This is a genomic window from Clavibacter davisi (genome assembly GCF_052751415.1).
Genome location: NZ_CP199882.1, coordinates 833,465 through 889,992, shown reverse-complemented (window position 1 = coordinate 889,992; position 56,528 = coordinate 833,465). Strand labels below are relative to the sequence as shown.

Sequence of the window (56,528 nt, the reverse complement as noted above, 5' to 3'; positions counted from 1 at the left end):
GCACGCTGAGCATCGACGACGAGGCAGCGGCCCGGCTCGCGACCGAGCACCTGCTGAGCCTCGGGCATGCGCGGGTCGTGCACCTCGGCGGCGACCTGCACGCGCAGATGGCGTTCTTCGTGCACGTCAAGCGGCTGGCGGGGTACCGGGCGGCGATGGACGCGGATCCGCGCGGCCTGGAGGCCCGCTTCGCGACCGCCGACTTCACCATCGAGGGCGGCTACGTCTCCGCCATGCGGCTGCTCGCCGACCCGCGCACCCGGCCGACCGCGGTGTTCGCGGCCTCGGACGAGATCGCCATCGGCACGATCCTCGCAGCGCGGCAGCTGGGGATCGCCGTGCCGGCCGGGCTCTCGGTCGTGGGCATCGACGGGCACGCGCTCGCCCCGCTGTTCGGGCTCACGACCGTCGAGCAGCACCCGCGGCAGCAGGGGCGGACCGCGGTGGGCATGGTCCTCGAGGGCCTCGCGCCGGCCGGGGCGCCCGAGCGGACCTGCACGATGCCGGTCGACTTCGCCGCGCGCGGCAGCACGACGGCGCCCCCGAGCCCGGCGGCGTCGTAGGCCGGCGGGGTCGGGGGCGCGGACGATCCGCGGAGCGGCGTCAGGCGTCGCCGACCGTGACGGCCTGGGCCTCCTCGAGCGCGTCGACCGGCTGCGCGTCGACGCGGCGGAGCCAGCGGTGGCCGGCCACGACGATCACGAGGGCGACGAGCACGGATCCCGCCGCCGCGTAGTACGGCGCCGCGTCGGAGAAGAGGCGGGCGAGCTCGGTGGCGGCGGGCGGCGCGATGGCACCGCCGAGGAATCGGACCGACGAGTACGCGGACGAGGCGACGCTCCGCGGGTGGTCGGTCGCCTCCATCACGCACTCCGTGAGGACGGTGTTGAGGATCCCCAGCAGGAGCCCGCCGACGACGATGCAGACCACGAGGCCCGCCGCCGAGCGCACGACGAGGCCGGCCGCCGCGAGGTCCACGGCGAGGAGCGGCAGCACGAGCCGGAGGACGGAGGTGCGGGCCATCCGGCGCGTGAGCAGCGGCGCGACGAGCACCGACGTGACGGCGAGGCCCACGCCCCAGCCGAAGAACGTGAGGCCGAGGCCGATGGCGTCGAAGCCGAGCGGGAACGGCGAGTAGGCCAGCAGCACGAAGAAGCCGATGTTGTAGAAGAGCGCGGCGGCGGCGAGCACCGCGAGCGCGGGCGTGCCGAGCGCGCGGAGCGGGGCCGACAAGCGCATGGGCGACCGGGGCGCGGTGTCCTTCCCGAGGAGGGCGGCGATCGCGAGGAAGCCGACGGCCATCAGGGTCGCGGTGCCGAAGAACGGGCCGCGCCAGCTCCAGCTGCCGAGGAGCCCGCCGAGCAGCGGGCCGACCGCGATGCCGAGGCCGAGCGCCGCCTCGTAGAGCACGATGGCCGACGCCGTGCCGCCGGACGCGGATCCGACGATGGTCGCGAGCGCCGTGGAGATGAAGAGCGCGTTGCCGAGGCCCCAGCCGGCGCGGAAGCCGATGACCGACTCCACGTCCTGCGAGAGGCCGGCGGCGGCGGCGAAGACGACGATGATCGCCAGGCCGATGAGCAGGGTGCGCTTGGCGCCGATGCGGCTGGAGATCCAGCTGGTGATGAGCATCGCGAGCCCGGTCACGAGCAGGTAGCTCGTGAAGAGCAGCTCGGTCTCGGTCGCGGTGGCGTCGAGGCTCTCGGCGATGGCGGGGAGGATCGGGTCGACGAGGCCGATGCCCATGAACGCGATGACGCACGCGAACGCGACGGCGAAGACGGAACGGGGCTGGCGGAAGATGTCGCGGAACGACGCGTGCTGCTGGGTGGACACGGGTGCGGTGTCGCCTCCTGGATTCGATGCGGATGGATGGGTGACGGCGCGCGGGCGCGCCGCCGATGCCCGGCCTGCGGTGCGGGCGGGCGGTCAGCCGTCGGCCGGCGCGCGGTCCACGCGAGCCAGCACGAGCTCGACGGCCCGCGCGATCACGGCCACGTCGTCGGCCGGGAGGTCGGCGAAGCGGGGCACGAGGGCCGTGGCGAGGCGGTCGCGCCAGTCGTCCAGCGCGGCCTCCCCCGCCGGTGTGATCTCGAGGAGCGTCGCGCGGGCGTCGGAGGGGTCCGTCACCTGCGCGATCCACCCCTTGTCGACGAGCGACCGCACGATCCTGGTCGTGGTCGGCTGCGCCACCCGGCTGCGCTCGGCGAGCACGCCGAGGCGCATCCCGCCCGGCCAGCTGACGAGCACGGAGAGCGTGCGCCAGACGGCGGGCGAGCTCGTCCCGCCGACCTCGTGCGCCGCGAGTCGCGTGAGCCGGTGGCCGGCCGTGACGAGGTCGCCGAGGAGGGCGCGCAGGTCGGGCTCGTTCGTGGGCATGCGTCAACTATATAGCTGCGCTATGCGAATGTCGACCCGGGCGCGACGGACGGGGGTGGACCGCTCGCGAGACCGACGGATCGTGCAGGATGGGGCGCCATCACCCCGTCGAGACGCACGCGGAAGGCTGCCATGGGACTGTTCGGACTGTTGACCGGATCACGAGAGGACCGGCCGGGCCGGTCGAGGAGGAGCCAGCGCCCCTCGCCCTGGCCCACGTCCCCCACCCGCAGCGGCACGGCACCGGACGGCGCGGGCGTGCCCCTCCCCGGGGAGGCTGACGGACCGGCCGCCGCCGCGCCCGGGAGCAACGAGGCGGCCATCGCGCAGAACGCGCGCATCGCGGCGCAGATCTACCGCGACGACTACGAGGTGCCGCTCGACTTCTCCCGTGCCTCGCTCGCGCGCGTGGACGAGATCCTCGGCCGCTTCCACGACTCCCGCACGAAGCTCCCGACGCCGTTCGGCCGCCTCACCGGGTACTACGTCTCCGAGGTCGCGCGCAAGGAGTTCGGCGGCGGGTACTTCGTCATCGACGAGGAGCCCGGCTCCATCCTGGTCATCGGCCCGCCGGAGCACGGCGTGATCTACCACGCCTACGACAAGGTCTTCGGACGCGTGCAGAACGGCCCCGAGGACGACCTCACGTTCTTCCACGACGGCATCCCGGACACGCTGCGCCGCCCCGGAGGCGGGCACCTGGTCTGACACCGCCCGCCGCTCACGGACGCCGGCCGTCACGTGGCCCGGGAACGACGCAGGGCGCCGACCCCCTGAGGGGATCGGCGCCCTGAGCGCTCAAGCGGTGGTACGAGCTACTTGACGGAGACCGTCGCGCCCGCGGCCTCGAGCTGGGCCTTCGCCTTGTCGGCGGCCTCCTTGTTGGCACCCTCCAGGACGGGCTTGGGGGCTCCGTCGACGAGGGCCTTCGCCTCACCGAGGCCGAGGCTGGTGAGGGCGCGCACCTCCTTGATGACCTGGATCTTCTTGTCGCCGGCGGCCTCGAGGATGACGTCGAAGGACGTCTTCTCCTCGACCTCCTCCGCGGGGGCAGCGGCGCCGGGGGCGGCGGCAGCGGCGACGGGCGCCGCGGCGGTGACCTCGAAGACCTCCTCGAACTTCTTGACGAAGTCGCTGAGCTCGATGAGCGTGAGCTCCTTGAAGGCCTCGATGAGCTCGTCGTTAGAGAGCTTTGCCATGGTGATTCTCCTTGGGTTGGTGTGGTGTCTGGTGGATCAGTGCATCGCGCCCCGGGGATGGGACCCGAGGGGTGCTACTGAGCCGATTCCTGCTTCTCGCGCAGCGCCTCGACGGTGCGTACGGCCTGCGAGAGCGGTGCGTTGAACAGGTACGCCGCGCCGAAGAGCGAGGCCTTGAAGGCGCCGGCGAGCTTGCCCAGCAGCACCTCCCGCGACTCGAGGTCGGCGAGCTTGTTCACCTCGTCCGCCGTCAGGGGGTTGCCGTCGAAGTAACCGCCCTTCACGACGAGAAGAGGGTTGGCCTTGGTGAAGGTGCGCAGCGCCTTCGCGACGGCGACGGTGTCGCCGTGCACGAACGCGATCGCGGACGGGCCGACGAGCTCGTCGTCGAACGACGAGATCCCCGCCTGGTTCGCCGCGATCTTGGTCAGCGTGTTCTTCACCACGGCGTAGGTCGCGTCTGCACTGATGCTCTTCCGCAGCTGCTTGAGCTGGGCAACGGTGAGACCGCGGTACTCGGTGAGCAGTACGGCGTTCGAGCTGCGGAACTTCTCCGCGAGCTCGGCGACCGAGGCTTCCTTGTTCGCCATGGCACTCCTTATCACGTGGTTCCCCGACACCGCGGAAGCGGGGCGGGGTGCTGGCAGCCCCCGGCTGCACACATGAAAAAGGCTCCGGCACAGGAGGCCGGAGCGGGAGTGACGCGCAGCCCCGAGGGACATGCGCTGCATCGTGCTTCGATCACCTGCGCGGGCCTTCACCTGAGTGAACCTTCGTTCAGCGCATCCCCTCGCGGAGGCACGCCGACGACCAGCGGTCTGTGGCTCCGCTCAGAGTAGGTGACGGAGGACCGCCCGCGCAAGTCGGCGGGCGCGGGCGGTCCTGGATGCGGCTAGTAGCCGACCACCGCGTGCGGCACGTAGTGCTCCTCGAGGAGGGCCACCTCGTCGTCCGTCAGCTCGAGATCGAGCGAGGCCACGGCGTCCTCGATGTGCGACACCCGGGTGCCGCCCACGATGGGCGCGGTCACCACGGGGTTCCGGGACACCCACGCGAGCGCGACCTGCGCGCGCGGCACCCCGCGCGCCTCGGCGACCTCCGCCACGGCGGCGGCGACCCGGCGGTCCGAGTCCTCCTGCGCGGCGTAGAGCGTCTTCCCGAACTCGTCGGTCGCGCTCCGGTCGGTCGTCGCGTCCCAGTCGCGGGTGAGGCGGCCGCGGGCGAGCGGGCTCCACGGCAGGGATCCGACGCCCTCGTCGGCGCAGAGGGGCAGCATCTCGCGCTCCTCCTCGCGGTTCACGAGGTTGTAGTGGTCCTGCATCGTGACGAACCGCGCCCAGCCGTGCTGCCGCTGCAGGTGCAACGCCTTCGAGAAGCGCCAGGCGTCCATCGACGAGGCGCCGAGGTAGCGCACCTTGCCGGCGCGCACGAGGTCGTCGAGCGCCTCGAGCGTCTCCTCGAGCGGCGTGGCGGGGTCGAAGCGGTGGATCTGGTACAGGTCCACGTAGTCGGTGCCGAGCCGGCGGAGGCTCTCGTCGATCTGCCACATGATGTGCTTCCGCGACAGCCCGCGGGAGTTCGGCCCCTCCCCCATGGCGCCGTGCACCTTGGTGGCGATGACCACCTCCTCGCGCCGCGTGAGCTCCGTGAGGGCGCGGCCCGTGATCTCCTCGCTCGACCCGTCGGAGTACACGTTCGCGGTGTCGAAGAAGGTGATCCCGAGCTCGACGGCGCGGCGGATGAGCGGCCGCGAGTCCTCCTCCGAGAGCGTCCACGCGTGGCCGCCGCGCGTCGGCTCGCCGTAGCTCATGCAGCCCAGCGCGATGGCCGAGACCTCGGTGCCGGTGCTCCCGAGCTTTACGTACCTCACGACGGGTGCCCCGCGACCGGGTCGTCGCCCGTGGTGGCCGGCGCGTGATCGCGCCAGGTGTGCTCGGGCTCGTAGCCGAGGATCCGGCGGGCCTTGTCGATGGAGAGCAGCGTCTCGTGCTCACCCAGCTCCTTGCGCACCTCGACGCCCGGGAAGACCTCGGCGGCGAGCTCCGCGGAGGAGCGGCTCATCACGGTGTCGGCGTTCGCGATGACGAAGCGGTCGAAGCCGGTGCCGTCGTGGTCGAGCGCTCGGCGCACCGCCTGCGCGCCGTCGCGGCCGTCGATGTAGCCCCACAGGTTCCACTTGCGGGCGAGCGCGTCGTCGTCGTAGCCCGGGAACGCGTCGTAGTCGTCGACGTCCATGACGTTCGAGAAGCGGAGCGCGGTGACCTGCAGCTCCGGATCCCAGCGGCACAGCTCGATGGCCATCTGCTCCTCGAGGTGCTTCACGAGCGAGTAGGTGCTGTTCGGCTGCGCCGGGTACTCCTCGTCGACGGGGATGTAGGGCGGCGGCACGTCGAACGGCAGGCCGAGCACGGTCTCGCTGGACGCGTAGACGATCTTCCGGATGCCCGCCCGGCGCGCGGCCTGGAAGACGTTGAAGCTCGTGAGCATGTTGTTGTGGAACGTGGCCACGTCGCTCAGGATCGCGGGGGCCGGGATCGCGGCGAGGTGCACGATCGCGTCGAACCCGTCGTGCAGGTCCTGGACGCCGAAGAGCGCGTCCACCACCTGCCCGTAGTCGGTGGTGTCGACGCGGACGTAGCCGGACCCGCGCTCCCCCACCTGGTCGATGTTGGTGACTTCGTGTCCGTGGGCGCGCAGGTCGGCCACGACGTGGCGGCCGAGCTTCCCCGAGCCTCCGGTGACGGCAATTCTCATCGGCGAGCATCTCCTTCGTGGGGCGGTTCCGCCCCCGTCCATCCTGGACCCGGGCGCGCGGTGGCGACAGCGGCTCCGGTGACCCGCGGACACGGCGACGGCCCGCCGTCCCCTCGCGGGGACGACGGGCCGTCGTGGTCGTGCGGTGCTAGTCGCTCGTGATGGCGAGGTCCGGGGTGCCGGGTCCGGTGCCGATGCCGGCCGCGACCGGGAGCCCCTCGCGCTGCGTGGTGAGGAACGTGAACACGCCGTCCACGTAGTCCACGTGCACGTGGTCGCCCGCGTTGAGCTCGCCCTGCAGGATGCGCTCCGACAGGCGGTCCTCGATCTCGTGCTGCACGGCGCGGCGCAGGGGCCGGGCGCCGAGCGACGGGTCGAAGCCGACCTCGATGAGGCGCTCCTTCGCGGCGGCCTCGAGCGTGATCGTGAGGTCGCGGTCCATCATGCGGTCCGACAGGCGCTTCACGAACAGGTCGACGATCTGGAGCAGCTCGGGCTTCGACAGCTGCGGGAACACGATGGTGTCGTCCACGCGGTTGAGGAACTCGGGCTTGAAGTTCTTCTTCAGCTCCTCGCTGACCTTGCCCTTCATGCGCTCGTAGGAGTTCGCGGCGTTGTTCTCGACCTGGAACCCGACCGGGGCGCCCGTGATGTCCTTGGTGCCGAGGTTGGTGGTCATGATGATGACCGTGTTCTTGAAGTCGACCACGCGCCCCTGGCCATCCGTCAGGCGTCCCTCCTCCAGGATCTGGAGCAGCGAGTTGAAGATGTCCGGGTGGGCCTTCTCGATCTCGTCGAAGAGCACCACGGAGAACGGCTTGCGGCGCACCTTCTCGGTGAGCTGGCCGCCCTCCTCGAAGCCGACGAATCCGGGAGGGGCGCCGAAGAGGCGGCTCACGGTGTGCTTCTCGCCGTACTCGCTCATGTCGAGCGAGATGAGGGCGTCCTCGTCGTCGAACAGGAACTCGGCCAGGGCCTTCGCGAGCTCCGTCTTGCCGACGCCCGTGGGGCCGGCGAAGATGAACGATCCCGACGGACGACGCGGGTCCTTGAGGCCGGCGCGGGTGCGGCGGATGGTCTTGGAGAGGGCCGAGATGGCCTCCTCCTGGCCGATGACCCGCTGGTGCAGGGCCTTCTCCATGAAGACGAGCCGCGAGGACTCCTCCTCCGTGAGCTTGAACACCGGGATGCCGGTGGCCTGCGCCAGCACCTCGGCGATCAGGCCCTCGTCGACCTCGGCCGTGGTGCGGACGTCGCCCGAGCGCCACTGCTTCTCGAGGCGGAGGCGCTCGCCGAGGAGGTTCTTCTCCTCGTCGCGCAGGCTCGCGGCCTTCTCGAAGTCCTGGTCCTCGATGGCGGTCTCCTTGGCCACGCGGACCACGGAGATCTTCTCGTCGAACTCGCGGAGCTCCGGCGGGGCCGAGAGGATCGAGAGGCGCAGGCGCGCGCCGGCCTCGTCGATCAGGTCGATGGCCTTGTCCGGCAGGAAGCGGTCGGCGATGTAGCGGTCGGCGAGGTTCGCCGCCGAGACGATGGCGCCGTCGGTGATGGACACCTTGTGGAACGCCTCGTACTTGTCGCGCAGGCCCTTGAGGATGTTGATCGTGTGCGGCAGCGAGGGCTCCTGCACCTGGATCGGCTGGAAGCGGCGCTCGAGGGCCGCGTCCTTCTCGAAGTGCTTGCGGTACTCGTCGAGCGTGGTGGCGCCGATGGTCTGCAGCTCGCCGCGCGCGAGGAGCGGCTTGAGGATGCTGGCCGCGTCGATCGCGCCCTCGGCGGCACCCGCGCCGACGAGGGTGTGGATCTCGTCGATGAAGGTGATGATGTCGCCGCGCGTGCGGATCTCCTTGGTGACCTTCTTGAGGCGCTCCTCGAAGTCGCCGCGGTAGCGGGACCCGGCGATGAGCGAGCCGAGGTCGAGCGTGTAGAGCTGCTTGTCCTTCAGCGTCTCCGGGACATCGCCCTTGACGATGGCCTGCGCCAGGCCCTCGACGACGGCGGTCTTGCCGACACCGGGCTCGCCGATGAGGACGGGGTTGTTCTTGGAGCGGCGCGACAGGATCTGCATCACGCGCTCGATCTCCTTCTCGCGCCCGATGACGGGGTCGAGCTTGCCGTCGCGCGCTGCCTGGGTGAGGTTGCGGCCGAACTGGTCGAGGACCGTGGAGCCCGCCTGCTGGCTCTGCTGGGCCTCGCCGCCGACGGCGACCGCCTCCTTGCCCTGGTATCCGGACAGGAGCTGGATGACCTGCTGGCGCACGCGGTTGAGGTCGGCGCCGAGCTTGACGAGGACCTGGGCGGCGACGCCCTCGCCCTCGCGGATGAGCCCGAGCAGGATGTGCTCGGTGCCGATGTAGTTGTGGCCGAGCTGGAGGGCCTCGCGGAGCGACAGCTCCAGGACCTTCTTGGCGCGCGGCGTGAACGGGATGTGACCCGTGGGCTGCTGCTGGCCCTGGCCGATGATGTCCTGGACCTGTTCGCGGACGGCATCGAGGGAGATGCCGAGCGACTCCAGGGCCTTGGCGGCCACGCCTTCGCCCTCGTGGATGAGGCCGAGCAGGATGTGCTCGGTCCCGATGTAGTTGTGGTTGAGCATCTTGGCCTCTTCTTGGGCCAGGACGACGACGCGACGAGCGCGGTCGGTGAATCTCTCGAACATCTGTATCTCCCTGGGCACCGGGGCAGGGGGCCGGCGCCGATATGTAGAGAGTAACGACGGGTTCGACGGGTGCATGCCCCTGTTCGCCGTGGGCGTGACGCGATGCGCGAGGCGGCGGATCGGGTGCGGGCAGCGAGGCCCGGAGCGGGATCCGCTAGCGGTCGGCCTCGGGCGCGGGAACGCCCATGCGGGCGCGCTCCTTCGCCTCGATGGCGGCGTAGGCCTTGCGCTCCTGCTTGTCCGCCTGGATGACGGCCCGCATGATGAACCAGAAGATCAGGCCCACGCCGAGCGTGGGGAGGATCGACCAGATCGCGCTCGCCCAGAAATCATCCATGCGAGAAGGATACGCCGCGCTCTAGGTGAGGATGCCGTAGACGCCCTGGCCGATCATGACGACGGCGATGCCGCCGACGATGATCCAGAGCGCATAGCGCGCGGTGGTGGGCTTCTTCGGGTTCGAGCCGTCGGGTCCTAAGGGCATGGTCGCCTACTTCACTAGGGGGAACAGGATGGTCTCGCGGATGCCGAGGCCGGTGATGGCCATGAGGAGCCGGTCGACCCCCATGCCCATGCCGCCCGACGGCGGCATGCCGTGCTCGAGCGCGCGGAGGAACTCCTCGTCGAGCGGCATGGCCTCGTCGTCGCCGCGCGCCGACTGGCGGGCCTGGTCGACGAAGCGCTCGCGCTGCACGACGGGATCCACGAGCTCGGAGTAGCCGGTGGCCAGCTCGAAGCCGCGGATGTAGAGGTCCCACTTCTCCACGACGCCCTCGATGGAGCGGTGCGCGCGCGTGAGCGGCGACGTCTCCACGGGGAAGTCGAGCACGAAGGTGGGGCGCTCGAGGCCGCCCTTCACGAAGTGCTCCCAGAGCTCCTCGACGAGCTTGCCGTGCGTGCTGAGCGGCACGACGACGCCCTCGCGGTCGGCGATGGCCTGCAGCTCGTCGACGGTGGTGGCGGGCGTGACCTCGACGCCGGCGGCCTCGCTCAGGGAGCCGTACATGGAGATGCGGTCCCACTCGCCGCCGAGGTCGTACTCGGTGCCGTCGGCCCACGTGACGACGTGGCTGCCGGCGACGGCCATGGCCGCGTCCTGCACGAGGGTCTGCGTGAGCTCGGCGATGGAGGTGTAGTCGCCGTACGCCTCATACGCCTCGAGCATCGCGAACTCGGGGCTGTGCGTGGAGTCGGCGCCCTCGTTGCGGAAGTTGCGGTTGATCTCGAACACGCGGTCGATGCCGCCGACGACCGCGCGCTTGAGGTACAGCTCGGGCGCGATGCGGAGGTACATCTCGGTGTCGAAAGCGTTGGAGTGCGTGACGAACGGGCGGGCGGAGGCGCCGCCGTGCATCACCTGCAGCATGGGCGTCTCGACCTCGACGTAGCCGCGCTGGCGGAACGTCTCGCGCATGGATGCGTTGACCTTCGCGCGGTCGAGGACGTTCTTGCGCGCCTGGTCGCGCACGATGAGGTCGAGGTAGCGGCTGCGCACGCGGGTCTCGTCGGAGAGCTCGGAGTGGAGGTTGGGCAGGGGCAGCAGGGCCTTGGCGGCGATGCGCCACTCCGTCGCCATGATCGACAGCTCGCCCTTGCGGCTCGCGATGACGCGGCCGCCCACGAAGACGTGGTCGCCCAGGTCGACGAGCTCCTTCCACGCGGCGAGCGCGTCCTCGCCGACCTCGGCCAGCGAGATCATGGCCTGGATGCGCGTGCCGTCGCCCGCCTGGAGCGTGGCGAAGCAGAGCTTGCCGGTGTTGCGGAAGTGGACGACGCGGCCGGCGATGCCGACCACGTGGTCGGTCTCGACGCCGGGCTCGAGGTGGCCGAACTCCGCGCGGACCGCCGGGATGGTGGTGGTGACGGGGACCTGCACGGGGTACGCGCCGCCGCCGGGGCCGCCCTCGGCCTCGAGGCGCGCGCGCTTCGCGAGGCGCACGGCCTTCTGCTCGGCGATGTCCTCGGCGATGTCCTCGGCGGACTCCTCCACGGCGGCGGGCGTGGCGGTGGTCGCGGGTGTTCCGGGGCTGTCGGTCATGTGCGGGCGGATCCTCGCGGGTCGAAGGGGCGTGCGGCCGAACGGCCTCCCGTCGATTCTCGCAGGTGCGGACGCGGGCCGGGCACGGTCGCGCCGACGGACGGGAGGCGGTCGCGCCGGGAGGCCGGCGTCGCCGCTCAGGCGATGACGACGGTCTCGTTGTCGATGAGGCGCGTGGTGCCGACGCGGGCGGCGATGACGGCGAGCGCGGCACCGGAGAAGCCGTCGTCGACCGTCTCGAAGGTCGTCGGATCCACCACCTGGAAGTAGTCGAGCGTGACGGCGGGCTCCCCCATGACCACGGACTGGGCGGCGGCGATGACGGCGTCGATGCCGCGGGACCCCGCGCTCTGCGCCGCCTCGAGGGCGGCGGGGATGACGCGGGCGGCGCGGCGCTCGCGCTCGTCGAGGTAGCGGTTGCGGCTGGAGAGGGCGAGGCCGTCGGGCTCGCGCACGGTCTCCAGCTCCTCGATGCGCACCGGCATGTCGAGGTCGCGCACCATGCGCCGCACGAGGTGGAGCTGCTGCGCGTCCTTGCGGCCGAAGGTGGCGACGTCCGGCGCGACGATGTGCAGGAGCTTCGCGACGACGGTGAGCATGCCGTCGAAGTGGCCCGGCCGGGAGCGGCCCTCGAGCGAGAGCGCGACGGATCCGCCCGAGACGCGGATGCGCCCGGGGCCGTCCGGGTACATCTCGGCGGCCGACGGGGCGAACACCAGGTCGACGCCGGTGGCGGCGAGCGCCTCGACGTCGGCGTCGAGGGTGCGCGGGTAGGCGTCGAGGTCCTCCCCCGCGCCGAACTGCAGGGGGTTGACGAAGACGGAGACGACCACGAGGGATCCGGCCGCGCGCGCGTGGCGGGCGTGCGCCAGGTGGCCCTCGTGCAGCGCCCCCATGGTGGGGACGAGCACGACGACGGCCTCCTCGCCGGCGGCGGCGCGCTCGGCGCGGTGCGCGCGGACCAGGGCGCGCAGCTCGGCGATGCCGGTGACGACGGTGGGCGCGGGGATCGTCATGCCGTGGTGCTCCTCGGGTGCTCGGGACGCGGACACGACAGGTTAGTCCGCGCCGAGGCCCTCGTCCGTCGGCGGAGGCACGTCGCCCGTGGTGAGGCGCGCGCCGCCGGATGGGGAGGAGCGGCGGAGGGCGTCGTCGACGGCCGAGCGGATCAGCGGGCCGAGCACGCGCCCGGGCTCCTCGACGCCGATGCCCGCGAGGAGGCCCGTCGCCTGGTCGACGATGGCGGTCGAGAACGTGGTGGCCGTGGCGATGGCCTCGGCGTAGGCCGCGCGGTCCCGCTCCTCCACGACGACCGGCTCGCCGCCCATCTCCACCACGAGCACCTGCGCGATGGGGAGCACGGGCGCGGGCGCGGTGACGGCGAACCAGCTGTCGAGCATCCGGCTGAGGTCCATGCTCGTGCCGGTGAACGACATGGCCGGGTGGATGGCGAGCGGGATGATTCCGGCGGCGAAGGCCGGGGCGAGCACCTGGATCCCGTGCCCGGCGGAGGTGTGCATGACGAGCTGGCCCGCCTGCCACGCGCCCGTCGCGGCGAGGCCGGAGACGAGGCCCGGGAGCTCGGCGTCGGGGACGGCGAGGATCACGAGCTCGCTGCGCTCGACGATCTCGGGGATCTCCAGCACGGGCACGTCCGGGAGCATCGCCTCGGCGCGTTCGCGGCTCGCCTCGGAGACCGCGGAGATGCCCGTGATCGCGTGGCCGGCGCCCGCGAGCGCGAGGCCGAGCACGGGGCCGACGCGGCCGGCGCCGATGATGCCGACGCCGAGGCGGCCGGAGCGCTGGGAGGGGGCGGTCATGCGGGGTCCTCGGGGGTGGATCGGTGGCGCGGGGTGACGGGGGCGTCCTCCGGGGCGGGCGGCTCCGGGGCCGGCGGCTCCGAGGCGGGCGGCCCCGCGGCGGGCGGCCCCGCGGCGGGCGTCCCCGCGGCGGGCGTCCCCGCGGCGGCCACCGCGGACCCGGGTGCCGGCCAGCTCGCGGCCTCGGCGCCCCAGCGGTCGGACGTGTCCGCACCCGCCGAGGCGACGGCCGCCGCGACGAGCCGGGTCGACAGCTCCATCCCCGTGACGCGGTCGATGGCGCCGAGGCGCGTGTCCACGGGACCCGCGACGGTCGCCGCGCGCACCGAGACCAGGTCGAGCCGGCGGTCGATCGGCCCCTGGGTGAGGTCGACGCCCTGCGTGCGGGCGTGCGGCACCACGATCAGGCGGCGCCAGATCACGCCGCGGCGCACGAGGAACGCCGAGTCGTCCACGGCGAAGCCCGTGCGGCGCCAGGAGAACGGCTTGAGGATCCAGGCCCGGCGCGGCGAGGTCGTGAACCCGTCGTCCGTGCCACCGCGCCCGGTCATGCCCGTGCCGATCAGCGCGAGCGCGTCCTCCCCCACGAGGTGCGGGAGCACGAGGCCGAGCACGCGGTCGACGTCGCGGCGGTCGCCGACCGGGAGGATCGACGTGTTCTGCTGTCCGGCGGCGCCCGGCGCGGAGGAGTGCGAGGCGCGCGTGATGCGGATCTCCCACCAGCCGGCCGCGCGCCAGAGCAGCGGCTGCACGACCTCGACCGCGTGGATGCGGCCGGGCGGGATCGTGTCGTTGCTCGTGGACAGCAGGCCGAAGCCGACGCGCACGCCGTCGGGCGTGCCGGCGACGCTGTAGCGGAGCGAGCGGGTGATGCGGCGGACGAAGAAGCCCGCGGATCCGATCAGGGTCGGCAGCAGCGGCACGAGCAGGTACCAGGCCTCGAAGCGGACGATCAGCGGGATGCCGACGACCACGAAGAGCACGAGCACGACCGTGGGGCCGGAGAGCAGGACCGCGCCGATCAGCCGCGGGATCGGGATGCGCACGACCGACTGCGGCGGCGCGACGTCGGGATCCAGCTCGGGCGCGAGGAGGTCGTCGACGCGCGAGCCGACGAACCCGCGGGCGGGAGCGGCGGCGCGGGCGGGCGATCCGGCCGCCTCGGCGCGCGCACCCGACGCGAGCCGCAGGACGCGCAGCCGGAACGCGTCGGCGTCGCGCGAGCGGAGGTACTGCAGCGGCAGGTTGGCGTCGTTGCCCGCGACCTGGATCTCCAGCTTGGCCGCGCCGATGAGCCGCGGCAGGAGCGGCCGCACGATGTTGACGCCCTGGATCCGGTCGAGCCGCGCCCGCCGGTTCGTGCGCGACAGGATGCCGCTGCGGACCTCGACGGTCTCCTCCGTCACGCGGAACGTGTGCAGGCGCCACGACAGGTACGAGATGCCGACCGCGAGCAGGGTGAAGGCGAGGAGGCCGAGGATCACCCAGATCAGGGCGCCCGACTCGACGAGCCACGGGAGGAGGTCGCCCTCGCCGCCGCCGTCGTCCTGGCCGGGCACGAAGCGCTCCACGAGCTGCTCGCGGAGGGACGAGACGAGGAAGCCGATCGCGACGAGGAACACGACGCCGCCGCGGAGGACCGGCGTGGCGGGGTGGAGGCGGTGCCAGCCGCCGTCGGTGAGCTCCTCGGCGATGCGGGCCTCGACGGCGGGGACGGGGTCGGCGCCGGGGCGCGCGGGATCCGCGGACCCGGCGTCGGTCACAGCCCCGCCCGGCGGGTCTCGGCGAGCGACACGAGGCGGTCGCGGAGCTCCTCCGCGTCGTCGTTCCGGAGGCCGGGGATCTGGATGCTCGCCGACGCCGCCGCGGTCACGAGCTTGAGGTCGGCGAGACCCAGGACGCGACCGACCGGGCCCCGCGTGATGTCGACGAGCTGCATCCGGCCGTACGGCACCGCGACGATGCGGGTCCACATGATGCCGCGGCGGAAGACCAGGTCGTCGTCGCGCAGCTGGTAGCCCATGGCGCGCACGCGGCGCGGCACGATGACCAGGGTCACCACCAGCTCGACCGCCGCGGCGGCGCCGAGCACGATGCGGAGCCAGCCCGGCGCTCCGACGACGGTCAGGAACACGGCCACCCCGCCGAGGACGAGCGCGGTGATCACGCCGCCCACCAGCTCGACGCCGACCAGACGCGGGGAGACGCGGCGCCACTCGACGCCGTGCGGATCGACGTTCGCGGTCACTGTGCTCCTATCGGTGGGGCGGGGCGGCGCGTCTCAGGAGAGCTCGCGCGCCGGGTCGCCCGGACGGGCGTCGTCGCCGTCGTCGGGCGGGACCGTGCACCACTGCTCGGCGACCAGCCCGGCGACGAGGAGGACGACGGCTCCCACCGTACCGGCCACCGCCAGCCCGACGGAGGACGCGCCGGGCAGCACCGGTCGCGCCAGCACGAAGGCCAGCGCTCCCCCGGTGATCCCGGCGAGCAGCGCCCCCGCGAGCGCGGACGCCTTGGCGAGCAGCACCACGCGCGTGGCGCGGAACGGGTCGACGCGGCCGGGGCGTCGTCCGCGGGTCGTCTGTCGGATGGGCCAGGCGAGCGCGAGCAGCACGATCCCGACGATGAGGAGCGTCGCGCCGAGCGTCAGCGGCGGGACGAGGAGCGGCCGCCCGCTCATGACGAGGGCGTTCTCGACGAACCAGCCGACGGCGGCGCCCGCGATGAGCAGGGCGATGAGCGTCGTGGAGCGGGTGCGCGTCATCGGGTCGCCTCCGCGGGCGCGGGATCGGGCGCGGGATCGGGCGCCTCGAGCGCGGCGAGCAGGGCGTCGACCCGGCCGTGACCCGGCAGCTCGGCCTCGGGATCCCCCTGGAGCCACGGCCCGAGGACGAAGGCGCGCTCGGCGGCGCGCGGGTGCGGGACCGTGAGGCGGTCGTCGTGGATCCGCGCGTCGCCGAACGCGACGATGTCGAGGTCGATCGTGCGGTCGCCCCAGCGCTCGGCGCGCACGCGGCCGAGATCCCGCTCGATGCCCGCGAGCGCGTCGAGGAGGGCATGCGGGCCGAGCGCGGAGTCGACGAGGACGACGCCGTTGAGGTATCCGGGCTTGGTCGCGTCCTCCCCCGCGGGCGTGACGGCCACGGACTCCACGAGGTCGGAGGAGCGGACGACGCGGAGCCCGGGCACCTCGTCGATGCGGGCGACGGCGGCCTCGATGGTGGCGCGCCGGTCGCCGAGGTTGGATCCCACCGCCACGACCGCGCCCACGGGCACGCCCGGCGCGGGCAGCGTCGAGCCGCGCTCGATCACGACGGCCACGTCGCCGAACGGCACGGTGATCGGGGCGTCCGGCTTGTGCACGGTCACGCGCACCCACCGGGCCACGGCGTGCGCGAGGACCACCGCCGCGATCCGCTCGGCCAGCGTCTCGATGAGGTCGACGGGATCGCGCCCGGCCGCCTCCGCGACCTCCTCCGCGAGCTCGCCGTAGTGGAGGGTGTGGTCGAGCTCGTCGCTGCCGCCGGCGGGGGCGAGGTCGAGCGCGACCTCGAGGTCGATCACGAACGGCTGGCCGTCGCGCCGCTCGTGCGCGAACACGCCGTGGTGGGCGTGCACGCGCAGGCCCGTGAGCAGGATGCGGTCGGTCGGGAGCCCGGTCACCATGAGCGGCCCACGACGATGGACGGCAGGTCGCCCGGGTCGGTCGGGTCGTACCAGAGCGGGAGCTTGCCGCCGACGGCGGGCAGGAGCCGGTCGGCGGTCGTGACGGTGCGCGTGACGTGGTGGTCGCGGCCGTCTTCGTCGGTGAAGGCGACCGTGAGGCGGGCGCGGACGGCGTCGCCGGATCCGTCGAGGCGCTGCACGGCCGTGACGATCGCGGCGGTGCGGCGACCCGTCTCGGTGACGCGACGGGCGGTCTGGGCGAGGCGCGCGACGCGGCGCTGCACGACGGCCCAGGCGACGGCGGCGGCGATGCCGAGCACCGCGAGCACGGCGGCCACGAGCCCGAGGGCGCCTCGGGATCCGTCGCCGTCGCGCGCACCGGGCGCGAAGGCCAGCGCCCCGACGAGCCCGAGGGCGGTGCCGAGCATGGCCACCGCGACAGGCCAGAGCACGGCGCCGACGGTGGTGAGCACGGGCGACAGGAGCACGACGGACGCGTACGCGCTGCCGAGCGCGCCGAGGAGCCCGAGGACGACGGCGACGACCTTGATCACGACGACGACCGCGCCGGCGTCGGCGCCCAGGTCGGCGGGGAACGTGAGGCCGACGCCGAGCACGACCGAGGAGACGAGCGCGGCGACCGCGACGCGGACGAGGCCCGCCTGCGGGGAGACGACGACTCGGTCCTGGCTCACGGCGCTCATGCTCCTACTCTGACAGACCGGCGACGGCGGATGCCCCGGCCGATGCGGCGGCGTCGGCCCGCCCGCGCGCCCAGGCGTCCTCGACCGCGAGCGCGGCGCGGGTGGAGGCGACGTCGTGCACGCGCACCGCCCAGGCGCCGGCCCGAGCGGACAGCGCACTGACCACCGCGGTCGGCACGTCGCGGTCCTCGACGGCCGCGTCGGCGGGCAGCAGCCGGCCGAGGAACCGCTTGCGGGAGGCGCCCACGAGCACGCGGTGGCCGAGGTCGGCGAGCCGGTGGAGGGATCCGAGGAGCTGCCAGTCGTGCGCGGCCTCCTTCGCGAAGCCGAGGCCGGGGTCGAGCACGATGCGCGCGGGATCCACTCCCGCCGTCACGAGGGCGTCGACGCGTGCCCGCAGCTCGTCTCGCACCTCGCCCACGACGTCGGCGTAGGTGGCGCGCGTCGCCATCGTGTCGCTGTGGCCGCGCCAGTGCATGGCCACGTAGTCGACGCCGGCGTCGGCGACCACGGCGGCCATGCGCGGATCCGCGAGGCCGCCGGACACGTCGTTGACGATCCGGGCACCGGCGGCGACCGAGGCCTCCGCGGTGGCCGCGCGCATGGTGTCGACGCTCACGACGACGCCCTCGGCGACGAGCGCGCGGACGACCGGCAGCACGCGGGCCCGCTCCTCGTCGGCGTCGACGCGGGCGGCGCCGGGCCGCGTGGACTCGCCGCCCACGTCGACGACGTCCGCGCCTGCGGCGACCATGCGCCGGGCGTGCGCGAGCGCGTCGTCGAGGCCGAGGTGGCGGCCGCCGTCGCTGAAGGAGTCGGGGGTGGCGTTGAGGATCCCGAGCACGAGGGGACGGACGCGCTGCGGATCCACGCTCAGCCCCGTCCGCCCGGGCCGGGCAGGAGGGCCAGCACCTCGGCGCGCGCCGACGGCTCCGCGAGCGACCCGCGGGCCGCGATCGTGATGGTGGTGCTGCCCGCCTGCCGGGTGCCGCGCGCGGTGACGCACCCGTGCGTGGCGTCGAGGATCACGGCGACGCCGCGGGCGCCGAGGCCCCGCTCGAGCGCCTCCGCGATCTGCTCGCCCAGCCGCTCCTGCATCTGCGGACGGGAGGCGAGGTCGTCGACCACGCGCGGCAGGCGGCCCAGCCCGACGATCCGCTCCCCCGGCACGTAGGCCAGGTGCGCGACGCCCGTGAACGGCAGCAGGTGGTGCTCGCAGATGGAGCGGAACGCGAGCCCCGTGACGATGACGGGCTGCGGCGCCGCGTCCGTCTCCGGCAGCGGGAACGTCTCCCGCAGGTGCCGGAGCGGATCCGTCCCGACCCCCGCGAAGAACTCCGCGTACGCCTCCGCTACCCGCGCCGGCGTGGTCGCGAGACCCTCCCGGCCCGGGTCCTCGCCGATCGCGTGGATCAGCTCGGTGACGGCCGCCTCGATGCGCGCCCGATCGACGCCCACCGGATCAGGCCGTCGCGGGGCGCGGGAAGGGCGAGCGCTTCGGCTTGCCGGCCGGCGGCTCCGAGTCCACGGCGCCATCGACGACGCCCTGGTCGATGGGCGCCTTCTGCGGCATGGGCACGGGAGGCAGGTCCGACAGCGGGCGCTTGTCGCTCGAGAGCCACTGCGGGCGCGGCGCGAGCTTCTTCACGTCGGCGAAGATCTCGGCCAGCCGCGTGTGGTCGAGCGTCTCCTTCTCGAGGAGCTCGGTCGCGAGGCGGTCGAGCACGTCGCGGTTGTCGTTGATGACCTGCCACGCCTCGTCGTGGGCGCCGTCGAGGAGCGCGCGCACCTCGGCGTCGACCGTCAGGGCCATGTCCTCCGAGTAGTCGCGGCTGCCGCCGAGGTCGCGCCCGAGGAACGGCTCGCCGGAGCTGGAGCCGAGCTTCACGGATCCGACCTTGGCGCTCATGCCGTACTCGGTGACCATGCGGCGGGCCGTGGACGTGGCCTTCTCGATGTCGTTCGAGGCGCCCGTGGTGGGGTCGTGGAACACGATCTCCTCCGCGACGCGGCCGCCCATGGCGTAGGTGAGCTGGTCGAGCAGCTCGTTGCGGGTGACCGAGTACTTGTCCTCGAGCGGCAGCACCATCGTGTAGCCGAGGGCGCGGCCGCGGGGGAGGATCGTGACCTTGGTGACGGGATCCGTGTTGTTCATGGCCGCCGCCGCGAGCGCGTGACCGCCCTCGTGGTACGCGGTGATGAGCTTCTCGTGGTCGCGCATGATGCGGCTGCGGCGCTGCGGGCCGGCCATGACGCGGTCGACGGCCTCGTCGAGCGCGCGGTCGTCGATGAGCTGCGCGTTCGAGCGGGCCGTGAGGAGCGCGGCCTCGTTGAGGACGTTCGCGAGGTCGGCGCCCGTGAAGCCCGGCGTCTTGCGCGCGAGGACCTCGAGGTCGACGCCCGAGGCGAGCGGCTTGCCGCGCCCGTGCACCTCGAGGATCTGCTTGCGGCCCTGCAGGTCGGGGGCGTCGACGCCGATCTGGCGGTCGAAGCGGCCGGGGCGCAGGAGCGCGGGGTCGAGCACGTCGGGCCGGTTGGTGGCCGCGATGAGGATGACGTTGGTCTTGACGTCGAAGCCGTCCATCTCCACCAGGAGCTGGTTGAGGGTCTGCTCGCGCTCGTCGTTGCCGCCGCCCACGCCGGCACCGCGGTGGCGGCCGACCGCGTCGATCTCGTCGACGAAGATGATGGCCGGCGCGTTCTGCTTGGCCTGCTCGAAGAGGTCGCGCACGCGGCTCGCGCCGACGCCCACGAACATCTCGACGAAGTCGGATCCGGAGATGGAGTAGAAGGGCACGCCGGCCTCGCCCGCGACGGCGCGCGCGAGCAGGGTCTTGCCGGTGCCGGGAGGGCCGTACAGGAGCACGCCCTTGGGGATGCGGGCGCCCACGGCCTGGAACTTCGCGGGCTCCTTGAGGAAGTCCTTGATCTCCTCCAGCTCCTCGATGGCCTCATCCGACCCGGCGACGTCGGCGAACGTCACCTTCGGGGAGTCCTTGGAGGCGAGCTTCGCCTTCGACTTGCCGAACTGCATGACGCGGTTCCCGCCGCCCTGCATGCCGGAGAACATGATCCAGATGAAGAACCCGATGAGCAGGAGCGGCAGCAGGATGCTGAACGCCGACAGGAGCCAGCTCGGCTGCGGCACCTGGTCGTCGAAGCCCTCGGACGGGTTCGCGGACGTGATGGCGGAGACGATCTCGCCGCCGCGCTGCGCGACGTAGTTGAACTGCACCATGGTGCCGTTCTCGCCGTCCGGGTTCGCGAGCGTGAGGTCGACCCGCTGCTCGCCGTCGATGATCTTGGCGGAGGCGACCTTGCCGTCCTGGATCAGCTCGAGGCCGTGCTGCGTGGTGATGGTCTTGTAGCCGGACCCGGTGATGAGGGTGAAGCCGACCGTGACCACGACGATGGCGAGGACCACGATGAGGATCGGGCTGCGGAGGATTTTCTTGAAGTTCATGAGTCTCGGGCGCGGGCCCGGCACCTTTCTGCCCGTGCCGCGCCGTACGGCGACGAGATGTTCCGAGGATACAAGCGGCTGTCTGAGCGCGGCCGCGGTGTTCGCCGCCAGCCGAACGGGCGGCAGCATGGAGCGGGATAAGAGGAGCGGGGCGCCTCAGCTGTAGACGTGCGGCGCGAGGATGGCCACGTCGCGGAGGTTGCGGTAGCGCTCCGCGTAGTCGAGGCCGTAGCCGATGACGAAGTCGTCGGGGATCTCGAAGCCCACGTAGCGCACGTCGACGGCGATCTTCGCGGCCTCGGGCTTGCGGAGGAGCGCGCAGACCTCGACGCTCGCCGCGCCGCGCGAGCGGAGGTTCGCGAGGAGCCAGGAGAGGGTGAGGCCGGAGTCGATGATGTCCTCGACGATGAGCACGTGCCGGCCCGAGAGGTCGGCGTCGAGGTCCTTGAGGATGCGGACGACGCCGCTCGACTTCGTGCCGGAGCCGTAGGAGCTCACGGCCATCCAGTCCATGTGGACGGGCAGCTCGAGCTCGCGCGCGAGGTCGGCCATGACCATGACCGCGCCCTTCAGGACGCCGACGAGGAGCAGCTCCTCCCCCGCGTGGTCCCGCTCGATCTCACGGCACATCTCGGCGATGCGGCCGTGGATCTCCTCCTCGGTGTGCAGGACCCGGGTCAGGTCGTCGGCGATGTCGGTGGATCTCATGTCACTCTTCCGTCGTCCTGGCGCTGAGGACGATGAGCCCGTCCCTGCGTAGAACCCTAACGCCCGGGAGGTCCACCGGCCCCTGCCCGCGCCAGTCGGTGACGAGCCGCGCGACCTCCAGCACATGCGTCCGGGAGAGGTGCGCCGCGAACTCCTCGCGTGCGGCGAGGCGGATCAGCCGGTGCCGGAGCGCCGGCGGGGCGGCGAGGAGCGAGGCGACCTCCAGCGAGATGCCGGCCTCGGCGTGGTCGGCGATCTCCTCGATCATCTCCGCGGCAAAGTGCTCGAGGGCGTCGTCGTCCTCGCGCAGCTGGTCGGCCGTGCGGGCGAGCGCCTCCGCGATCCCGGGGCCGAGCTCCCGCTCGAGCACGGGCAGCACGTCGTGGCGGACGCGCACGCGGGCGTAGGCGGGATCGGCGTTGTGCGGGTCCCGCCACGGCTCGAGGCCCTGGTCGGCGCAGGCGGCGCGCGTGACGGACGCGCGGATCCCGAGCAGCGGCCGCAGGAGGACGGCGTCGGCCGAGCGCGCGGGGACGGACGCGGCCATGCCGTGCAGGCTCGCGGCCCCGGATCCCCGCGCGAGCCCGAGCAGCACCGTCTCGGCCTGGTCGTCGAGCGTGTGCGCGAGCAGCAGCGCGCGGGCCCCGGTCTGCCCCAGCGCGTCGTCGAACGCGGCGTACCTGGCCGCGCGCGCGGCGGCCTCGGGGCCGTCGGCGCCCGGCTCCACGCGCACGCGCGTGACGAGGACGGGGTCGAGGCCGAGGTCGCGCGCGGCGTCGGCGGCACGCGCCGCGACCCGGTCGGAGCCGTCCTGCAGGCCGTGGTCGACGACGATCGCGCCGACCGCCACGCCGGCGCGCGGCCCCTCGAACGCGGCCGCGGCGGCGAGGGCCAGCGAGTCGGCGCCCCCGGAGAGCGCCACGAGGACGGGACCGGACGCGGAGGGGTCGAGCGCGGAGACGGCCCCGCGGACCGCTCGCCGGAGGTCCGCGACGGCGGGTGTGAGACGGGGGCGCTCGGAGGGCATCCACTAACGTTATGGCAGCATCCCGCCCACGTCAGAACCACGAGGAGCACGCGCATGGCCAGCTACGACGTCGTCGTCGAAATCCCCAAGGGGTCCCGCAACAAGTACGAGGTCGACCACGAGACGGGCCGCGTGTACCTCGACCGCGTGCTCTTCACGTCGTTCGTGTACCCCACCGACTACGGCTACTTCGAGAACACGCTCGGCCTCGACGGCGACCCCGTCGACGTGCTCGTGCTGCTCGAGTACCCGGTCTTCCCCGGCGTCGGCGTCTCCATCCGCCCCGTCGGCGTGTTCAACATGAGCGACGAGGCCGGCATCGACTCCAAGGTCATCGGCGTCCCCGCGAAGGACCCGCGCTGGGCGCACATCCAGGACATCACGGACGTGCCCGAGCAGACCCGCAAGGAGATCGAGCACTTCTTCGAGCACTACAAGGACCTCGAGCCCGGCAAGTGGGTCAAGACGGAGGGGTGGGGCGACGCGGCCGAGGCCGAGGCCATCGTGCAGGCCGGTTTCGACAAGCTCCAGGCCGAGGGCCACGGCGACGGCCACGGCGGCGAGCCGGAGGAGGACGCCTGATCCGCGTCCCCGCCTGAGCCCGCGCGGCTGACACGACGACGCCCGCCTCCCCGCAGCAGATGCGGAGGGGCGGGCGTCGTCGTGCGCGGGGCGGGCGGCCGGATCAGCCGGGTCGGCCCACGTAGGGCATGATGTCGCTGCCACCCCAGAGGGACTGGATCTTCACCACGTCGCCGGGCTTCGGCGCCGCGATGATCGTGTTCCCGCCGAGCGAGATGGCGTCGTGGTAGAAGTCGCCGCCGCTGTTCCAGAAGACGATGTCGCCGGCCTGGCGCTGCGAGAACGGGACGAGCTTCCCCTGCGCCTGCATCGTGTTGTACTGCGAGCTCACCGAGTGTCCGCCGACGTTGATGCCCGCCGCGCGGTACGACATCATCACGAGGCCCGAGCAGTCCCAGCCGTCGCCCTCGCCGCCGAAGGAGTAGGCCTCGCCGAGCTGCGACTTCGCGAAGGAGATGGCGACCTGGGCCGCGTTGCCCGAGGGCGCGGGGGCCGGGGCGGGGCGCGCCGGCTGCGGAGCGGGGCGCACCGGCTGCGGGGCGGGCTGGGCCGGCGCGGGCGCCGGCTGCGCGGGGGCCGGGGCGCTGGATCCGCCGCCGGTCGAGGGGCCGGCCCCGCCGCCCGACGAGCCGCCGGAGGGGGCGCCTCCGCCGGACGAGCCCGACGCCGCCCCGCCGCCGGAGGACCCGGCTCCGGAACCCGATGCCGCCGCGGCCGGTGCGGCGGGAGCCGCCGGCTGCGTGAGGCTCTGCACGTACTGCGCCTCGATCTCCGACGTGGAGTCCTTGAGGAGCGCCAGCTGCGCGATGAGCTGGTCGCTGTTGCGGGTCTGCTCCGCCACCGCGGAGGCGGCGGTCGCCGCGGCCGACTTCGCGGCGTCGAGCGACTTCTGCGCCTCGTCCGCGAGGCGGCCGAGCTCGTCCTTGGCCACCTGCGCCTGGTCGCTGAGGGACGCCGCGCTGTTGCGGTCCGCGAGCGCCTGCTGGTACACGCTCTGGGTGCTCTCGGAGAGCTTCGACATGGTGCCGAGCGAGCGGAGCAGCTGGTCCGCGTCGTCGCCGTCCGAGGTGAACAGGCTCGCCGTGAGGTCCTGGCCGCCGGCGCGGGCGAGGTGGCTCGCGAGGAGGCCCGCGCGCATGCGGCTCGTGAGGGCCGCGGCCTGCGCCTCGTCCGCCTTCTTCTGGAGGCGCTTCAGCTTGTCGGCCTGCGCGTCCTTCGCGGCCTGCGCCTGGGAGTACCGCTCCCCCGCGAGCATGGCGGCGGTGTTCGCCTGGTCCGCGGACTCCTGCAGGCCGGTGGCCAGCTGCGTCACGCGGTCGATGGCCGCCTGCGTGTCCGCCTCGTTCGCCTTCGCCGCCTGGACGTCGGCCCACGACGGGTAGTCGGTGGCGGCGAAGGCCGTCTGGGCGGCGACGCCGCTGGAGACGGCGATGACGCCCACGGCGATCGTGGAGATGACGACCGTGGTCGGGCGGAGGTGGTTCATGTCGTTCCTCATGTCAATGCGTGCTCGTGATGGAGACGCCCTGGCCGTGCATGAACGCCACCGGGTCGACGGCGTCCCCGTTGATGCGGATCTCGAAGTGGAGGTGGCAGCCGGTGGAGCCGCCCGTGGTGCCCGTGCGGGCGATGGGCTGGCCCGCGACGACCTGCTGGCCCTGCCGCACGAGGGTGCCGCCGTCCATGATGTGGCCGTACGCCGAGGAGACCCCGCCGCCGTGGTCGATGCGGATGTAGTTGCCGTACCCGCCGTTCCAGCTGGCGAAGGAGACGGTGCCCGCGTGCGCCGCGTACTGGGTCGCGCCGCAGGTGGCGCCGCGGACCAGGTCCTCGCCGGCGTGGAAGATCAGCCGCTTGTAGATGGGGTGGAACCGCTCCCCGAAGAACCCGCTGGTGTTCGCTCCCGGGAGGGGCGCCGTCCAGCCGGTGCTGCTGACCGCGCCGGGCGAGACGTCACCGCCCGCGCTGCCCTGGCTGGCCGCGAGCGCGTCGGCGTCGGCCTGGCGCTTGCGGACGCCCGCCTGGTAGTCGTCCTCGGTGGCCTCGCGGTTCTCGGAGATGACGGAGAGCTTCGCGTCGGCGTCGGCCTTCTGCGCGCTCTGGTCCTCGAGCGCCTGCTGGAGGTCGGACTGCGCCTGCGCGGCCTCCTGGAGGAGCTGCTCGGCCTTGGCGTTCAGAGCGTCGAGCTCCTTCAGCGCGACCTGCGCCTGGTCGCTGAGGGACTTGGCGGCGTTGCGGTCCTGGATCGCGATGGCGTAGATCTGGTCGGACTTCTCGGCGACCTTGCTCATGGTGCCGAGCTTGTCGAGGAGGTCGTCGCTGCCGTCCCCCTCGCTGAGGAGCAGGGTGCCGGAGAGGTTCTGGCCGCCGGAGCGCATCAGCTGCTTGGCGAGGCCCGCGGCCTGCTCCTGCGACTTCGTGGCCTTCGCGTCGGCCGCGTCGACCTTGCCCTGGAGCTGCACGGTGTCGGCGTGCTTGTCGTCCGCCGCCTGCTGCGCCTGGTCGTGCTCCTCGCCACGCTGCACCACGAGGGCCTGCGCGTCGGCGACACGCTGCTGGAGCGACGCGATCTCGTCGTTGATGCTCTGCACCAGCTGCTTCTGCGCCTGCTCGTCCCCGCGCGCCTTCTGCACGTCGTCCCACGAGGCGAACGTCTCGGCGTGCGCGGGAGCCGCGATGGATCCGGTGAGGAGGACCGCCAGTACGGCGACGACGGCCTGGATGCCGTGCCGCGTGCGGGAGCGCGGGGCGCGCGAGCGGCGCGCGCTCCGGTGGAGGTCCTGGTTCATGTGCTCCCGATCATCGTGTCGCCCGGCTGGCCGGCTGCGCCTCCCGCGGGCGGGCGGGCGTCCCGGATCACATCCGTCACACCCGCACCTGCTCTCACAGTACTGAGGGGGACGCACGGCGCACAGCGGCCGGACGCGGGGATCCGCACGGGGAGCCCCTCCCCGGGAGGGTCGACCGAAGGCTAACCCCGCGGCAGGGTCGCGCCGCGGCAGCGCGCTGGCCGTGTCGCGAACCTGGCAGGACGTCGGGCGCGCGGCGCGCGGCCCCTCCGCGCGCCCGGGGACGAGCCGCGACACGCCGTCGGATCCGCATGCCCGCGGGCCGGGACCCCGATCGCGCCCGGCCGATTTGAGTCCTCGCCCGGAGTGCGGTTATGCTGACGTGTCGGTTGCTGCGAGACCTGGGAGACCAGGGCGAGCGGCCCCATCGTTTAGTGGCCTAGGACGGCGCCCTTTCACGGCGTTAACACGGGTTCGAATCCCGTTGGGGTCACCAGGCAATGCGATCGACATGCAAGGCCCTGTAGCGCAGCTGGTTAGCGTGCCGCCCTGTCACGGCGGAGGTCGCGGGTTCAAGTCCCGTCAGGGTCGCCACGGATGGCGAGCCCTCTCCTCGGAGAGGGCTTCTCTCCGATGTGGGCGTCTTCTCGCAAGCCGCCCGCTCGCCTGGGTAGCTCAGTTGGTAGAGCGTTCGACTGAAAATCGAAAGGTCCGCGGATCGACGCCGCGTCCAGGCACCACCCGCCGGTCCCCGTCACAGACGTGAGGGCCGGCGTCCTCGTCTCACGGCCCGTCCGCCGTGCGCCGATCAGGCGTCGTCGGCCAGCGCATCCTCGAACCGGGCGAGCACCGCGTCCGAGAAGAGGACGAAGCGCACGAGCTCGATCCCGTCGGCCGCTCCCTCCGCGACGGCCGTGCGCACCGCGGCGACCGCCACCCGCGCCGCGTCGTCGACCGGCCAGCCGTAGACGCCCGCCGAGACCGCGGGGAAGGCGACGCTCCGGAGCCGCAGGGCCGCCGCGACCTCGATCGACCGGCGGTAGGCGCTCGCGAGCACGGCCGTGCGGTCCTCGGACCGCGACCAGACCGGGCCGACCGTGTGGATCACGTGGCGCGCGGGCAGCCGGAAGCCCGGCGTCGCGACGGCGTCGCCCGCGGGCAGGCCGTCGGGGAGCTCCTCGGCGCGGATCCGGCGGCAGGCGGCGAGGAGCTCCGGGCCGGCCGCGCGGTGGATGGCGCCGTCCACTCCCCCGCCGCCGAGGAGCGACGAGTTCGCCGCGTTCACGATGGCGTCCACGTCCTGCCGGGTGATGTCGCCGCGCACGGCCTCGATGTCGGTCATCCGTCCAGCCTGGCCCGAGCGGGTCGGATCAGCGCGCGACGGCCTCGGGCGCCGGGGCGCGGCTCGCCGTCAGCCAGCGCGGGCCCTCGAGCGTCCACCGCAGCGGCGAGCCGAGGACGGCGGCGCCGATGAGCCGGCTCGCGACGACCACGGGCACGAGCAGCGCGATCGGCAGGATCGCGCCCCAGGCGTACGTGTGCTCCCGGAGCAGCGGCACCAGGCCCGCGAGCTTCAGCGCCGCGCTGAGCGCCGAGACCAGGAAGATGTGGAAGACGTACACGGGCAGGGTCTGCCGGCCCACCCAGCGGAGCGCCCGCGACAGCGGGTTCGCCATGCCGGCCACGGCGAGCACCTGGTTGCTCGCGAGGAGCGCGACGCCGGCGATCGCGAAGGTCAGGACGGGCCCGTGCCCGGTCGCGCTGAGGAGCGCGAAGACGCCGGCGTACGCGAGGATCCCCGCGGCGGCGGTGACGAGGGTCGCGCGCCGCATCAGGGCGAGCCACGCGTCGCGGCCCACGACGCCGGCGAAGAACCAGACGAGGTTCGCCGCGACGGAGCCGGCCTTCACAGCGTCCAGCGGCTCGGTGAGCAGGCCCGCGGTGAGCGGCTTGAGGGCGGGCACGGCGAGGGCGAGGGCCGCGAACGCGACGAGCGCCCACGCCCGATGCCGGCCGAGGAGGCGCGTGCACGCCCAGGCGATGACGAAGAAGACCGGCAGCGCCCAGAGGTACCAGTACGACGTCGGCAGAGCGACGCTCAGGAGCAGCTGCCCGGGCGTGGGGGCCTCGCCGCCGCCGCGCGCCTGCGGGACGAAGAGGCGGGCGAGGAAGAGGAGCGTCCAGATCGCGTAGACGGAGAGGATGCCGAGGGTCCGGCCGCGCGTCTGCGCGAGCGGGCGGCTCACGGCGCGCATCGCGAGGAAGCCGGAGATGAAGAAGAACAGGGGCATGCGGAGAGGCGCGAACGCGGCGCTCACGTCCCACCACAGGGCGGCGGGACCCTCGTTGACCTCGTTCTCGAACATGAGGGACAGGTGCAGCAGGACGACGAGCACCATGCAGGCGCCCTTGCCCGCATCGATCCACTCGAAGCGGGGGCGGGCGGCGGCATCGGGCGCGGACGCGGGACGGAGGGCGGAGTCCGAGCGCGCGCGGGAACGCGGGCTCATGGAGGGGAGGGCCATGGCTCATCTCTGGGGCGCCTGGGCGGGAGCGGGCGACACCTGCGGGCGGCGCGGGTTCGGGTCCGCTGATCGTATCCCCGGGTCGGCGGGTGCGGCCTCCCCCCGAGCGGGGCACGGGGATCCCCCGCGCGGACGACGCTGTCCGGCGGGCGGCGACCGGAACCGTTCGGGTCGGCTCCGGGCGCATCGGTCAGGTTCGGAAGCCGGGGGAACCCGGATGGGCCGATCCGCGATCGCCGGCGCGGGACGGCTCCCGGCGGACCGTCATGTCCTGGGGCGCCCGGGCGCGGCCTACGCGGCGGCGGCGCGGGGATACTGGAGGTGTCGGTGATCCTCGCGGCCGGCGCCGACAGGAGTCCCATGGCCACGCCCGCATCCCGCCCCGCACCCGAGCGCATCGACGGCTACATCGCGCTCCGCAGCTACGCCGCCATCGGGGACGGGCGCACCGTCGCGCTCATCGCGGAGGACGGCGACATCGACTGGCTGCCCCTGCCCGACCTGCACACCCCGCCCGCGTTCGCGGCGATCCTCGACGCCCCGCACGGCGGACGCATCAGCCTGCGGCCCGACGAGGACTTCGAGGTCAGCCGCGCGTACGTCTCCGGCACCAACGTGCTCACCACCACCTTCACCACGGCGTCCGGCAGCGTGCGCGTCACCGATGCGCTCGTCACGGGCGTCGCCGGGCGCCTGCCATGGGCGGAGCTCGGGCGGCGCATCGAGGGGCTCACGGGCGAGGTCGCGATGAGCTGGCTCGTGGCGCCCGGCACCGCGCTCGCCACCTCGTCGCCGTGGGTGCAGTCCACGCACAACGGGCCGGTGATCCGCGTCGACGGCGTGACGCTCGCGGTCGTCGGCCTCGACCACGGGCCGGCCGAGCCCGGCACCCAGTCGGTCTCGGGCGCGTTCACCACGACGGAGGGGTCGCGGCACGTGATCACGCTCGTGGGCACCGAGCGGGAGCCCGTGCGGATCCCGAACCCGGAGATCGTGGACGAGGGCATCGACCGCACCATCCGCAACTGGGAGCAGTGGAGCACCGAGTTCCGGTACGAGGGCGAGTGGTCCGACCAGGTGCAGCGCAGCGCGCTGGCGCTGAAGCTGCTCGTGCACGCGCCCACCGGGTCCATCGCCGCGGCCGCCACCACCTCGCTGCCCGAGCGCATGGGCGGCGGCAAGAACTGGGACTACCGCTTCGCCTGGGTGCGCGACCTCGCGTACACGGTGAACGCGCTGGTGAAGTTCGGGCTCCGCGAGGAGACGCACGCGGCCGTCTCGTGGATGCTCCGCACGATCCGCGACAACGGCCCCGAGCTGCACGTCTTCTACTCGCTCGAGGGCGGCGTGCCCGAGGGCAGCTCGAACCCCGAGGTGCCGGGCTGGCGCGGCGTCGGCCCCGTGGTGGACGGCAACGACGCGCAGGCGCAGCTGCAGCTCGGCGTGTTCGGCGACCTCTTCGACGTCGTGCGCACCTACGTGCGCGACGGCAACGTGCTCGACGCCGACACCGGCCGCCTCCTCGCGACCTTCGCCGACCGCGCCTGCGACATGTGGCAGAAGCGCGACGCCGGCATGTGGGAGCTCGAGGACGAGCAGCACTACACGACCTCCAAGCTCGGCTGCTGGCAGGCGCTCGACTGCGCCGTCGAGCTGGCCGAGGTGGGGCAGATCCCCGGCGTGCCGGACCGGTGGCGGGCCGAGCGCGACCGGATCCGCGCCTGGGTCGAGGAGGAGTGCTGGGACGAGGGCCGCGGCGCCTACGTGATGCACCCGGGCAGCCAGCGGCTCGACGCGAGCATCCTGCTGCACTCGATCTCCGGCTTCGACCGCGGCGAGCGCATGTCCCGCACCCTCGACGCCCTCCGCTCGGAGCTCGGCCGCGGCCCGCTCCTCTACCGCTACTCCGGCATGCCCGAGGAGGAGGGCACGTTCACCGCGTGCGCCTTCTGGATGGCGGGCGCGCTCGCGTGCGTGGGACGGATCGACGAGGCCCGCGACCTCATGGACCAGCTCGTCGAGCTCGGCAACGACGTGGGCCTCTACTCGGAGATGATCGACGCCGACGACCACGCGTTCCTCGGCAACCTGCCGCAGGGGCTCAGCCACCTGGCGCTCGTGAGCGCCGCGCTGACGATCGAGGAGCTGTCGGGCGGGAAGGCCCGCTCGACGCGGACGCCGCGCGCGGAGCGGTAGGGAGCGGGCGGGCGCCCGGCGACGTCGGCCGCGCGGGCGCCGACCCGGTCGGTGTCGACCCGGCGGGCTCCGTCCGGCGTCAGGCGCGCGGGCGCATCGGCCCCGCGAACTCCGTGCGGACGCCGCGGGAGAAGAGCACGGAGTCGGGCGCGCGGTCGACGATCCCGGGGAGCCCGGCGGCCGCGACCAGCTCGTCGTCGAGGTCCACCAGCTCGGCGCGCTCCAGGGTCCACGCGTCGTGCGTGTTCGGCCAGTAGCGCGTGACGCCGCCGCGGGCCACGTGCATGCCCCAGCGCGCGGTGAGGAAGTCGGCGAGCGGATCGCCCTCCACCTCCTCGCCGAGCGGACGGACGGAGATGCGGGACGACGGGCGCGCGCCCGTGTGCCGGCGCGACGTGTACGTGACGACGCCGTCCTGCTCGGCGTGCGTCATCGACGCCCACATGTACGGGAGGCCGAGGCCGACGCGGGCGCCGATCACCGGCAGGAGCTTCGCGGCCTCGAGGGAGCGGAAGACCACGCCGCGGCGGCCGTCGTCGCCGACGCTGTAGAGCCGCACGTTGAGCTCGGCGAAGGTGCCGGCCCACGGGACGGCGGGCAGGGGCGGGAAGGCGCTGCGCGACAGGACGAACGGGATGAGGCCGACCCAGCTGGATCCGTCGTGGACGTCGGGGCGCGTGCCCGGCGGGAGGAGCGGGGCGACGAGCGCCGGATCCACGCGCCAGTGCACGAACGCGAGGTCGCTCCAGAGCTGGCGGATGACCGCGCGGCCGGGGAGGTCGGGCGCGGCGGCGGAGATCGGGTCCGCGGGGCGCCTCACGAGGCGCTCCCCGGGCGGCCGGCCTGGCGGATGACGTCGATGAGGCCGCGGCGCATCTCCTCGGAGCGGGCGATGCCGGGGACGACGTCGCGCTCGAGGTCCTGCGCGCGGGCCCACGCCTCGGCGCCGGCCTCGGTGCGGGCGACGACGTGACGGCGGCGGTCCCGCGGATCCGGCGCGCGCGACACGAGGCCCTCCCGCTCCAGCCGCTCGAGCGTGCGCGACATGGTCTGCGTCTCGACGTGCGCGGAGCGGGCGAGCTGGATCTGGCTGAGCGGCCCGTCCCGCAGCAGGTGCAGCGCGATGAGGCCCGCGTGCGTCACGCCGAGCGTGGTGAGCGCCTCCGCCCACGCGTGCTCGACCGCGCGCGCGGCCGTGGACAGCAGCCGGCCCGTGGGCCAGCTCGCGAGCTCGTCCTCGGCGGACATCCCTCCGGCCATGGGCGACACCTCCTGCTACAGTGATCGTCAGCAGGCTGACTATCTGCCTGCTGACATTCACATCGTAGAGGAGCAGGCCGCATGGGCACCATGAAGGACGTCGTCCGTCAGATCGTCGTCATCTCGAGCATGGCGTTCGCCGTCATCGGCTCGGCGTTCGGCTCCGGCGCCTTCAGCGACCAGAGCATCCAGACCGCGTCGAGCGGCGCGCTCAGCGCGAGCTACACGCCGGTCGCCCCCGCGGGTCCGGCCTTCTCGATCTGGAGCGTCGTCTACCTCGGGCTCGTCGCGTACACGGTCTGGCAGGCGCTCCCCGCCCAGCGCGCCGACGAGCGCCAGCGCCGCGTCGGCTACCCGGTCGCGGTGACGCTCGTGCTCAACGCCGTCTGGATCCTCACCGCCCAGGCCGGGCTCCTCGTGCTGAGCGGCGTGGTCATCGTGGCGCTGCTCGCGACGCTGATGTGGGTCTTCCGCGCGCTGATGGCCACGCGCCCGCGGACCGCCGTCGAGGGCGTGGTGCTCGACGGCACGACGGGCCTCTACCTCGGCTGGGTGAGCGTGGCGTCGATCGCGAACATCGCGTCGATCCTCCGCGCCTCCGGCCTCGAGCCGGGCACGACCGGCCGCGACGCGTGGGCGATCGCGCTGCTCGCGGTCGCGGGCGCTGTGGGCGTCGTGCTCGCGCTCCGCGACGGCGGGCGGCTCGCGCCGTCGGCCGCGATCGCGTGGGGCCTCGCCTGGGTGGCCGTCGGCCGCCTCACGGGCGAGCTGCTGTCGACGCCCGCCGCGATCGCCGCGATCGTGGCCGCGGCGGCCGTCGTGGTCATGACGCTCGTCGCGCGCGGCCGCGCCGGGTGGACCGGCCGGGTCGCGCGCCGCGCGAGCGCGATCGCCGCCAGCTGATCCCGGCGCGGCGGCGCGTGCAGCCCGGTCGCGGAGCCGGCCGCCCGCTCAGCCCGCCGCCGCGTCCCGGTAGGCCCGGTCGGCCGCGTGCTTCGCCGCCACCAGGCGCGAGATCCGGCGGTCGGTGTCGGCGTCCGGACGCGTGAGCTCCGGGTGCGCGGCCCGGAACGCGACGATGCCGCGCACGGCGAGGTGGAACGGGATCCGCGGCTGGAACGCCGGCACGAGCCGCCGGATCCGGGTGGTGTCGAAGACCGCGCTGTGCGAGAGGTCGCCCACGACGAGCTCGGACCAGCCCCAGTCGGGCTCCACGACGGGGAACTGCTCGGCGGGCACGTGCACGATCCGCGCCTCCACCTCGAGGGCGTCGGCGACGAGGTGGTGGATCCGGTCCCACGTCATCACGTCGTCGCTCGTGATGTGCAGCGCCTCGCCCGTGGCGCGCTCGTCGCCGAGGATCCCGACGAGGCCGACCGCGAAGTCGTCGGCGTGCGTGAGCGTCCAGAGCGAGGTGCCGTCGCCCGGGACCACGACCTCCTCGCCGCGCGCGATGCGGTCGACGACGGTCCAGTCGCCCGCGAGCGGCGGGCTCGCCTCGTCGTAGGTGTGCGACGGGCGGACGATGACGACGGGGAAGCCGCTCGTCGCGTGGTGCAGGAGGAACGCGTCCTCCATCGCGATCTTGTCGCGCGCGTAGGAGAGGAACGGGTTCGCCCGCAGCGTCGACTCGGTGATGGGCGTCTGCAACGCGGGCTTGCGGTAGATCGACGCCGAGCTGATGGCGACGAACTGGCGGGTGCGGCCGGCGAACACGTCGACGCGGCGGTCGGCGCCCGCGGCGTCGAAGGACAGGAAGTCGACGACGGCGTCGAAGGACCGGTCGCCGAGCGCGGCGCGGAGGGCGGCGGGATCCGTGACGTCCGCGACGAGCGGCGTGACGCCCGCGGGGAGCCCGCGGCCCTTCGCGTCGCCGCCGCGCGTGACGACCGTCACGTCGTGGCCCGCGGCGATGGAGGCCCGGACGCACGCGGCGCTGATGGTGCCCGTCCCGCCGAGGTAGAGCACGGACAGGGTGGCGGCACCTGGGGTCATGGGGTCCTCGTCGTCGAAGCGGGGGCGCCGGTCGGATCCGCGCCCTGCGTGCACGCTACGCCCGCGTCGGCCCCTCCCCACCCGCCGCCGAGGGGGAAAGGTTGCGGACATCCGGGGCGCGGTGGACGCCCGTCGCGCCGCCCGCGTAGGTTCCTCGCGACCGCACCGACGCACCGCCAGCGGCTCGCGTCGACCCGCCCGCGGCGGCCGTCGCCGGGCGCGTGGCGCCGACCCCACGAGAGGCACCCATGTCCGCGACGCCCGCCGACCGCCGACCGACCCGCATCCCCGACGCCCGCCGGGCGGAGGCCGTCATCACCGTCCGGGGCGCCGACGGGCGGCCGCTCGCCCACGCCGATGTCGAGGTGGAGCAGGCGTCGCAGGAGGTGGCGTTCGGCAACATCGCCTTCGACCTCATCCCGCTCGCGAACGGCGAGACGGATCCGGACGCCCCCGGCGTGGAGACCTTCGGCGGCGCCCGACTCGAGGGCCTCGAGCGGCTCGCGGAGCAGTGGCTCGCGCTCTTCGACACCGCCACGCTCCCCTTCTACTGGGGCCGGTTCGAGCCCGTGCGCGGGCGGCCCGACACCGCGCGCCTCCTCACGACGGCGCGCTGGCTCCGCGAGCGCGGCATCGCCGTGAAGGGGCACCCGCTCGTCTGGCACACCGTGACCGCACCGTGGCTGCTCGACCTCCCGCTCGACGAGGTGGAGCGCGTGCAGCGGGAGCGGATCCGGCGGGACGTCGGCGACTTCGCCGGCGTGATCGACACGTGGGACGCGATCAACGAGGCCGTGATCATGCCCGTGTTCGACCGCGAGGACAACGGCATCACGCGCCTCGCCGCCGACCGGGGCCGGCTCGCGATGGTGCGCCTGGCGTTCGAGGAGGCGCGCGCCGCGAACCCGGACGCGACGCTCGTGCTCAACGACTTCGACCTCTCGCCCGCGTACGAGCGGCTCATCGAGGAGGTGCTGGACGCGGGGATCCGGGTCGACGCCATCGGGCTGCAGACCCACATGCACCAGGGCTACCGCGGCGAGGAGGAGGTGCTCGGCATCGTGGACCGGTTCGCGCGCTTCGGGCTGCCGATCCACATGACCGAGACGACGCTGCTGTCGGGCGACCCGATGCCGCCCGAGATCACCGACCTCAACGACTTCCGGGTCACGAGCTGGCCGTCCACGCCCGCGGGCGAGGAGCGGCAGGCGGACGAGATCGAGCGGCACTACCGCTCGCTCGTCGGGCACCCGGCCGTCGCGGCCATCACCTACTGGGGCCTCACCGACGACGGGATGTGGCTCGGCGCTCCCGGAGGCCTGGTGCGCGCGGACGGCACGCCGAAGCCGTCGTACGAGGCGCTCCGCCGGCTCATCCGCGAGGAGTGGCGGCTCGCACCCGCCACGATGCGGACGGACGCGGAGGGCCGCGTGCGCGTCACCGCGTTCGCGGGCGGCGTGCGGGTGGCGCACGCCGGGCGGGAGGCCGTGGTGCCCGTGGCGGCGGGGGCGACGGAGGCGGCGGTGACGCTGGGGTAGCTCGCGGAGCGGCCCGACCCCCGAAGGGGGACGGGCGACACGGCTCAGGCTGCGTTTAGCATTGCCGGAGTCACCACGAGGTGTTCTCCCGTCGTACCCGCGACGGTCACTCCCGGACGAGGCCCACCCAGCCGCCGCCCACCACGGAGCCAGGCACCCGACGAGGTCTTCCCGGACCGCGTCGCACCCCGCACCACCCACCTGTAACCCGAAACGCAGGCACACACCCGATGAACCCGTCATCGGCGCTGGTCCGTACCCGACGGCCGCGCCTCCCCGCATCCGACCGACCCCGCATCCCCCGACCGCTCCCCGCGCTGCCCGCGCTCCCCGGCACGCGATGAGCACCACCCGGAACCGTCCCGCGACCCGGGGCGGCGGCACCCGCGTGCGCCCGGAGCGGCGTTCCGCGCACCGCCCGATCATCGGATCCGGCGTCGCGGCCGCCCCGCCGCTCACCCTCTCGGGCCGTCGCTGGGCGCGCGACTACCGCACCCGCCTCATCGCCTCCGACTGGGCGATCATCATCGCGACCGTGCTCGTCGCGCAGCTCACCCGCTTCGGCACGGGCGACGCGGCCGTCGACGCCGGGTCCCTGCAGCTCGACTACGGCATCGTCTCGGTGATCGTCGTGGCCGCGTGGATCGCCGTGCTCGGCGCCTTCCGCACCCGCGACGCCCGCATCGTCGGGGTCGGCGTGGCGGAGTACAAGCGGGTCGTCAACGCGTCGGCCATCACCTTCGGGGCGCTCGCGATCGCGTTCCTCCTCCTCAAGGTCGACATCGCCCGCGGCTACGTCGTGCTCGCGTTCCCGCTCGGCGTGATCGCGCTGCTCGTGGCGCGGTGGAGCTGGCGCCAGTGGCTCATCCGCCGCCGGGTGCAGGGCGACCACCTCTCCCGCGTGGTCGTCGTCGGCACCCGCGCCGACGTCGAGGACGTGGCCGAGCAGATCCTGCTCCGCCCCGGGTCCGGCTACACGGTCGTCGGCGTCGCCATCGACGAGCACCTCGACGGCCTCGACATCGTCGGCCGCCGGATCCCCGTCGTCTCGGACCTCGGCTCCGTCGCCGCGGCCGCCTCCCGCACCGCCGCCGACGCCGTCATCGTCGCCAGCCAGCCGCGCGCCGGCAGCAACTCGGTGCGCACGCTCGGCTGGGAGCTCGAGGGCTCGTCGATCGAGCTGGTGCTCGCGTCGCGTCTCACCGACGTGGCGGGCCCGCGGATCCACTTCCGCCCGGTGGAGGGCCTGCCGCTCATCCACGTGGAGATCCCGCAGTTCGAGGGCGGGAAGCACGTGCTGAAGCGCGCGCTCGACATCGCGGTCTCCGGCCTCGCGCTCGTGGTGCTCGCCCCCGTGATGCTCGTCATCGCGGTCGTCGTCCGCCTCGACAGCCCGGGCGGTGCGATCTTCCGCCAGGAGCGCGTCGGCAAGGCCGGTCGCGAGTTCCACATGCTCAAGTTCCGCTCGATGCGGGCCACCGCGGAGGCGGAGCTCGCGGCGCTCGCCGCCGCGAACGAGGGAGCCGGCCCGCTGTTCAAGCTGCGGGAGGACCCGCGCGTCACCCGCGTGGGCGCCGTGCTCCGCCGGTACTCGCTCGACGAGCTGCCGCAGCTGTGGAACATCCTCGTCGGCGACATGAGCCTGGTGGGCCCGCGCCCGCCGCTGCGCCGTGAGGTGGAGGGCTACGAGAGCCACGTGCACCGCCGCCTGTTCATCAAGCCGGGCCTCACCGGCATGTGGCAGGTGAACGGCCGGAGCGACCTGAGCTGGGACGAGAGCGTCCGGCTCGACCTGTACTACGTCGAGAACTGGTCCCTGACCGGCGACGTCATGATCATGTGGCGCACCTTCCGGGTGCTCACCCGACCCGTAGGGGCGTACTGAAATGTCTGTCATCGAACCGCGTCGACTCCGCATCGCCATGGTCGGTACCCGGGGGGTCCCCGCCGCGTACGGCGGATTCGAGACCGCCATCGAGGAGATCGGGCAGCGGCTCGCCGCCCGCGGCCACGACGTCACCGTCTACTGCCGCTCGGCGAACCGCTCGCGCCCGCGCACCCACCTCGGCATGACGCTCGTGCACCTCCCCGCGCTCAAGACCAAGTCGATCGAGACGCTCAGCCACACCGCGCTGTCCGCGATCCACCTGGCCCTCGGCAGGCGCCAGGACGCGGCCTTCGTGTTCAACGCCGCCAACGCGCCGTTCGTGCCGATCATCCGCTCGCGCGGCACGGCCACGGCCGTGCACGTCGACGGCCTCGAGTGGAAGCGCGGCAAGTGGGGCCGCATGGGCAAGAGGTACTACCGCGTCGCCGAGCAGATGGCCGTGAAGGGCGCCGACGCGCTCATCTCCGACGCGCAGGGCATCGCCGACTACTACGACCACGAGTTCGGGATCCCGACCGAGCTCCTCACCTACGGCGCGAACGTCCTGCGCGATCCCGCGAGCGACCGCCTCGCGGAGCTCGGCCTCGAGGCCGGCCAGTACCACCTCGTCGTGGCGCGCTTCGAGCCGGAGAACCACGTCGACGTCATCGTCGACGGGTACGCCGCGTCCGACGCGACCCTGCCGCTCGTCGTCGTCGGATCCGCGCCGTACTCCGCCGCGTACACCGACCGCATCGAGCGGGTCGCCACCGCCGACCCGCGCATCCAGCGCCTCGGCGGCGTGTGGGACCAGGAGCAGCTCGACCAGCTCTACGCGCACGCGCTCACCTACATCCACGGCCACTCCGTCGGCGGCACCAACCCGTCGCTGCTGCGCGCCATGGGCGCCGCGACCGCGACGCTCGCGAACGACAACGTGTTCAACCGCGACGTGCTCGGCGAGGACGGCCGCTTCTGGTCGGACGCCGCCGGCGTGGCCGCGCTCGTCGAGGGCGCCGAGGCCGCCGCGGAGGAGGCCGTCGCGATCGGCCGCCGCCTGCAGGAGCGCGCCGAGGAGACCTACGACTGGGACGCGATCGCCGACGGCTACGAGGAGCTCGCGGCCCGCATGACGCGCGGCTACTCGACGCACGGGATGAGCCGCGGCGTCCGCTCGGCCACGCGCTGGGAGCCGGAGCTCCGCGCGACCGACGCGAGCCGCACCTCCTTCCTCCTGGAGGAGAGCCGATGAGCGCCCCGACCGCGACCGACCCGCGCGCCGAGTCCTACGCCGACGTCGTCCGCCGCCTGGCGAGCGCGCAGAAGAAGGCCGCCCGCGGCGCGCCCGCGTACTCGATCCGCGTCAACCGGCCGGCCGGCCGGCTGCTCGCCGCGTGGGCGTACCGCCGGGGGCTCACCCCGAACCAGGTCACCGGGATCAGCGCCGCCTTCACGTTCACCGGCATCGCCCTGATCGCGCTGGTGCAGCCGGCCGCCTGGCTCGGCATCGCCGTGTGGCTGCTGCTCGCGGTGGGCTACGCGTTCGACTCGGCCGACGGCCAGGTCGCCCGGCTCTGCGGCGGCGGCTCCCTCTCGGGCGAGTGGCTCGACCACGTCGTCGACTGCATCAAGATCTCGTCGCTGCACCTCGCGGTGCTCGTGTCGATGTTCCGCTGGCCCGCGACGGACGCCGACGCGTGGCTCCTGGTGCCCGTGGCGTACGCGGTCGTGGCCGCCGCGAGCTTCTTCGCGATGATCCTCAACGACCAGCTGAAGCGCGTCCACCGGGTCTCCGGCGCCCCGGCACCCGAGGCCGGGCGCTCGACCCTGCTGCGCTCGCTGCTCGTGATCCCCACCGACTACGGCTTCCTCTGCATCGTGTTCGCGCTGCTCGGGGCCCCCGTGGTGTTCCTCGCCGTCTACGCGCTGATGATGCTCGCCAACGCGGGCCACCTCGCGCTCGCGTCGGTGAAGTGGTTCCGCGACATGGGCGCGCTCGACGCGCGCCGTGCCGAGGCCGCCGCGTCGGCCGCGTCCGCCGCGTCGGCCGCTCCCGCCGGTCCCGCCGCCTCGGCCGGTCCCGCCGCCTCCGCCGGTCCCGCCGCCCGGGTGACCGCGTGACCGCGCCCGCCGACGTCCACCGGGCGCTCGCCGAGGCCGACGAGGCGGAGGCGGACCTCCGCGGCCGCACGATCCTCGTCGCCCACCCGAGCGCCGAGCTGTACGGATCCGACCGGGTCCTGCTCGAGAGCGTCGCGGGCCTCGTCGCCGCCGGCGCCCGCACCATCGTGACCCTGCCGTCCGACGGACCGCTCGTCGACGCGCTCACCGGCGTCGGCGCGGTCGTGCACCACGCGCCCACGCCCGTGCTCCGGAAGGCCATGCTCCGCCCGCGCGGCTTCGCGTCGCTCGTCGGCCAGTCCGCGCGCGGGCTCACCGCCGGCATCCGGCTCGTGCGCCGCACCCGCCCCGACGCCGTCTACGTGAACACCGTGACGATCCCGCTGTGGATCCTCGTGGGCCGTCTCACGCGCCGCCCGGTCCTGGCGCACGTGCACGAGGCCGAGGGGTCCGCGTCGCGCGCCGTCGGCACCGCGCTCGCCCTCCCCCTCCTGCTCGCGACGCGCGTGGTGGCGAACAGCCGCTACAGCGTCGAGGTGCTCGGCCGCGCCCTCCCCCGGGTCGCGCGTCGGGCCGTGGTCGTGCACAACGGCGTGCCCGGCCCCGCGGCTCCCGTCCCCGCCCGCGACGCGCTCGACGGCGGGCTGCGCGTGCTCTACGTCGGCCGGCTCTCCGACCGCAAGGGCGTGGACGTGGCCGTCGAGGCGATCGTCGAGCTCCGCGACCGCGGCGTGCCCGCCACGCTCGACGTGGTCGGGGCCGTGTTCCCCGGCTACGAGTGGTACGAGGAGCAGCTGCGCACCATGATCCGCGTGCTCGGGCTCGACGCGCTCGTCACGCTGCACGGCTTCCACCCCGACGTCACCCCGTACCTGGCCGCCGCCGACGCGTGCGTCGTGCCCTCCCGGGTGGACGAGCCGTTCGGCAACACCGCCGTCGAGGCGCTGCTGGCCGCGCGGCCCGTGGTGGTCAGCGACACCTCCGGCCTCCGCGAGGCGGCGGGCGGGTACGAGTCCGCGCGGCTGGTGCCGCCGTCGGACCCGGCCGCGCTCGCGGACGCCCTCCGGGACATCGCGTCGGACTGGGACGCGTACCGCGCCCGGGCCGCCCGCGACCGCTTCCGCGCCGAGCACCGGCACGGACCCGCGCTCTACCGGCAGCGCATCGCGCGGTCGGTGGCCGGGATGCTCGGCGCCGCCACCCGACGCTGAGCGCGCGCCGGTCCCTCCCGCAGGGGCGGGCCGGCGCCCGCCCACGCCCGCCGGGAAGCGGGCCGCACGCACGACCACGACACGACCACGACACGAGAGACAGGGGGGCGGGCACATGGATCCGCACGACTACTGGACAGCGCTGCGCCGACGATGGATCTCCATCCTGGCGCTGACGCTCGTCGGCGGCGGCGCCGCGTACGGCTACGCGACGACGCTCGCGCCGAGCTACCGCTCCACGAGCAGCGTGTTCGTCTCGAGCACGCAGGGCGCCACGACGACCGAGCTCGTGCAGGGCTCGACCTTCTCGCAGAACCTGGTGCAGTCGTACGCGCAGCTCGCGACGACGCCCGCGGTGCTCGCGCCGGTGATCGCGCGCCTCGGCCTCGACACCACGCCGAACGCCCTCGCCCGCGCCGTCACGGTGGACACGCCCCTGAACACGGTCATCATCGACGTGTCCGTGACCGACGGCTCACCCGAGGAGGCCGCGCGCCTCGCCGACGCCGTGAGCGACTCGCTCGCGGACGTGGCGGGCGGCCTCGCCCCCGCGACCGGATCGGGCGACCCGTCGATCTCGCTGACGACCGTCGCCGCGGCCCAGGTGCCCCGCGCGCCCGTCAGCCCGAACACGCGCCTCATCGTGCTCACCGGGCTCCTCGCGGGCCTCGCCGCCGGGGTGCTCCACGCGCTCGGCCGGCAGCTGCTCGACACGCGGATCCGCACCGAGCGCGACGTGGAGCGCGTGACCGACGCGCCCGTCATCGGCTCCGTGCAGCGCCGCGAGCGCGGTGCCGGGATCACGCTCCTGGCGGCCCCGCGCAGCTCGGCCGCCGAGGGCTACCGCCGGATCCGCGCCAACCTCGAGTTCGCCGACGTCGACACCCCGATCCGCTCCCTCGCGATCACCAGCGCGCTCCCCGGCGAGGGCAAGACCACCACCGCCGTGAACCTCGCCCTCGCGCTCGCCGAGCACTCGACGCGCGTGCTCCTCGTGGACGCGGACCTCCGCCGCCCGACCGTCGCGCAGACGACGGGGCTCGAGGGGGCCGTCGGCCTCACCACGGTGCTCGTCGGCGGCGCCAGCCTCGATGACGCCGTCCAGGGCTGGGCGGGCGGCGTCGACGTGCTCGCCGCGGGCGCCGTGCCGCCGAACCCGAACCAGCTCCTCGGATCCGCCGCGATGGCCGCCCTCATGGCGGAGCTCCGCGGGCGCTACGAGTACGTCGTGCTGGACACGCCGCCCATCCTCCCGGCCGCCGACGCGCTGACGCTCGCGCACCTGACGGACGGCGCGCTCCTCGTGACGCGCGTGCGCGCCACCCGGCGCGGGCAGCTGGCCGAGGCCGCCGACGCGCTCGACGGCGTGCACGCGCGGACCCTCGGGGTCGTGCTCACGCGCGTCGCGCCCGCGCGCCACTCCTCCTACTACGGGCCGGATGCGGAGACGGGGGCCGAGGACCTCGTGCCCGTCGCCCCCGCCGCCGTCGCGACCGACGCGTCGCGCGGCGTGCCGCTCGCGCCGGTCGTGTCCGCCCACTCGGTGACCGCCCGCACCGCCGGCACCGACGCGACGGAGGGCGCGCCCGGCACCCGCGCCGGCGGCAGCCGGACCCACGCGCGATGAGCGGCCTCCGCGTCCCCGCGCTCCGGTCGACGCGCGTGCGGCTCTACGAGTCGCTGCGCACCGCCCACCTGGAGCGCGCGCACGAGCTCGCGCCCGCCAGCATCGTCTACCGGGTCACGCGGTACGACTTCGACGCCGACCTCGCGCAGGGCCTCGACCTCGTGCAGGCGGGCCGGATCCGCACGGCGCTCGTCCTCCTGCGCTCCGACGTGCGGATCCTCGAGGTGAACGAGCCCCTCATGCTCTCGAGCCTCCCGGCCACGGCCGCCGCCCTCGCCGCCGTGGGCGTCCGCCGCCTGGTCGGCGGGCCCCGCGTCGAGGTCGTGACGTACGCCATCGGCAACGCCGACCCGTTCCCGGCGCCCGTCGGAGCGCGCCTGCGATCGCGCGTCCGTCGCGCGGGCGAGCGCGTGCTCGCCCGCGCCGTGATGCGCCGCGTCGACCGCGTCGTCTACGGCACCGACGGTGCGCGCGACACCTACCTCGCCGTGCTCGGCGGATCCCGCCCCGGCGTGCCCGCCGCGCTCGTGCCCGCGCTGCCCGCGCGCCACGACCACCGGGATCCCGCGCCCGTCGCCGACAGCGCCGTCTTCGTGGGCGCGCTCAGCGAGCGCAAGGGCATCCGCGTGCTCCTGGCCGCCTGGCCCGCCGTGCGCGCGGCCCGCCCCGGTGCCGTGCTGCGCGTGCTCGGCAAGGGCCCGCTGCAGGAGGAGGTCGAGCGCGCCGCGGCCCAGGATCCCAGCATCGTGCTCGAGGTCGACCCCGGCCGCGACCGGATCCACGCCGCCCTGCACGCCGCCTCCGCGCTCGTCCTCCCCTCGCAGCCCAGCCCGACGTGGCGCGAGCAGGTGGGCCTGCCCATCGTCGAGGGCCTCTCGCACGGCTGCACGATCGTGACCACCGAGGAGACCGGCCTCGCGCCGTGGCTGCGCGCGCGCGGGCACGGCGTGGTGGCCGACCCGTCCTCCCCCGCCGAGCTCGCCGCCACCCTCGCCGCGGTGCTCGGCCACCCCGTCGACCCCGCCGCCGTGCTCGCCGAGCTGCCCGCGCGCGACGGGCGCCTCGCGGCGGACGACGTGCTGTTCGGGACCGCGCCCGCCTCCGCCGCCGCTGCCGCCGCCCGCGTCCCGGAGCGCGCGTGAGCGGCGGGCGCGGCGCGACCGGCCGCCGCACCCCGTCGCTCGCCTCCGCCATCGGCTCCACCGCGGCCGTGAAGGTCGGCGTCATGGCGCTCTCCGGCGTGCTCGGGATCCTCACGAGCCGCATGATCATCCAGTCCTTCGGCACCGACGCCTACGCGCAGTACGGCCTGCTGAGCACGTTCCCCACGCTGCTGCCGTTCGCCGACCTCGGCATCGCGGCCGTCGTGATCAACGCGGTGGCGGGGTCGAGCGCCCCGCGCACCGACGACCACGTGAAGCGCGCCATCGTCACGGCGTTCCGCATCCTGCTCGTCTCGGGCGGGATCATCGCGCTCGTCTCCCTCGCGATCACGCTGCTCGGCTGGTGGCCGGCCCTCCTCGGCGAGGGGCTCATGTCGGGCGGCGGCGAGATCGCGGCGTTCCTGTGCCTCGCGGTGTTCGGGCTCGTGATCCCGCTCACGGTCGGCCAGCGGATCCTCGTGGGCCTCAAGATGACGAACGTGCAGGTCGCGAGCCAGGCGGTCGTGGCGCCGCTGATGATCCTCGTGATCGGCGCGTTCGTCGTGCTCGCGGTGCCCGCCGGGACCTACCTCGCGGTCGTGTCGTACGGCGCGAACGCGATGGTGTCGGTGATCTGCCTGGTGGTCGCGGCGCGCGCCCTCCGCCCGCAGCTGGGCCAGGCCGTGCGCGCCATCCCCCGCATCCGCAGCTACCCCGGCGTGCCCGCGATCGGCCTCGCCTGGCCGATGCTCGTGCAGATGGTCGCGCTGCCGGTCGCCATGCAGACGGGCCGCCTCCTCCTCAGCCACCTGGCCGGGCCGGACGAGCTGGCGCAGTACAACCTCGCGTCGCAGCTGTTCGGCATCGTGCTGCAGACCATCGCGGCCGCGGGCCTCGCGCTCTGGCCCGTGTACGCGAGCGCCCGGTCGGCGTCGCGCGTGGAGTCGCCCGCGGCGCCCACGCTGTGGTTCCTGCTCGGCGGCCTGCTGCTCGGCGGCGCGCTCGCGGGGGCCTCGCCGTGGATCGCCGCGTTCGTCTCCGGCGGCGCGATCACGCTGCCCCTGCCGCTCGTGATCGCGTTCGTCGTGTTCGTGGCGCTGCAGGCCGCGAAGTACCCGGCCGGCATGTACATGACGGACAAGCGCGGGCTGGTGTTCCAGGTCGTGCCCGTGCTCGTCATGGTGCCGCTCAACCTCGGGCTGTCCTGGTGGATGATCGGCGTGGCCGGCGCGGCCGGGCCCGTCATCGGCTCGTGCGTCGCCGTGGCGCTCTGCCAGGTGATCCCGAACCTCGTCTACGTGTCGCGGGACCTCACGCGGCGTCGCGCGGAGGCGGCCGCGGTCGCCGACGGGTCGCGCGACGAGGAGGGGGACGACCGCGACGACCCCACGGTCGACGCGGAGTCCGCCACGGCATCCCGCACCACGAGCGCGGGCTCGCCGCTCTGACCCGGGCGCCGGCGCGACGGCGCCCGTCGCCGGATCCGCGCCGCAGCCCGCCGCACCCGACCGCACCTCCCGAACGCCCCGCCCCGCCCCGCCCCGCCCGAGAAGGACACGATGCCCGCCTCCCGCCCCCGCCCCGCCGTCGAGGTCCTCTTCCCGGTCGAGCGCGACCTGCCCCGCTGGCGCGCGCGCCACGCGGCCGACGAGGTCCCCGGCGAGTGGCCGTACGGGCTCGACGCCCTGCGCTCCCACGACGCCGACGTGACGATCGCCGCGCTCCGGGTGCCCGGCCGCGTCGACGCGCTTCGCGACCGGATCCCCGCCCTCCGCCGCCGCCCGGCGCGCCCCGCGGATCCGGCCGCCCGCGACATCGGCATCACCTGGGATGAGAACGCCGCCCGCCGCATGCTCCTCACCCGCCCGCACCGGGAGATGTACACGGGCGTGATCTGGGTGACCGACATGCTCGCCCGCGGCACCGGCGGCGACCTCGGCCGGATGCGCGACGTGCTGCGCCGCATGGACGGCCTCTGGGTGCTCAGCCGCGGCCAGGTGGATCCGCTGCGCGAGTTCGTCGGACCCGACGGCCCGCCCGTGCGCTTCTGCGCGTTCGGCGTCGACGAGTCCTTCTACCCCGCGCGTCCGTCGGCCGACCGCCCGTGCGTCGTCAGCGTGGGCGGCGACCGCGACCGGGATCCCGCCACGCTCTTCCCCGCGCTCGCGCGCGTGCACGCCGCGGTGCCGGAGGCCGAGATCGTCGTGCAGAGCGCCTCCGACCTGCCCGCGCCGGAGGGCGTCCGCAAGTTGCCGTACTTCACGCACGGCGAGCTCGCCGACCTCTACGCGCGCGCGAGCGTCGTCGCCGTGGCCACCCGCGACAACCTGCACGTGTCGGGCATGACCGTGAGCCTCGAGGCCATGGCGACCGGACGCCCCGTGGTCGTGACGGGCACGCCCGGCACGGACGACTACGTCGTGCCCGGGCGCACGGGCGTCATCACCCCCGTCGGGGATCCGGAGGTGATGGCGGACGCCGTGATCGGCCTGCTCCGCGACCCGGCGCGCGCCCGGGAGCTCGGCGCCGCGGGCCGCCGCGAGGTGGAGGCGCGCCTCACGACGCGGCACCTCGTGGCCGGCCTCGCCGACCTGCTCGAGCTCGGGCCGGCCGCACGCGGCTGACGTGCCCGCGGCGGGCGCGCCCCGGGATCAGCCCCGGCCGGCCCGCCGCCGCAGCTCGGCGCGCGCGATGCGGTCCCCGTCGCGGAGCCCCCGGAGGCCCGCCGTGAGCGGCGCCCGCGACGCGAGCAGCTGCCGGCGCCCGCCCTGCAGCAGGATCTCCCATGCCACCCGCGGCGCGTTCCGCCGCCAGGCGCGGAGGTCGGCGGTGTCGAGGTGCCGCGCGGCGAAGAGCATCCGGTTGCGGATGTTGTGGAAGTAGTAGACCGGCGACTTCGCCTGGCCCGCGGACTGCCCGGCGGCGCCCTGCGTGCCGCCCTCGGCGTGCACGGCCTCGACCTCGTCGAGCAGCGCGAGCCGCCCGCCCGCCGCGACGACCCGGTGGGACAGGTCGACGTCCTCCCAGTACAGGAAGTAGGCGTCGTCGAACCCGCCCGCCCGCTCGAACAGCGCCACGGACAGCAGCAGGCACGCGCCGCTCAGCCACGGCTCGATGCGCCGGGCCGTGCCCTCCACCCGGCGGCGGCGGGAGCGGATCCGGCCGTCGTCGAGGTAGAGGTCGCTCCCGGCGGACCACAGCGATCCGTCCGGGCGGAGGATGCGCGGCGCGACCATGGCGTCGTCGTCCGCGAGCGACGCGGCGAGCAGCGCGGCCACGGCGTCCGCGGCGATGAGCGCGTCGGGGTTGAGGAGCAGCACGTGGCTGCGGCCGATCGCGGCGGCCCGCGTGACCCCGCGGTTCATCCCGGTGCCGAAGCCCTCGTTGCCGTCGGGCAGCTCCAGGTGCCAGCCCTCGGCGTCCGCGAGCCGGGTGACGGCCGCGCGCTCGGCGCCGGTGCTGAGGTTGTCGACCACCACGACCGCGAGCTCGGGACGGGCGCGCGACAGGGGCGCGAGGTTCGCGGCGAGCAGGTCGTGGGAGCCGTAGTTGACGACCACGACGGCCAGCGGGGCGAGGGACGCGAACGTCATCGCGGGTCCTTCCGGGTCGGCGACCCGGGGCGCACGCGCGCCGGGGTCGCTGGGATGATGGGGGGATGAGCTCCGACGCCGTCGCCGACCCCCGCCGCACCGACGCCGAGGGGGCCGGGGCCGCCGGGGCCGCGGCCGCCGAGGACGCTGCCGCCGAGGACGCCGACGGGCCCACCGCCGGCGGGCTGCCGACGCTGGTAGTCGCGGTGCTCACCTACCGCCGGCCGCGCGACATCCGTGCCCTGCTGCCGATGCTCGTGGACGAGGCCCGCGGGGCGGCGGGCGCGACGTCGGCCGCGCGCATCGTGGTGGTCGACAACGACCCCGACGCGGGCGCCCGCGACGTCGTCGCGGAGGCGGCGGCGCAGGCCGCGTCCGCCGGCGTCGACGTCGCTTACGCGCACGAGCCGGAGCCCGGCATCTCCGCGGGCCGCAACCGCGCGCTCGACGCGGCGCCGCACGACGACCTGCTGGTCTTCATCGACGACGACGAGCGCCCGGCGCCGGGCTGGCTCGACGCCCTGCTGGCGCTGCAGCGGGAGACCGGCTGCGCGGCGGTCGCCGGGCCCGTGGAGTCGCGCTTCGAGGTGGAGCCCGACGCGTGGATCCACGCCGGCCGCTTCTTCGAGCGCCGCCGCCCCGCGACGGGCACGGTGCTCGAGGTCGCGGCGACCAACAACATCCTCCTCGACCTCCGACGCGTGCGCGCCTGGGGCCTCCGCTTCGACACGGGCTTCGGCGCCACGGGTGGCGAGGACACGCTCTTCACGCGCGCGGTCGTCGCGCACGGCGGCCGGATGCTGTGGGCCGCCGACGCACGCGTGCTCGACATCGTGCCGCGCGCCCGCGTGACGCACCGCTGGGTGGTGCTCCGGGCGATGAGCAGCGGCAACAGCTGGAGCCGCACGACGCTCGCGCTCGCGGGATCCGGCCGGGAGCGCGCCGTCGCGCGGGCGACCCTCACGGCGCGCGGCGCGGTGCGGATCGCGGGCGGCCTCGCGGGCGTCGCGGCGGGAGCCGCCGCGGGCGTCGCGGGCGCGGGGCTCGGCCGGCGTGCGCGCGGCGTGCGCACGCTCGCGCGCGGCGCGGGCATCGTCTCGGGCGCCTGGGGCCACGCCCACCGGGAGTACGCGCGGCCGTCCGCCTGAGCGGGGTCGCGCGGGACGCGGGCGCCGGGCCGCCACGGAGCCCGCGGGTCCCACGGGTCCCGCGGGTCCCGCGGATCCGCCGCATCCGCCGCCGCCCCTCCCCCGGTCAGCCACAGGCCCGGCGGCCCGCGACGATCGCGACCGCGCGCCGGTACGCGGCGACGTGCCGGGCGCCCGCCTCCGGCCACTCGCGGCGGGACAGGTCGGGCCGTGCGCCGGGCGCGAGCGCGCGCACGGCATCCAGCGCCGCGGCCACGTCCGCGGCCTCGAGCTCGCCCTCGTAGGCGTGCACCCAGCCGGGCCCGACCTCCGCGGCGAGGCGCGCGTTCACGCGGTTGGCGGGCATCAGCACGGGCCGGTCGAGGCTCAGGGTCGTGAGGGCGCCGCCGGAGTTGTGCATCTCCCGGTAGGGCAGCACCACGAGCTCGGAGGCGCCGACGAGCTCGACCACCTCGGCGTCCGCGAGGAAGCGGAGGTCGAGCCGGACGCGGTCGTCGGCCGCCGCGAGGCCCTCGAGCGAGGCGGCGAGCTCCGGCGACGACGGGCGGCCGCCCACGCGCAGCGACGCGTCCCGGGGCATGCCGCGGAACGCCGCGAGCAGCCGGTCGACGCCCTTGTAGCGGCGGATGAGGCCGAAGTAGCCGATGCGGCCGGGCACGACGTCGGGTCGCGGGTGGTGGCGGAACCAGTCCCGGTAGTGGCCGTGGACGATGGTCTCGTGCGGACGGTCGGCGCGCTCCGGGGTGTCCTCGTTGAGGTGGATCCAGAGGGTCGTCCGCCGCTCCATCAGCCGCAGCAGCGCGCGCTCCCGGCGGGAGATCCCGTCGGGCAGCTCGAGGTTGTGCAGCGTCCGCACGAGCGGCGTGCGCGTGATCGCGAGCCGCGCGACGAGCGCGACCGTGAGGCCCTGCCGCACGAGCCGCTTGAGCGGCCCGTGCCCGGAGACCAGGATCTCGGGCCAGTGCACGTGCAGCACGTCATAGGGCCGCAGCAGCGCGCTCGTCCAGGAGAAGGTGCGGACCGCGACGCCGGGCTGGCGGGCGATGCTCTCGGCGAGCATCACGAGGTACGGGTTCGTGGTCGGCCGGGGCGTGGGGAACGACTGCTGCACCACGAGGGCGCGGGCGCGCCGGGTCGGGGCGGTCGGATCGGGTCGGCGGCTCACGTGGTGCTCCAGGTCGATGGGCGGGCGGCGCGGCGCGGGAGGCGGGTGCCGCCGAGGGGCGGGGACGCGCGAGGCGGGGGGACGCGCGAGGCCGGGCCGGCCGCATCCGGCCGACCCCGCCGCGCGCGCATCAGGGTCGGAACGCGCTGAACTCGGTGACCGAGATGGTCTGCGGCGCGTTCGTGGCGCTGCCCGAGATGTAGCCGACGAGGCCCACGCCGCCGGGCGCCTGCAGGCTCGCGGTGGAGTCGGTGGCCCGCACCGTCCACGCGGCGGGCTCGGGCGTCCCCGCGATCCAGACCTTGGCCGCGATCGTGGTGGGCGACGTGCCCGTCACCTGCAGGCGCACGCTCACCGCGGTCCCCGGGGCGACGGTGCCGGGCACCTGCACCTCGGGCGCGATGACCGTGCTCGACGACGAGTTCCGGTACGCGAGCAGCGACACGGCGACCGTGCCCGTGCTCTTCATGCGCACCAGCGCGCGGTACTCGTTGTCGTCCGCCACCCGGCGCCCGGTCGCGTAGAGGTACGTGCCGCCGCCGGTGGCCGCCTTGTCGAGCGAGAAGGTCGTCCGCAGGTCGGTGTCGGTCGACCTCACGCCCTGGAGCGTCCCGCCGCCCTGCACGCCGGTGCTCGGCAGCGCGATCCTCGCGGCGCCGTCCTTGACGCTCAGGTAGGACGCGAGGCCCCAGCGGGTCCACGCCCCGCCCACGTCCGCCGTGCCCCAGCCGTTCGTCGCGCTGCGCGTGAACGCGTCGCGGGCGAGCGGGGCGGCGACGGGCGCCGCGGCGATCGTCACGGTGCCGGTCGAGGTCGCCGTGGCGCCCGCGGAGTCCGTGACCGTCAGCGTCACCGTGTAGGTGCCGGGGGCGGCGTAGACGCGGCTGGCAGTGCGGCCGGCGGCCGAGGTGCCGTCGCCGAACTGCCAGGCGTACGAGGCGATCGGGCCCTCGGCGTCGGAGGACGCGGAGGCGTCGACCGCGACCGCGGATCCGGTCACCGCGCTCGTGAAGGACGCCGTCGGCGGCCCGTCGACGACCACGGGGGCCGTCGACGTGACGCTCTGGACGCTCGTCGCCGTGGCGCCCTCGCCGTCCGTGACCGTGAGGCGCACCTGGTAGGTGCCCGCCGCGGCGTAGGCGTGCGCGGCGGTGGCGCCGGTCGCGGTGGCCCCGTCGCCGAACTGCCAGGCGTAGGACGCGATCCGGCCGTCGGCGTCCGCGGACGCCGTCCCGTCCACCGCGACGGACAGGTCCGTGACGCGGCTCGTGAACGAGGCGGTGGGCGCCTGGTTCGCGGGGGGCGCGGCGGTCGCCGTCACCGACGTCGTGCTGACGCCCGTGAGGCCCTCGTCGTCCGTGACCGTGAGGGTGACCGGGTAGGTCCCCGCCGCGGCGTAGGTGTGACGCGCCTCGGCGCCCGTGGCGGTGGATCCGTCGCCGAACGCCCAGGCGTGGGTCGCGATGCGCCCGTCCGCGTCGGCGGACGCCCGCCCGTCGACGGCGAGCGCGAGGGCGTCCGTCGTGGAGGTGAAGGCGGCCGTCGGCGCCTGGTTCGCGCGCGGGGCGACGACCGTGACGTCGGCGGTCTTGACCGCCGTGGCGCCCTCGTCATCCGTCACCGTGAGGCGCACCGGGTAGGTGCCGGCCAGGGCGTAGGCGTGCGTCGCCTTCGCGCCGGTCGCCGTGCCGCCGTCGCCGAAGTCCCAGGCGTAGGAGGCCACCGTGCCGTCGGCGTCGGCCGACGCGGACGCGTCCACCGCCACCTGCAGGTCCGTCGGCTCCGCGTCGAACGCGGCCGTCGGCGCCTGGTTGGGCGCGGCGCCCTGGCCGAGCGCGTAGTGCTGGGCGACGGTGCTCGCCGAGAGCGCGGTCGTGTACACGGCCGCCTCGTCGATGGTCGCCTGCACGTAGGGGCTGGAGGATCCCCAGGTCGGGTCGCCGCCGAGCTTCCAGAAGCCGTCGTAGCCCTGCGCCTGCGTCTGCGGATGGGTGCCGATGAGGGCGCCGTCGACGTAGAGCTTCAGGCCCTCGCCCGACTGCGTCGCCACCACCTGGTGCCAGCGTCCGTCGGTGTAGGAGCCCGGCGTGGTGACCGTGTTCTCCTGGCCCGTCCACGTGCCGAAGGTGATCCGGCCGTCGTCGCGGAGGAACACGTGCCGGTCGTAGTTGTTCGACAGTCCGTTCGGGTTGTCGCCGAAGCCGATGAGCTTGCCGCCCCGGTTCGTCGTCGAGCTGAACCAGAGCTCGAGCGAGTACACCTGCGGGTCGGAGACGCGGCGGGTGCCGGACACCATCCCCGACTGGCCGTCGAAGCGCGCGGCCGCGCTGCCCGCGGTCGTGAGCACGCCGGGCACGCCCTGCGTCACGCCGCCCACGTAGGCGGCCGGGCTCGCCGTGGTGCTCGCGTCGGCGGCCACGGTGGTGCCGCCCTTCTCGTCGAGGCGCCAGAAGGAGTCGGCGTCGTCCTGGAACACGCGGCTGCCGTACGAGTCGGCGGGCGCCTGCGGCAGGGTGGACGCGCGGCCGGAGGCGACGTAGTGCGCGTCCACGCGGCTCCGGTCGAGCGCGGTCGGGTACACCGCGACCTCGTCGATCTCGCCCGCGAACCACGGGCCGCCGCTCCACGAGTTGTCGCCGCCGATGCGCCAGAAGCCCCGGTAGTCCTGCCCGCCGGTCGTGTCGGCGCGGTAGCCCGCGCGGACGCCGTCGACGAAGAGCTGCATGCCGCCGGAGCCGAGCGTGCCGACCAGCTGGTGCCACTTCCCGTCGTTGAGCGCCGTGCTGGACCTCAGCTTCCGCTCGGTGCCGGGGTACACGCCGAACGTCACGTAGCCGCTGCCGTCCATGTAGAGGTGGCGGTCGTAGTTGCTCGAGGTGCCCGTGCTCCTGTCGCCGAAGCCGACGATCTTCCCGCCCGCGGTGGTCGTGGTCTTGATCCACGCCTCCACGGAGAAGGTCTGCGGCGCGGGGATCAGCTGCTGCGTGGCCGAGAGCCCCGCGTCGGTGCCGCTGAACGTCGAGGACGTCGTCGGGTCGCCGACGACGGCCCCCGGCGCGCCGCGGCTGACGCCGGCGCCCGCCACCTGGTCGGCGAAGCCGGCCCAGTCGTAGACGGTCGGGCCCGACGGCTCGCCGAGGCGCCAGAAGCTGGAGGCCCCGTCGGCGCGCACGGCGTCGACGTAGCCGCCCGGGTCGACGCTCGTCACGGTGACCGGCGCGGTGTCGCCGAGGACGGTGTTGCCGAGCGGGTCGGTGGCGCGGATCCGGTACGTGTACGTCGTGCCCGCCGTGAGGCCGCGGTCGACGAAGCCCATCGCCGGGCGGTCCCACGGGCGCGAGTCCTGCGTGGTCGTGTACACGGGCGTGGTCGTGTTGCCGTCGCGGTAGACGGCGTACGTGAGCCGGCGGTTGTCGCGGTCGGCGTTGGCCGGCCACGTGACGCGCGCGGTGCCGGGCTCGAAGCTCGTCACGGTGGGCTTGAAGAGGGCGCCGGCGTCGACCGGCCCCTGCGTGTTCGGAGCCCTGTCCTTCACGGCGAAGCGCACGATGCCCTGCTGGCGCTTGCCGTTCACCTGCGTGAACTCGCCCGCGTAGGAGAGGTAGCCGTCGCCGGCGGCGACGCTCCACGGTCCCTGGCTCTGGCCGGTGACCGTGCCGACGTTGAAGTCGGGGTACCAGTCGAGCAGCGTCGGGGCCGGGGTGCCCTCGAAGTTGTGGTAGCCCATGGGGTCGCGCGTCAGCGTCCCCGTGACGGCCTTCGAGAACGCGAGGCCGCGGTAGAAGGTCCAGGTCGGCTCGGTCTGGCCGAAGCCGCCGACGTTGCCGCAGTAGTGCGGGTGGCCCGCGACGTAGACGGTGTCGCCGAACGGCACGGCGGAGTGCGTGTCGCCGTGGCAGTCCTCGACCCACGTGGTGGTGCCGGTGGCCCAGTCGGCGCGGAAGGCGCCCTCGAGGTTTCCGGTCTTGCCGTACGTGTAGCCCGTGCCGTAGACGCTGTCGGAGTCGCTGGTGAGGCTCGTGATCGCCGCGTCCTTGCCGGCGTTGCGCACGAGGGAGTTGATCCCCCACGGCAGGTTCCGGCCCGTGGCGGTGCTGACCGCGCCCAGGCCGTAGCCCGGGTCGCTCGAGCCGTTGAGGCTCGTGAAGCTGCCGCCGAGGACGAGCTTCTGGCCGTCGGGCGAGATGACCATCGAGGTCACCGTCCCGTCCGACGTCGTGGGCGCGAACGCCGTCTCCACGCCGTTCGAGGCGTTCACGGCCGCGATGCGCGACCGGACGCTCTTGCCGATCGAGGAGAAGGCCCCGCCGATGTAGACGGTCGACGCCGTCGCGACGATGGTGCTCACCGAGGCGTTGGTGCCCGCCGTGAAGGAGCCGATGACCTGGCCGGTGACCGGGTCCAGGGCCGCCACGCGGTACTTGTTCACGCCGTTGACGGAGGTGAACGTGCCGCCGATGTAGATGCGCTTCCCGTCCGGCGACGCCTCGATGGCCTTGACCTGGCCGTTGACGACCGGCGCGAAGGAGGTGATGAGCGCGCCCGTGCGGATGTCGTAGGCGAGGAGGTTGGAGCGCGGGACGGCGCCCACGCCGGGCGCGGCTCCGGCCGGCTGGGCGGTGGCGAAGCTGCCGCCCACGAAGACGGTGTCGCCCACCACCTCCTGGGTCCAGACCACGCCGTCGATCTGCACGGTGGGCAGGGCGTCCGCGGAGACGGTGGTGGGCGTGGCGGGTTCGACGGGGACGGTGTCCGCCACGGCGGGCTGGACGCCCACGAAGGCCGATGCCAGGACGGCGACGGCGGTGGCGAGCGCGAGCGGACGCAGGCGCGCGGGCAGGGTAATGCCCATGGTGAGGCCTCATTCGGGTTCGGGTGACGCGCGCCGGCCTTTCGGGTTGCCGGTGCGCTGACCGGATCCTACTTTCGCGGTCGATCCGGCCGGATCCCCCAGTGCGGGGGTGGCCTGCGCCGGCCCCGCGGGGACGGGGACCGGCGGCGGATCAGGGCCGCGGCGCCTGTCCGGAGAAGACCACGGCGGGGGTGCCCGCGCGGTGGTCGTAGGCGATGCGCACGTCGTCGCGGCGCTCGACCGGGACGGTGAACACGTAGGTCGCCGTGGCGGTCCCGCCGGCCGGGACCTCGGCGGGCAGCGGCGTGCTGCCGGTGCGGAGCGGGTCGGCCGGGAGGAGGTCCGCGCCGGAGGCGACGGTGATCACCGCGGCGGCGAGGGAGACGGGCGCGCCGGTGCCGTTCGCGACGGTGACGACGAAGGACAGGGCGGGGCCGGCGATCTCGCCCGCGCCGTCGGCGACGCCCTCGACGGCCCGCAGCTCGTCGATGGACACGTCGACGCCGGGCACGGGCTGGGCGGTCGCGTCGAGGCCCACCGCGGGCGCCTCGGCGGGCGGCGACTGGCCGTCGGCCGGATCCTGCGACGTGACGGGAGCGGGCGCGTCGGGGTCGGCGCCGCCCGGCCCCGTGCCGCCGTCGGCCCCGCCGCGGGAGGCGAGGACGGCGGCGACCACGAGGACCGCGACCACGACGGTCGCGACCACGAGGATCACGAGGCGCCGGCGGCGTCCGGTCGCGGCGGTCGCGGCGGTCGCGGCGGTCGCGGCGTCGGTGGTCGCGGTGTCGTCAGGCGTCGAGCGGTCCATGCGGGCTCCGTGCTGGTCGGGTGCGGGGGCGGGTGCGGGTGCGGGTGCGGGCGGGGTCCGCCCCGGACGGCTCGCCGCGGGCGGTCGCGGGGTCGGCCGCGCGCGGGATCAGGCACAGCCCGACGGCGAGCACGAGGAGCGGGATGCTGCTGTACAGCGGGCTGAACGGCAGGTTCCAGAGGGTCTTCACGGCGACGTACACGAGCACCGCCGCGCCCGCCCGGTGCGCCACCGACCGGGCCGCGCCCGTGAGGACGACGACGAGGATGACGACCGAGAGCGCGATCCCGATCAGGCCGAAGCGCGTCCAGAGGTCGCCCACGAGGGAGTGCAGCTCGAACCCCTCGCCGAAGAGGTAGTCCTCGACGTAGCCGTTGTCCGGGTCGTAGCCGAGCGCGGCCATGCCCGTCTTGGCGATGCCGAGCTCCGTGGAGGTCGGGAACGTGCCGGAGCCGAAGCCCCACGGGTGCGCGCGCAGGAGCGCGACGAACGCGCCGACCTCGGGGCGCCCGCCCGTGATCACGGACCCCGACTCGTCGAGCTGCGCCTCGGTCCGCTGCCGGGTGGCCTCGCCGAGGTAGCCCTCGAGGATCAGGGCCTGCCCCACCTGGGAGACGACGAGCGCGAGCCCGCCCAGGCCGAGCAGCGTCAGCGCGACGCTCCCCCGGCGGCCGGGCGTCGACGGCCGCATCTCCCACAGCACGACGAGCAGCACGAGGAGCAGGATCGCCAGCTCGGACCGCGCGTCGTTGAGGCCCGCGAGCACGACGAGCACGACGAGCGCCACCGCGGCGGCGCGTCGGCTGCCCCACCGCCAGGCCAGGGCGAGGACGAGGACGGTCACGGGCACCGTCAGGCCGAACTTCCAGGGGTTGCTGGAGAAGAGGGTGGAGGAGGGGTTCACCCCGGCGAGCATGCCGACGCCGAACCACACCGCGACGGTCGCGTCCCGCATGAGCGTCCGCGCCCAGAGCAGCACGCCGATCCCGGCCAGCAGGCCCAGCACCATGACGGTCACGTACGTGGTCTCGGTGCGGGAGACCACGTGGTCGCCGCGGGACGCCTCGGTGAGCCAGAGGCCCGCGCCGACGGCGAGCACGATCGCGCCGGCGACGACCACGGCGCCGCGGTACCGGGCGAGGCGCGGGATCCAGAGCGGCGCCAGCACGACGGCGAGCACGTGGCCGACCTCGAGGCCCTGCTGGAGGGGGATCCGGAGCGCCAGGGCGACGATCGTGACCGCGGCGAGCGCGCGGAGCAGCGGATGCGCCGCGGCGGCCGAGGCGGTGGACGGCGCGGTGGACGGCGCGGCAGCCGACGCGGCAGCCGACGCCGCAGCGGTGGACGCCGGATGCGGCGCATCCGGCGCGAGGGCGGTGCCGGGCGCGCCGACGGCGGCCTCGGCCGGGCCGCGGGGCGCGGGTCGACGACGTCGTGCCGGGGTCGACCGGCGGGGAGAGGAGACCACGGGTACCGTCCTTCTGGGCGCTGGTCCAGCTCACAGGATAGGTCGGCGGACGGCCGTGTCCACCATGCGGGAGCGACGCGGGACGGGAGCCGGATCCGCCGTCCCCCGCTCTGGGGTCAGGCACCCCCCGCACTGGGTGTGCACAAGATGAGATGCCGGAGAGCCTTCTGTGGTAGCGCCGATCCGTATAGAGTCGGGTCATCACCAGGCGCGGGTCCCGAAGG

49 protein-coding genes and 3 tRNA genes (1 of these 52 cut by a window edge) are annotated in these 56,528 nt (G+C 74.3%); 18 read left to right on the top strand and 34 right to left on the bottom strand.

All coding sequences use genetic code 11. The features are described from left to right. Positions 1-563, top strand: the 3' portion of a protein-coding gene (locus ACU4ZT_RS04375) for a LacI family DNA-binding transcriptional regulator (protein ID WP_445338087.1). The gene continues 457 nt to the left of window position 1, outside the view; the window shows 563 of its 1,020 coding nt (coding positions 458-1,020); the start codon falls outside the window, past its left edge; it ends in the stop codon at positions 561-563. 40 nt (positions 564-603) lie between these two features. Here the strand turns inward: ACU4ZT_RS04375 and ACU4ZT_RS04370 are convergent, their stop codons facing one another. Then, a complete protein-coding gene (locus tag ACU4ZT_RS04370; RefSeq protein WP_063071966.1) occupies positions 604-1,836 on the bottom strand; it encodes an MFS transporter in 1,233 nt (410 codons plus the stop codon). A gap of 93 nt (positions 1,837-1,929) precedes the next feature. Next, positions 1,930-2,379 carry a MarR family winged helix-turn-helix transcriptional regulator gene (locus ACU4ZT_RS04365; protein WP_270981868.1) on the bottom strand — a complete coding sequence of 150 codons (450 nt, stop codon included), beginning with the start codon at positions 2,377-2,379 and terminating at the stop codon, positions 1,930-1,932. Between the two features lie 258 nt (positions 2,380-2,637). Between ACU4ZT_RS04365 and ACU4ZT_RS04360 the strand changes: the two genes are divergently transcribed. After that, positions 2,638-3,087 carry a hypothetical protein gene (locus ACU4ZT_RS04360; RefSeq protein ID WP_063071964.1) on the top strand — a complete coding sequence of 150 codons (450 nt, stop codon included), beginning with the start codon at positions 2,638-2,640 and terminating at the stop codon, positions 3,085-3,087. A gap of 107 nt (positions 3,088-3,194) precedes the next feature. Here ACU4ZT_RS04360 and rplL read toward each other — a convergent pair whose 3' ends face one another. The 20 genes from rplL to tilS form a co-directional block, all read right to left on the bottom strand. Then, complete coding sequence (gene rplL, locus ACU4ZT_RS04355; RefSeq protein ID WP_063071963.1) at positions 3,195-3,578, bottom strand: 50S ribosomal protein L7/L12; 384 nt, start codon at positions 3,576-3,578, stop codon at positions 3,195-3,197. Between the two features lie 74 nt (positions 3,579-3,652). Continuing rightward, complete coding sequence (gene rplJ / locus ACU4ZT_RS04350; protein ID WP_012037545.1) at positions 3,653-4,168, bottom strand: 50S ribosomal protein L10; 516 nt, start codon at positions 4,166-4,168, stop codon at positions 3,653-3,655. A gap of 302 nt (positions 4,169-4,470) precedes the next feature. Further along, positions 4,471-5,448, bottom strand: a complete 978-nt coding sequence (locus tag ACU4ZT_RS04345) for an aldo/keto reductase (RefSeq protein ID WP_445338083.1) — start codon at positions 5,446-5,448, stop codon at positions 4,471-4,473. Next, entirely contained in the window at positions 5,445-6,332 is an 888-nt protein-coding gene (locus ACU4ZT_RS04340; RefSeq protein ID WP_270981871.1) for an NAD-dependent epimerase/dehydratase family protein, read from the bottom strand. Before ACU4ZT_RS04340 ends, ACU4ZT_RS04345 begins: the two co-directional genes overlap by 4 nt. A 148-nt stretch (positions 6,333-6,480) precedes the next feature. Continuing rightward, positions 6,481-8,991, bottom strand: coding sequence for an ATP-dependent Clp protease ATP-binding subunit (locus tag ACU4ZT_RS04335; protein ID WP_063071960.1), 2,511 nt, complete (start codon positions 8,989-8,991; stop codon positions 6,481-6,483). A gap of 154 nt (positions 8,992-9,145) precedes the next feature. Beyond that, positions 9,146-9,328 (bottom strand): hypothetical protein, encoded by a 183-nt coding sequence (locus ACU4ZT_RS04330; protein ID WP_063071959.1) that lies wholly within the window; start codon positions 9,326-9,328, stop codon positions 9,146-9,148. A gap of 21 nt (positions 9,329-9,349) precedes the next feature. Next, positions 9,350-9,475, bottom strand: coding sequence for a hypothetical protein (locus ACU4ZT_RS04325; RefSeq protein ID WP_012037540.1), 126 nt, complete (start codon positions 9,473-9,475; stop codon positions 9,350-9,352). A 6-nt stretch (positions 9,476-9,481) separates the two neighbouring features. Next, positions 9,482-11,029, bottom strand: coding sequence for a lysine--tRNA ligase (gene lysS, locus ACU4ZT_RS04320; RefSeq protein WP_414763094.1), 1,548 nt, complete (start codon positions 11,027-11,029; stop codon positions 9,482-9,484). Between the two features lie 137 nt (positions 11,030-11,166). Continuing rightward, positions 11,167-12,045, bottom strand: a complete 879-nt coding sequence (gene panC, locus ACU4ZT_RS04315) for a pantoate--beta-alanine ligase (RefSeq protein WP_445338079.1) — start codon at positions 12,043-12,045, stop codon at positions 11,167-11,169. A gap of 42 nt (positions 12,046-12,087) precedes the next feature. Then, positions 12,088-12,849, bottom strand: a complete 762-nt coding sequence (locus ACU4ZT_RS04310; protein ID WP_063071956.1) for a Rossmann-like and DUF2520 domain-containing protein — start codon at positions 12,847-12,849, stop codon at positions 12,088-12,090. Beyond that, the gene (locus tag ACU4ZT_RS04305; RefSeq protein WP_445338076.1) at positions 12,846-14,612 is read right to left on the bottom strand and encodes a PH domain-containing protein; all 1,767 of its coding nucleotides are present in this window, start codon (positions 14,610-14,612) and stop codon (positions 12,846-12,848) included. Before ACU4ZT_RS04305 ends, ACU4ZT_RS04310 begins: the two co-directional genes overlap by 4 nt. Continuing rightward, the gene (locus tag ACU4ZT_RS04300) at positions 14,609-15,097 is read right to left on the bottom strand and encodes a PH domain-containing protein (protein ID WP_063071124.1); all 489 of its coding nucleotides are present in this window, start codon (positions 15,095-15,097) and stop codon (positions 14,609-14,611) included. Before ACU4ZT_RS04300 ends, ACU4ZT_RS04305 begins: the two co-directional genes overlap by 4 nt. Before the next feature lie 33 nt (positions 15,098-15,130). Beyond that, positions 15,131-15,613, bottom strand: coding sequence for a DUF3180 domain-containing protein (locus tag ACU4ZT_RS04295; RefSeq protein WP_063071123.1), 483 nt, complete (start codon positions 15,611-15,613; stop codon positions 15,131-15,133). Next, positions 15,610-16,515 (bottom strand): 2-amino-4-hydroxy-6-hydroxymethyldihydropteridine diphosphokinase, encoded by a 906-nt coding sequence (gene folK / locus ACU4ZT_RS04290; protein WP_414748270.1) that lies wholly within the window; start codon positions 16,513-16,515, stop codon positions 15,610-15,612. Before folK ends, ACU4ZT_RS04295 begins: the two co-directional genes overlap by 4 nt. Then, complete coding sequence (locus ACU4ZT_RS04285; RefSeq protein WP_414748271.1) at positions 16,509-17,219, bottom strand: DUF3592 domain-containing protein; 711 nt, start codon at positions 17,217-17,219, stop codon at positions 16,509-16,511. Before ACU4ZT_RS04285 ends, folK begins: the two co-directional genes overlap by 7 nt. Before the next feature lie 4 nt (positions 17,220-17,223). Beyond that, the gene (folP, locus tag ACU4ZT_RS04280; RefSeq protein WP_063071120.1) at positions 17,224-18,090 is read right to left on the bottom strand and encodes a dihydropteroate synthase; all 867 of its coding nucleotides are present in this window, start codon (positions 18,088-18,090) and stop codon (positions 17,224-17,226) included. A gap of 2 nt (positions 18,091-18,092) precedes the next feature. Then, complete coding sequence (gene folE, locus ACU4ZT_RS04275; RefSeq protein WP_063071119.1) at positions 18,093-18,677, bottom strand: GTP cyclohydrolase I; 585 nt, start codon at positions 18,675-18,677, stop codon at positions 18,093-18,095. Between the two features lie 4 nt (positions 18,678-18,681). Further along, entirely contained in the window at positions 18,682-20,682 is a 2,001-nt protein-coding gene (gene ftsH / locus ACU4ZT_RS04270) for an ATP-dependent zinc metalloprotease FtsH (protein WP_063071118.1), read from the bottom strand. Positions 20,683-20,838: 156 nt separating this feature from the next. Beyond that, positions 20,839-21,390 carry a hypoxanthine phosphoribosyltransferase gene (gene hpt, locus ACU4ZT_RS04265; protein ID WP_063071117.1) on the bottom strand — a complete coding sequence of 184 codons (552 nt, stop codon included), beginning with the start codon at positions 21,388-21,390 and terminating at the stop codon, positions 20,839-20,841. A gap of 1 nt (position 21,391) precedes the next feature. Then, complete coding sequence (tilS, locus tag ACU4ZT_RS04260) at positions 21,392-22,417, bottom strand: tRNA lysidine(34) synthetase TilS (RefSeq protein WP_270981878.1); 1,026 nt, start codon at positions 22,415-22,417, stop codon at positions 21,392-21,394. 54 nt (positions 22,418-22,471) lie between these two features. Between tilS and ACU4ZT_RS04255 the strand changes: the two genes are divergently transcribed. Continuing rightward, positions 22,472-22,999: an inorganic diphosphatase gene (locus tag ACU4ZT_RS04255; RefSeq protein ID WP_063071115.1), complete on the top strand. Its 528-nt coding sequence runs from the start codon at positions 22,472-22,474 to the stop codon at positions 22,997-22,999. A gap of 103 nt (positions 23,000-23,102) precedes the next feature. Here the strand turns inward: ACU4ZT_RS04255 and ACU4ZT_RS04250 are convergent, their stop codons facing one another. After that, on the bottom strand, positions 23,103-24,485 hold the full coding sequence (locus ACU4ZT_RS04250) for a C40 family peptidase (protein WP_063071128.1): 1,383 nt from the start codon (positions 24,483-24,485) through the stop codon (positions 23,103-23,105). Positions 24,486-24,498: 13 nt separating this feature from the next. Further along, on the bottom strand, positions 24,499-25,788 hold the full coding sequence (locus ACU4ZT_RS04245; protein ID WP_063071114.1) for a peptidoglycan DD-metalloendopeptidase family protein: 1,290 nt from the start codon (positions 25,786-25,788) through the stop codon (positions 24,499-24,501). 420 nt (positions 25,789-26,208) lie between these two features. Between ACU4ZT_RS04245 and ACU4ZT_RS04240 the strand changes: the two genes are divergently transcribed. From ACU4ZT_RS04240 to ACU4ZT_RS04230, 3 genes are all read left to right on the top strand, one after another. After that, positions 26,209-26,284, top strand: a tRNA-Glu gene (locus tag ACU4ZT_RS04240). Positions 26,285-26,305: 21 nt separating this feature from the next. Further along, positions 26,306-26,382 (top strand) — tRNA-Asp (locus ACU4ZT_RS04235). A 70-nt stretch (positions 26,383-26,452) separates the two neighbouring features. Continuing rightward, a tRNA-Phe gene (locus ACU4ZT_RS04230) sits at positions 26,453-26,528 on the top strand. Positions 26,529-26,596: 68 nt separating this feature from the next. Here ACU4ZT_RS04230 and ACU4ZT_RS04225 read toward each other — a convergent pair. Together ACU4ZT_RS04225 and ACU4ZT_RS04220 are read right to left on the bottom strand one after the other, a co-directional pair. Then, on the bottom strand, positions 26,597-27,130 hold the full coding sequence (locus ACU4ZT_RS04225) for an O-acetyl-ADP-ribose deacetylase (RefSeq protein WP_445338072.1): 534 nt from the start codon (positions 27,128-27,130) through the stop codon (positions 26,597-26,599). A gap of 28 nt (positions 27,131-27,158) precedes the next feature. After that, positions 27,159-28,313 carry an acyltransferase family protein gene (locus tag ACU4ZT_RS04220; RefSeq protein ID WP_445338070.1) on the bottom strand — a complete coding sequence of 385 codons (1,155 nt, stop codon included), beginning with the start codon at positions 28,311-28,313 and terminating at the stop codon, positions 27,159-27,161. A gap of 360 nt (positions 28,314-28,673) precedes the next feature. On the opposite strand from ACU4ZT_RS04220, the gene ACU4ZT_RS04215 reads away from it, so the two are divergent. After that, positions 28,674-30,509 (top strand): glycoside hydrolase family 15 protein, encoded by a 1,836-nt coding sequence (locus tag ACU4ZT_RS04215; RefSeq protein WP_445338068.1) that lies wholly within the window; start codon positions 28,674-28,676, stop codon positions 30,507-30,509. Positions 30,510-30,588: 79 nt separating this feature from the next. Here ACU4ZT_RS04215 and ACU4ZT_RS04210 read toward each other — a convergent pair whose 3' ends face one another. Next, positions 30,589-31,329 carry a YqjF family protein gene (locus ACU4ZT_RS04210; RefSeq protein WP_063071111.1) on the bottom strand — a complete coding sequence of 247 codons (741 nt, stop codon included), beginning with the start codon at positions 31,327-31,329 and terminating at the stop codon, positions 30,589-30,591. Next, positions 31,326-31,769, bottom strand: coding sequence for a MarR family winged helix-turn-helix transcriptional regulator (locus tag ACU4ZT_RS04205; RefSeq protein WP_063071110.1), 444 nt, complete (start codon positions 31,767-31,769; stop codon positions 31,326-31,328). The genes ACU4ZT_RS04210 and ACU4ZT_RS04205 overlap by 4 nt, the downstream gene beginning before the upstream one ends. An 81-nt stretch (positions 31,770-31,850) precedes the next feature. On the opposite strand from ACU4ZT_RS04205, the gene ACU4ZT_RS04200 reads away from it, so the two are divergent. Beyond that, positions 31,851-32,672 (top strand): TspO/MBR family protein, encoded by an 822-nt coding sequence (locus tag ACU4ZT_RS04200; RefSeq protein WP_445338066.1) that lies wholly within the window; start codon positions 31,851-31,853, stop codon positions 32,670-32,672. A 48-nt stretch (positions 32,673-32,720) separates the two neighbouring features. Here the strand turns inward: ACU4ZT_RS04200 and ACU4ZT_RS04195 are convergent, their stop codons facing one another. After that, on the bottom strand, positions 32,721-33,764 hold the full coding sequence (locus tag ACU4ZT_RS04195) for an NAD-dependent epimerase/dehydratase family protein (RefSeq protein ID WP_445338064.1): 1,044 nt from the start codon (positions 33,762-33,764) through the stop codon (positions 32,721-32,723). Positions 33,765-34,012: 248 nt separating this feature from the next. Here ACU4ZT_RS04195 and ACU4ZT_RS04190 point away from each other — a divergent pair, with 248 nt between their 5' ends. From ACU4ZT_RS04190 to ACU4ZT_RS04150, 9 genes are all read left to right on the top strand, one after another. Then, a complete protein-coding gene (locus ACU4ZT_RS04190) occupies positions 34,013-35,302 on the top strand; it encodes an endo-1,4-beta-xylanase (protein ID WP_445338062.1) in 1,290 nt (429 codons plus the stop codon). 340 nt (positions 35,303-35,642) lie between these two features. Continuing rightward, the gene (locus tag ACU4ZT_RS04185; RefSeq protein ID WP_445338060.1) at positions 35,643-37,187 is read left to right on the top strand and encodes a sugar transferase; all 1,545 of its coding nucleotides are present in this window, start codon (positions 35,643-35,645) and stop codon (positions 37,185-37,187) included. A 1-nt stretch (position 37,188) separates the two neighbouring features. Further along, the gene (locus ACU4ZT_RS04180) at positions 37,189-38,421 is read left to right on the top strand and encodes a DUF1972 domain-containing protein (RefSeq protein ID WP_063071105.1); all 1,233 of its coding nucleotides are present in this window, start codon (positions 37,189-37,191) and stop codon (positions 38,419-38,421) included. Further along, positions 38,418-39,290, top strand: coding sequence for a CDP-alcohol phosphatidyltransferase family protein (locus ACU4ZT_RS04175; protein WP_445338058.1), 873 nt, complete (start codon positions 38,418-38,420; stop codon positions 39,288-39,290). The genes ACU4ZT_RS04180 and ACU4ZT_RS04175 overlap by 4 nt, the downstream gene beginning before the upstream one ends. Next, on the top strand, positions 39,287-40,501 hold the full coding sequence (locus ACU4ZT_RS04170) for a glycosyltransferase (RefSeq protein WP_445338056.1): 1,215 nt from the start codon (positions 39,287-39,289) through the stop codon (positions 40,499-40,501). Before ACU4ZT_RS04175 ends, ACU4ZT_RS04170 begins: the two co-directional genes overlap by 4 nt. A gap of 115 nt (positions 40,502-40,616) precedes the next feature. Next, positions 40,617-42,128 (top strand): tyrosine-protein kinase domain-containing protein, encoded by a 1,512-nt coding sequence (locus ACU4ZT_RS04165; RefSeq protein WP_445338054.1) that lies wholly within the window; start codon positions 40,617-40,619, stop codon positions 42,126-42,128. Further along, positions 42,125-43,270: a glycosyltransferase gene (locus ACU4ZT_RS04160; protein ID WP_414748281.1), complete on the top strand. Its 1,146-nt coding sequence runs from the start codon at positions 42,125-42,127 to the stop codon at positions 43,268-43,270. Before ACU4ZT_RS04165 ends, ACU4ZT_RS04160 begins: the two co-directional genes overlap by 4 nt. Then, on the top strand, positions 43,267-44,718 hold the full coding sequence (locus ACU4ZT_RS04155; RefSeq protein ID WP_414763078.1) for an MATE family efflux transporter: 1,452 nt from the start codon (positions 43,267-43,269) through the stop codon (positions 44,716-44,718). Before ACU4ZT_RS04160 ends, ACU4ZT_RS04155 begins: the two co-directional genes overlap by 4 nt. A 111-nt stretch (positions 44,719-44,829) precedes the next feature. Next, positions 44,830-45,894 (top strand): glycosyltransferase family 4 protein, encoded by a 1,065-nt coding sequence (locus tag ACU4ZT_RS04150; protein ID WP_270981931.1) that lies wholly within the window; start codon positions 44,830-44,832, stop codon positions 45,892-45,894. A gap of 27 nt (positions 45,895-45,921) precedes the next feature. Here the strand turns inward: ACU4ZT_RS04150 and ACU4ZT_RS04145 are convergent, their stop codons facing one another. After that, a complete protein-coding gene (locus ACU4ZT_RS04145) occupies positions 45,922-46,863 on the bottom strand; it encodes a glycosyltransferase family 2 protein (protein WP_445338051.1) in 942 nt (313 codons plus the stop codon). Positions 46,864-46,928: 65 nt separating this feature from the next. Here ACU4ZT_RS04145 and ACU4ZT_RS04140 point away from each other — a divergent pair, with 65 nt between their 5' ends. After that, the gene (locus tag ACU4ZT_RS04140; RefSeq protein ID WP_445338049.1) at positions 46,929-48,011 is read left to right on the top strand and encodes a glycosyltransferase family 2 protein; all 1,083 of its coding nucleotides are present in this window, start codon (positions 46,929-46,931) and stop codon (positions 48,009-48,011) included. 106 nt (positions 48,012-48,117) lie between these two features. Here ACU4ZT_RS04140 and ACU4ZT_RS04135 read toward each other — a convergent pair whose 3' ends face one another. The 4 genes from ACU4ZT_RS04135 to ACU4ZT_RS04120 form a co-directional block, all read right to left on the bottom strand. Beyond that, on the bottom strand, positions 48,118-49,176 hold the full coding sequence (locus ACU4ZT_RS04135; protein WP_445338047.1) for a glycosyltransferase family protein: 1,059 nt from the start codon (positions 49,174-49,176) through the stop codon (positions 48,118-48,120). Between the two features lie 130 nt (positions 49,177-49,306). Beyond that, positions 49,307-54,028 carry a PKD domain-containing protein gene (locus ACU4ZT_RS04130; RefSeq protein WP_445338045.1) on the bottom strand — a complete coding sequence of 1,574 codons (4,722 nt, stop codon included), beginning with the start codon at positions 54,026-54,028 and terminating at the stop codon, positions 49,307-49,309. Between the two features lie 151 nt (positions 54,029-54,179). After that, positions 54,180-54,836: a hypothetical protein gene (locus tag ACU4ZT_RS04125; RefSeq protein WP_445338043.1), complete on the bottom strand. Its 657-nt coding sequence runs from the start codon at positions 54,834-54,836 to the stop codon at positions 54,180-54,182. Continuing rightward, on the bottom strand, positions 54,817-56,304 hold the full coding sequence (locus ACU4ZT_RS04120) for a hypothetical protein (RefSeq protein WP_445338041.1): 1,488 nt from the start codon (positions 56,302-56,304) through the stop codon (positions 54,817-54,819). The genes ACU4ZT_RS04125 and ACU4ZT_RS04120 overlap by 20 nt, the downstream gene beginning before the upstream one ends. Positions 56,305-56,528: the final 224 nt, after the last annotated feature.

Bases quoted from the DNA above. Each gene is read 5' to 3' on its own strand.
- ACU4ZT_RS04365 (WP_270981868.1), bottom strand. From the start codon at position 2,379: ATGCCCACGAACGAGCCCGACCTGCGCGCCCTCCTCGGCGACCTCGTC.
- rplL (WP_063071963.1), bottom strand. From the start codon at position 3,578: ATGGCAAAGCTCTCTAACGACGAGCTCATCGAGGCCTTCAAGGAGCTC.
- rplJ (WP_012037545.1), bottom strand. From the start codon at position 4,168: ATGGCGAACAAGGAAGCCTCGGTCGCCGAGCTCGCGGAGAAGTTCCGC.
- ACU4ZT_RS04340 (WP_270981871.1), bottom strand. From the start codon at position 6,332: ATGAGAATTGCCGTCACCGGAGGCTCGGGGAAGCTCGGCCGCCACGTC.
- ACU4ZT_RS04335 (WP_063071960.1), bottom strand. From the start codon at position 8,991: ATGTTCGAGAGATTCACCGACCGCGCTCGTCGCGTCGTCGTCCTGGCC.
- ACU4ZT_RS04330 (WP_063071959.1), bottom strand. From the start codon at position 9,328: ATGGATGATTTCTGGGCGAGCGCGATCTGGTCGATCCTCCCCACGCTC.
- ACU4ZT_RS04325 (WP_012037540.1), bottom strand. From the start codon at position 9,475: ATGCCCTTAGGACCCGACGGCTCGAACCCGAAGAAGCCCACCACCGCG.
- lysS (WP_414763094.1), bottom strand. From the start codon at position 11,029: ATGACCGACAGCCCCGGAACACCCGCGACCACCGCCACGCCCGCCGCC.
- panC (WP_445338079.1), bottom strand. From the start codon at position 12,045: ATGACGATCCCCGCGCCCACCGTCGTCACCGGCATCGCCGAGCTGCGC.
- ACU4ZT_RS04310 (WP_063071956.1), bottom strand. From the start codon at position 12,849: ATGACCGCCCCCTCCCAGCGCTCCGGCCGCCTCGGCGTCGGCATCATC.
- ACU4ZT_RS04295 (WP_063071123.1), bottom strand. From the start codon at position 15,613: ATGACGCGCACCCGCTCCACGACGCTCATCGCCCTGCTCATCGCGGGC.
- folK (WP_414748270.1), bottom strand. From the start codon at position 16,515: ATGGTGACCGGGCTCCCGACCGACCGCATCCTGCTCACGGGCCTGCGC.
- ACU4ZT_RS04285 (WP_414748271.1), bottom strand. From the start codon at position 17,219: ATGAGCGCCGTGAGCCAGGACCGAGTCGTCGTCTCCCCGCAGGCGGGC.
- ftsH (WP_063071118.1), bottom strand. From the start codon at position 20,682: ATGAACTTCAAGAAAATCCTCCGCAGCCCGATCCTCATCGTGGTCCTC.
- hpt (WP_063071117.1), bottom strand. From the start codon at position 21,390: ATGAGATCCACCGACATCGCCGACGACCTGACCCGGGTCCTGCACACC.
- tilS (WP_270981878.1), bottom strand. From the start codon at position 22,417: ATGCCCTCCGAGCGCCCCCGTCTCACACCCGCCGTCGCGGACCTCCGG.
- ACU4ZT_RS04255 (WP_063071115.1), top strand. From the start codon at position 22,472: ATGGCCAGCTACGACGTCGTCGTCGAAATCCCCAAGGGGTCCCGCAAC.
- ACU4ZT_RS04250 (WP_063071128.1), bottom strand. From the start codon at position 24,485: ATGAACCACCTCCGCCCGACCACGGTCGTCATCTCCACGATCGCCGTG.
- ACU4ZT_RS04245 (WP_063071114.1), bottom strand. From the start codon at position 25,788: ATGAACCAGGACCTCCACCGGAGCGCGCGCCGCTCGCGCGCCCCGCGC.
- ACU4ZT_RS04225 (WP_445338072.1), bottom strand. From the start codon at position 27,130: ATGACCGACATCGAGGCCGTGCGCGGCGACATCACCCGGCAGGACGTG.
- ACU4ZT_RS04220 (WP_445338070.1), bottom strand. From the start codon at position 28,313: ATGGCCCTCCCCTCCATGAGCCCGCGTTCCCGCGCGCGCTCGGACTCC.
- ACU4ZT_RS04215 (WP_445338068.1), top strand. From the start codon at position 28,674: ATGGCCACGCCCGCATCCCGCCCCGCACCCGAGCGCATCGACGGCTAC.
- ACU4ZT_RS04205 (WP_063071110.1), bottom strand. From the start codon at position 31,769: ATGGCCGGAGGGATGTCCGCCGAGGACGAGCTCGCGAGCTGGCCCACG.
- ACU4ZT_RS04200 (WP_445338066.1), top strand. From the start codon at position 31,851: ATGGGCACCATGAAGGACGTCGTCCGTCAGATCGTCGTCATCTCGAGC.
- ACU4ZT_RS04195 (WP_445338064.1), bottom strand. From the start codon at position 33,764: ATGACCCCAGGTGCCGCCACCCTGTCCGTGCTCTACCTCGGCGGGACG.
- ACU4ZT_RS04190 (WP_445338062.1), top strand. From the start codon at position 34,013: ATGTCCGCGACGCCCGCCGACCGCCGACCGACCCGCATCCCCGACGCC.
- ACU4ZT_RS04185 (WP_445338060.1), top strand. From the start codon at position 35,643: ATGAGCACCACCCGGAACCGTCCCGCGACCCGGGGCGGCGGCACCCGC.
- ACU4ZT_RS04180 (WP_063071105.1), top strand. From the start codon at position 37,189: ATGTCTGTCATCGAACCGCGTCGACTCCGCATCGCCATGGTCGGTACC.
- ACU4ZT_RS04175 (WP_445338058.1), top strand. From the start codon at position 38,418: ATGAGCGCCCCGACCGCGACCGACCCGCGCGCCGAGTCCTACGCCGAC.
- ACU4ZT_RS04165 (WP_445338054.1), top strand. From the start codon at position 40,617: ATGGATCCGCACGACTACTGGACAGCGCTGCGCCGACGATGGATCTCC.
- ACU4ZT_RS04160 (WP_414748281.1), top strand. From the start codon at position 42,125: ATGAGCGGCCTCCGCGTCCCCGCGCTCCGGTCGACGCGCGTGCGGCTC.
- ACU4ZT_RS04150 (WP_270981931.1), top strand. From the start codon at position 44,830: ATGCCCGCCTCCCGCCCCCGCCCCGCCGTCGAGGTCCTCTTCCCGGTC.
- ACU4ZT_RS04145 (WP_445338051.1), bottom strand. From the start codon at position 46,863: ATGACGTTCGCGTCCCTCGCCCCGCTGGCCGTCGTGGTCGTCAACTAC.
- ACU4ZT_RS04140 (WP_445338049.1), top strand. From the start codon at position 46,929: ATGAGCTCCGACGCCGTCGCCGACCCCCGCCGCACCGACGCCGAGGGG.
- ACU4ZT_RS04130 (WP_445338045.1), bottom strand. From the start codon at position 54,028: ATGGGCATTACCCTGCCCGCGCGCCTGCGTCCGCTCGCGCTCGCCACC.
- ACU4ZT_RS04125 (WP_445338043.1), bottom strand. From the start codon at position 54,836: ATGGACCGCTCGACGCCTGACGACACCGCGACCACCGACGCCGCGACC.